General features: G+C 72.4%; 50 protein-coding genes and 1 rRNA gene. 16 read left to right on the forward strand and 35 right to left on the reverse strand.

Annotation, left to right across the window (positions count from 1 at the left end; all coding sequences use genetic code 11):
• Positions 1–62: 62 nt before the first annotated feature.
• Positions 63–1304 (reverse strand): DUF5685 family protein, encoded by a 1242-nt coding sequence (locus ACWCPF_RS23850; protein ID WP_451047082.1) that lies wholly within the window; start codon positions 1302–1304, stop codon positions 63–65.
• A 335-nt stretch (positions 1305–1639) separates the two neighbouring features.
• Here ACWCPF_RS23850 and ACWCPF_RS23855 point away from each other — a divergent pair, with 335 nt between their 5' ends.
• Entirely contained in the window at positions 1640–2077 is a 438-nt protein-coding gene (locus ACWCPF_RS23855; protein ID WP_451047083.1) for a cell division protein SepF, read from the forward strand.
• 36 nt (positions 2078–2113) lie between these two features.
• On the opposite strand, the gene ACWCPF_RS23860 is transcribed toward ACWCPF_RS23855, so the two are convergent.
• Positions 2114–3304: an acyl-CoA dehydrogenase family protein gene (locus ACWCPF_RS23860; RefSeq protein ID WP_451047084.1), complete on the reverse strand. Its 1191-nt coding sequence runs from the start codon at positions 3302–3304 to the stop codon at positions 2114–2116.
• Positions 3305–3457: 153 nt separating this feature from the next.
• On the reverse strand, positions 3458–5059 hold the full coding sequence (locus ACWCPF_RS23865) for an MFS transporter (RefSeq protein ID WP_451047085.1): 1602 nt from the start codon (positions 5057–5059) through the stop codon (positions 3458–3460).
• A 293-nt stretch (positions 5060–5352) separates the two neighbouring features.
• Here ACWCPF_RS23865 and ACWCPF_RS23870 point away from each other — a divergent pair, with 293 nt between their 5' ends.
• Both ACWCPF_RS23870 and ACWCPF_RS23875 read left to right on the forward strand, forming a co-directional pair.
• Positions 5353–6627: a mannosyltransferase family protein gene (locus ACWCPF_RS23870; protein ID WP_451047086.1), complete on the forward strand. Its 1275-nt coding sequence runs from the start codon at positions 5353–5355 to the stop codon at positions 6625–6627.
• A gap of 207 nt (positions 6628–6834) precedes the next feature.
• The gene (locus tag ACWCPF_RS23875) at positions 6835–7878 is read left to right on the forward strand and encodes a phosphatase PAP2 family protein (protein ID WP_451047087.1); all 1044 of its coding nucleotides are present in this window, start codon (positions 6835–6837) and stop codon (positions 7876–7878) included.
• A 151-nt stretch (positions 7879–8029) separates the two neighbouring features.
• Here the strand turns inward: ACWCPF_RS23875 and ACWCPF_RS23880 are convergent, their stop codons facing one another.
• The 3 genes from ACWCPF_RS23880 to ACWCPF_RS23890 form a co-directional block, all read right to left on the reverse strand.
• On the reverse strand, positions 8030–8245 hold the full coding sequence (locus ACWCPF_RS23880) for an I78 family peptidase inhibitor (RefSeq protein ID WP_451047088.1): 216 nt from the start codon (positions 8243–8245) through the stop codon (positions 8030–8032).
• 372 nt (positions 8246–8617) lie between these two features.
• Entirely contained in the window at positions 8618–9922 is a 1305-nt protein-coding gene (locus tag ACWCPF_RS23885) for an ABC transporter substrate-binding protein (RefSeq protein ID WP_451047089.1), read from the reverse strand.
• Positions 9891–10478, reverse strand: a complete 588-nt coding sequence (locus ACWCPF_RS23890; protein ID WP_451047090.1) for a hypothetical protein — start codon at positions 10476–10478, stop codon at positions 9891–9893. The genes ACWCPF_RS23885 and ACWCPF_RS23890 overlap by 32 nt, the downstream gene beginning before the upstream one ends.
• 131 nt (positions 10479–10609) lie before the next feature.
• Here ACWCPF_RS23890 and ACWCPF_RS23895 point away from each other — a divergent pair, with 131 nt between their 5' ends.
• From ACWCPF_RS23895 to ACWCPF_RS23905, 3 genes are read left to right on the forward strand one after another with little or no spacing between them, the layout of a single operon-like run.
• Positions 10610–11125 (forward strand): hypothetical protein, encoded by a 516-nt coding sequence (locus ACWCPF_RS23895; RefSeq protein ID WP_451047091.1) that lies wholly within the window; start codon positions 10610–10612, stop codon positions 11123–11125.
• The gene (locus tag ACWCPF_RS23900) at positions 11125–14175 is read left to right on the forward strand and encodes an ABC transporter permease subunit (RefSeq protein ID WP_451047127.1); all 3051 of its coding nucleotides are present in this window, start codon (positions 11125–11127) and stop codon (positions 14173–14175) included. Before ACWCPF_RS23895 ends, ACWCPF_RS23900 begins: the two co-directional genes overlap by 1 nt.
• A complete protein-coding gene (locus tag ACWCPF_RS23905; RefSeq protein ID WP_451047092.1) occupies positions 14172–14855 on the forward strand; it encodes an ABC transporter ATP-binding protein in 684 nt (227 codons plus the stop codon). The genes ACWCPF_RS23900 and ACWCPF_RS23905 overlap by 4 nt, the downstream gene beginning before the upstream one ends.
• Positions 14856–14900: 45 nt before the next feature.
• Here ACWCPF_RS23905 and ACWCPF_RS23910 read toward each other — a convergent pair whose 3' ends face one another.
• Positions 14901–15650, reverse strand: coding sequence for a transglycosylase family protein (locus tag ACWCPF_RS23910; protein WP_451047093.1), 750 nt, complete (start codon positions 15648–15650; stop codon positions 14901–14903).
• A gap of 562 nt (positions 15651–16212) precedes the next feature.
• Here ACWCPF_RS23910 and ACWCPF_RS23915 point away from each other — a divergent pair.
• Together ACWCPF_RS23915 and ACWCPF_RS23920 are read left to right on the forward strand one after the other, a co-directional pair.
• Positions 16213–16995, forward strand: a complete 783-nt coding sequence (locus ACWCPF_RS23915) for a hypothetical protein (RefSeq protein WP_451047094.1) — start codon at positions 16213–16215, stop codon at positions 16993–16995.
• Positions 16996–17110: 115 nt separating this feature from the next.
• Positions 17111–17518 carry a hypothetical protein gene (locus ACWCPF_RS23920; protein ID WP_451047128.1) on the forward strand — a complete coding sequence of 136 codons (408 nt, stop codon included), beginning with the start codon at positions 17111–17113 and terminating at the stop codon, positions 17516–17518.
• A 97-nt stretch (positions 17519–17615) separates the two neighbouring features.
• Here the strand turns inward: ACWCPF_RS23920 and der are convergent, their stop codons facing one another.
• From der to aroH, 5 genes are all read right to left on the reverse strand, one after another.
• Positions 17616–19100, reverse strand: a complete 1485-nt coding sequence (der, locus tag ACWCPF_RS23925) for a ribosome biogenesis GTPase Der (protein WP_451047095.1) — start codon at positions 19098–19100, stop codon at positions 17616–17618.
• A gap of 87 nt (positions 19101–19187) precedes the next feature.
• The gene (locus ACWCPF_RS23930; protein WP_451047096.1) at positions 19188–19826 is read right to left on the reverse strand and encodes a lysophospholipid acyltransferase family protein; all 639 of its coding nucleotides are present in this window, start codon (positions 19824–19826) and stop codon (positions 19188–19190) included.
• 17 nt (positions 19827–19843) lie between these two features.
• The gene (cmk, locus tag ACWCPF_RS23935) at positions 19844–20530 is read right to left on the reverse strand and encodes a (d)CMP kinase (RefSeq protein WP_451047097.1); all 687 of its coding nucleotides are present in this window, start codon (positions 20528–20530) and stop codon (positions 19844–19846) included.
• 226 nt (positions 20531–20756) lie between these two features.
• Entirely contained in the window at positions 20757–21842 is a 1086-nt protein-coding gene (locus ACWCPF_RS23940; protein WP_451047098.1) for a prephenate dehydrogenase, read from the reverse strand.
• Positions 21839–22201 (reverse strand): chorismate mutase, encoded by a 363-nt coding sequence (gene aroH / locus ACWCPF_RS23945; protein WP_451047099.1) that lies wholly within the window; start codon positions 22199–22201, stop codon positions 21839–21841. The genes ACWCPF_RS23940 and aroH overlap by 4 nt, the downstream gene beginning before the upstream one ends.
• A 196-nt stretch (positions 22202–22397) precedes the next feature.
• Here aroH and ACWCPF_RS23950 point away from each other — a divergent pair, with 196 nt between their 5' ends.
• Genes ACWCPF_RS23950 through ACWCPF_RS23960 form a run of 3 tightly spaced genes read left to right on the forward strand, consistent with a single transcriptional unit; the run spans position 22398 to position 24117 of the window.
• Positions 22398–23057 carry a hypothetical protein gene (locus ACWCPF_RS23950; protein WP_451047100.1) on the forward strand — a complete coding sequence of 220 codons (660 nt, stop codon included), beginning with the start codon at positions 22398–22400 and terminating at the stop codon, positions 23055–23057.
• A 53-nt stretch (positions 23058–23110) separates the two neighbouring features.
• The gene (locus ACWCPF_RS23955) at positions 23111–23695 is read left to right on the forward strand and encodes a DUF6529 family protein (RefSeq protein ID WP_451047101.1); all 585 of its coding nucleotides are present in this window, start codon (positions 23111–23113) and stop codon (positions 23693–23695) included.
• On the forward strand, positions 23692–24117 hold the full coding sequence (locus ACWCPF_RS23960) for a Rieske (2Fe-2S) protein (RefSeq protein WP_451047102.1): 426 nt from the start codon (positions 23692–23694) through the stop codon (positions 24115–24117). The genes ACWCPF_RS23955 and ACWCPF_RS23960 overlap by 4 nt, the downstream gene beginning before the upstream one ends.
• Positions 24118–24144: 27 nt before the next feature.
• Here ACWCPF_RS23960 and ACWCPF_RS23965 read toward each other — a convergent pair whose 3' ends face one another.
• The 11 genes from ACWCPF_RS23965 to ACWCPF_RS24015 form a co-directional block, all read right to left on the reverse strand.
• Positions 24145–25167 carry an ADP-ribosylglycohydrolase family protein gene (locus tag ACWCPF_RS23965; protein WP_451047103.1) on the reverse strand — a complete coding sequence of 341 codons (1023 nt, stop codon included), beginning with the start codon at positions 25165–25167 and terminating at the stop codon, positions 24145–24147.
• On the reverse strand, positions 25164–25895 hold the full coding sequence (locus ACWCPF_RS23970) for an NUDIX hydrolase (RefSeq protein WP_451047104.1): 732 nt from the start codon (positions 25893–25895) through the stop codon (positions 25164–25166). The genes ACWCPF_RS23965 and ACWCPF_RS23970 overlap by 4 nt, the downstream gene beginning before the upstream one ends.
• Positions 25896–26002: 107 nt before the next feature.
• Positions 26003–27124, reverse strand: coding sequence for a pseudouridine synthase (locus ACWCPF_RS23975; RefSeq protein WP_451047105.1), 1122 nt, complete (start codon positions 27122–27124; stop codon positions 26003–26005).
• Positions 27124–27693, reverse strand: a complete 570-nt coding sequence (scpB, locus tag ACWCPF_RS23980) for an SMC-Scp complex subunit ScpB (RefSeq protein WP_451047129.1) — start codon at positions 27691–27693, stop codon at positions 27124–27126. Before scpB ends, ACWCPF_RS23975 begins: the two co-directional genes overlap by 1 nt.
• A gap of 56 nt (positions 27694–27749) precedes the next feature.
• A complete protein-coding gene (locus ACWCPF_RS23985; protein ID WP_451047106.1) occupies positions 27750–28796 on the reverse strand; it encodes a segregation and condensation protein A in 1047 nt (348 codons plus the stop codon).
• Positions 28797–28814: 18 nt separating this feature from the next.
• Positions 28815–29336, reverse strand: a complete 522-nt coding sequence (locus ACWCPF_RS23990) for a hypothetical protein (protein WP_451047107.1) — start codon at positions 29334–29336, stop codon at positions 28815–28817.
• Between the two features lie 41 nt (positions 29337–29377).
• Positions 29378–30514 carry a ParA family protein gene (locus ACWCPF_RS23995; protein WP_451047108.1) on the reverse strand — a complete coding sequence of 379 codons (1137 nt, stop codon included), beginning with the start codon at positions 30512–30514 and terminating at the stop codon, positions 29378–29380.
• Positions 30515–30914: 400 nt separating this feature from the next.
• Positions 30915–32039 (reverse strand): alanine dehydrogenase, encoded by a 1125-nt coding sequence (ald, locus tag ACWCPF_RS24000; protein WP_451047109.1) that lies wholly within the window; start codon positions 32037–32039, stop codon positions 30915–30917.
• A gap of 137 nt (positions 32040–32176) precedes the next feature.
• On the reverse strand, positions 32177–34258 hold the full coding sequence (locus tag ACWCPF_RS24005; RefSeq protein WP_451047110.1) for a tetratricopeptide repeat protein: 2082 nt from the start codon (positions 34256–34258) through the stop codon (positions 32177–32179).
• A 180-nt stretch (positions 34259–34438) separates the two neighbouring features.
• Positions 34439–35065 (reverse strand): NUDIX domain-containing protein, encoded by a 627-nt coding sequence (locus tag ACWCPF_RS24010; protein WP_451047111.1) that lies wholly within the window; start codon positions 35063–35065, stop codon positions 34439–34441.
• A 180-nt stretch (positions 35066–35245) separates the two neighbouring features.
• Positions 35246–36910, reverse strand: a complete 1665-nt coding sequence (locus ACWCPF_RS24015) for a CTP synthase (RefSeq protein ID WP_451047112.1) — start codon at positions 36908–36910, stop codon at positions 35246–35248.
• A 469-nt stretch (positions 36911–37379) separates the two neighbouring features.
• Between ACWCPF_RS24015 and ACWCPF_RS24020 the strand changes: the two genes are divergently transcribed.
• From ACWCPF_RS24020 to ACWCPF_RS24030, 3 genes are all read left to right on the forward strand, one after another.
• On the forward strand, positions 37380–39182 hold the full coding sequence (locus ACWCPF_RS24020; RefSeq protein ID WP_451047130.1) for a glycoside hydrolase family 15 protein: 1803 nt from the start codon (positions 37380–37382) through the stop codon (positions 39180–39182).
• Between the two features lie 164 nt (positions 39183–39346).
• Complete coding sequence (locus ACWCPF_RS24025; RefSeq protein ID WP_451047113.1) at positions 39347–40729, forward strand: FAD-binding oxidoreductase; 1383 nt, start codon at positions 39347–39349, stop codon at positions 40727–40729.
• Positions 40730–40789: 60 nt separating this feature from the next.
• Positions 40790–42433, forward strand: a complete 1644-nt coding sequence (locus ACWCPF_RS24030; RefSeq protein ID WP_451047114.1) for a PucR family transcriptional regulator — start codon at positions 40790–40792, stop codon at positions 42431–42433.
• A gap of 25 nt (positions 42434–42458) precedes the next feature.
• On the opposite strand, the gene ACWCPF_RS24035 is transcribed toward ACWCPF_RS24030, so the two are convergent.
• The 5 genes from ACWCPF_RS24035 to ACWCPF_RS24055 all read right to left on the reverse strand — a co-directional run bounded on the left by ACWCPF_RS24035 (position 42459) and on the right by ACWCPF_RS24055 (position 47772).
• The gene (locus ACWCPF_RS24035; protein WP_451047115.1) at positions 42459–43586 is read right to left on the reverse strand and encodes a glycosyltransferase family 4 protein; all 1128 of its coding nucleotides are present in this window, start codon (positions 43584–43586) and stop codon (positions 42459–42461) included.
• Positions 43587–43883: 297 nt separating this feature from the next.
• Positions 43884–45602: a DNA repair protein RecN gene (gene recN / locus ACWCPF_RS24040; protein WP_451047131.1), complete on the reverse strand. Its 1719-nt coding sequence runs from the start codon at positions 45600–45602 to the stop codon at positions 43884–43886.
• Positions 45603–45750: 148 nt separating this feature from the next.
• Positions 45751–46656 carry an NAD kinase gene (locus tag ACWCPF_RS24045; RefSeq protein ID WP_451047116.1) on the reverse strand — a complete coding sequence of 302 codons (906 nt, stop codon included), beginning with the start codon at positions 46654–46656 and terminating at the stop codon, positions 45751–45753.
• Positions 46653–47468, reverse strand: coding sequence for a TlyA family RNA methyltransferase (locus tag ACWCPF_RS24050; protein ID WP_451047117.1), 816 nt, complete (start codon positions 47466–47468; stop codon positions 46653–46655). The genes ACWCPF_RS24045 and ACWCPF_RS24050 overlap by 4 nt, the downstream gene beginning before the upstream one ends.
• A gap of 7 nt (positions 47469–47475) precedes the next feature.
• A complete protein-coding gene (locus tag ACWCPF_RS24055; protein ID WP_451047118.1) occupies positions 47476–47772 on the reverse strand; it encodes a hypothetical protein in 297 nt (98 codons plus the stop codon).
• Positions 47773–47814: 42 nt separating this feature from the next.
• On the opposite strand from ACWCPF_RS24055, the gene ACWCPF_RS24060 reads away from it, so the two are divergent.
• A complete protein-coding gene (locus ACWCPF_RS24060) occupies positions 47815–48162 on the forward strand; it encodes an SCP2 sterol-binding domain-containing protein (protein WP_451047119.1) in 348 nt (115 codons plus the stop codon).
• On the opposite strand, the gene ACWCPF_RS24065 is transcribed toward ACWCPF_RS24060, so the two are convergent.
• The 4 genes from ACWCPF_RS24065 to ACWCPF_RS24080 form a co-directional block, all read right to left on the reverse strand.
• Positions 48146–49012 (reverse strand): ABC transporter ATP-binding protein, encoded by an 867-nt coding sequence (locus tag ACWCPF_RS24065; protein WP_451047120.1) that lies wholly within the window; start codon positions 49010–49012, stop codon positions 48146–48148. The two genes, ACWCPF_RS24060 and ACWCPF_RS24065, sit on opposite strands and share 17 nt — an antisense overlap.
• Complete coding sequence (locus ACWCPF_RS24070) at positions 49009–50070, reverse strand: FecCD family ABC transporter permease (RefSeq protein ID WP_451047121.1); 1062 nt, start codon at positions 50068–50070, stop codon at positions 49009–49011. Before ACWCPF_RS24070 ends, ACWCPF_RS24065 begins: the two co-directional genes overlap by 4 nt.
• A complete protein-coding gene (locus ACWCPF_RS24075; protein WP_451047122.1) occupies positions 50067–51110 on the reverse strand; it encodes a FecCD family ABC transporter permease in 1044 nt (347 codons plus the stop codon). The genes ACWCPF_RS24070 and ACWCPF_RS24075 overlap by 4 nt, the downstream gene beginning before the upstream one ends.
• Positions 51111–51247: 137 nt before the next feature.
• A complete protein-coding gene (locus ACWCPF_RS24080; RefSeq protein WP_451047123.1) occupies positions 51248–52276 on the reverse strand; it encodes an HAD hydrolase-like protein in 1029 nt (342 codons plus the stop codon).
• 94 nt (positions 52277–52370) lie between these two features.
• Here ACWCPF_RS24080 and ACWCPF_RS24085 point away from each other — a divergent pair, with 94 nt between their 5' ends.
• Positions 52371–53654 carry a DUF1015 domain-containing protein gene (locus ACWCPF_RS24085; protein WP_451047124.1) on the forward strand — a complete coding sequence of 428 codons (1284 nt, stop codon included), beginning with the start codon at positions 52371–52373 and terminating at the stop codon, positions 53652–53654.
• A 52-nt stretch (positions 53655–53706) separates the two neighbouring features.
• On the opposite strand, the gene ACWCPF_RS24090 is transcribed toward ACWCPF_RS24085, so the two are convergent.
• From ACWCPF_RS24090 to rrf, 3 genes are all read right to left on the reverse strand, one after another.
• Positions 53707–54483 (reverse strand): tetratricopeptide repeat protein, encoded by a 777-nt coding sequence (locus tag ACWCPF_RS24090; RefSeq protein ID WP_451047132.1) that lies wholly within the window; start codon positions 54481–54483, stop codon positions 53707–53709.
• Positions 54375–55712, reverse strand: a complete 1338-nt coding sequence (locus ACWCPF_RS24095) for a hypothetical protein (RefSeq protein ID WP_451047133.1) — start codon at positions 55710–55712, stop codon at positions 54375–54377. Before ACWCPF_RS24095 ends, ACWCPF_RS24090 begins: the two co-directional genes overlap by 109 nt.
• Positions 55713–55766: 54 nt before the next feature.
• Positions 55767–55871, reverse strand: a 5S ribosomal RNA gene (gene rrf, locus ACWCPF_RS24100); the annotation flags it as partial.

A 55871-nucleotide genomic window follows, 5' to 3' on the forward strand; every position in this document is an offset into this window, starting at 1 on the left:
GCTCATCGTGACGCCCGTCGGCCACGGACGATAAGCGCCCGCACACGGTAGGTGACGCCTCGTCAGCAGGAGCAGTCGCAGCAGGAGCAGCACTCACAGCACTCGCACCCGTCACAGCAGTCGCAGCAATTGCAGTCGCAGTTGCTGCACCAGCCGTCGCGCTTCTTCCGCGACCAGGGCCCCTCGAACTCGTCGGCGCAGCACACCTTGCAGGTGCAGCACAGCCCGAGCGCGACCGCGCAGCCCGCCAGGAGGCCCCGCTTGTCGGGCCGCGGCGGCTCGCCCCCGTAGGGGTTGCCAGAGGGATTGCCGTAAGGGTTGCCATGGGGGTTGTCGGGTGCGTTCGGATCCGCCGGGCCCTGCGGGGCGTACGGACCGGTCGGCGGTCCGAACGCGCCCTGCGGACCCGGCCCGCCCTCCGGCCCGTGCGCATGTCCGCAGCTCTGCGTCCCGAACGCCCGGTCGATCGACCGCTCCAGTTCGTGCGCGAGCAGCAGATGCACCAGCTTGCCGTCGACGAACGAGGCATCCTTCAGGGCGAGCCGGATCCCGTGCAGCGCGTCGTCGGCGAGCCGCCGGGCCTCGGTGAGCGGGGTGCCGGTGGCCGTCAGCGGGTTCCAGGCGCCGTTCGCCGCGTCGGCCTGCCGGTCCTCGACCGCGTCCAGCAGATGCGCCAGCCGGCCGAAGAGCCTGCCCGCCTCGGCGAGCGGCGCGGCGTTGTCCTGCCGGCCCGCCAGGACCGCGGTGTGCGCGAAGGCCGCGGCGGTGGCGGTCTCGGTGGGCTCGGTGACGGTCAGCAGCGGGGTGCCCGGTCCGGCGAGCGCCTCGATGCCGACCTGCCGGTCCACGGCGTCGACGAGGACGGCGGTGTCGAATCCGACGGCGGCCCCGCCGCGTTCCCCGGCCCGCCCCCAGCTCGCGGCGACCCGGCGCGCGGCGACGGAGACCGGCCGCCGCGCCAGCAGCCCGTCCCCGTCGGCGACGTGGTCGCGGACCTTGGCGGAGGCGAGCACCAGCGAGACGGCGGCCGCGAGCCGAGCACCCTCCCCCTGTGCGACGGACGCGGTGCGCATCCCGCGCAACGGGCACGGTCCCGCCGTCCGCCGCCATCCGCCGGCCGTGACCCGCTCGGCCTGAGCCTCCGTCAGCACGGATATGAGCAGCCCGTCGTAGTTGGTGACGACCCGGGCGAACTGTCCGTGATCACCGCGCAGCGCGAGACACAGCCCGCACAGATGCGCCATCCATTGCGTCTTGAGGCCTTCACCGAGCCGGTGACTGCATGGCCTGACTATTCCGAACACGACAACCCCCGTCGTCTCTGGCACATTGAGCCGGCGCACGTTCTGGCGCACGTTCTGGCGCATGTTATCGACCGATTGTCATGCCGGAGTGAACGTCTCGGTTCACCCGGACGCACCGAGCGTCACCCATCCGCCACGAAGAATCATATTTCACTCACAGTCAGCAGCCGTATGCGGTAGGACCCTTGGGGGGCGCGGGCTCTGTACGGATTCGCTGTGCACCAGTACCGTCACAAACCCCCCGCGCGGCGTCTATCCACTTGGCGCGACATCCGCATCATGGACGACCATGGGGAATGCGGAAAGCAGAAAGACCGCTGTGAGAGGAGGCGTCCATGGGATCGGTGCGCAAGGCGAGTGCCTGGCTTGGCCTCGTCGACGACAACGATGACGAGCGTTACTACGACGACGACTATTCCGAGGGGACCGACTCCGGAGAGGCCTGGGTCACCGACCCCCGCGTCAAGGTCGCCGCGGACACGGCCGAGGAGAAGGGCCGACGGATCGGCACCGTGACCCCGGACAGCTTCCGGGACGCGCGGGCGATCGGCGAGCTGTTCCGCGAGGGCGTGCCGGTCATCGTGAACCTCACGGCCATGGAGGCCGGGGACGCCAAGCGCGTCGTCGACTTCGCGGCCGGGCTGATCTTCGGCCTGCGGGGTTCGATCGAGCGGGTGTCCACCCGGGTGTTCCTGCTGACCCCCGCCAACACGGAGATCGTGAACGGCGACCCGTCCGCGCATCGGACGGACGGTTTCTTCAACCAGAGCTGAGGCAGGGCCGCTCGCCGGCCCTGCCCCCTCCGGGGGTCAGCGGAAGGCGTCGAGTCCGGTGAGCGCCTTGCCCAGCACGAGCTGGTGCATCTCGACGGTGCCTTCATAGGTGAGGACCGACTCCAGGTTGGTCGCGTGCCGCATGACGGGGTACTCGAGCGAGATCCCGTTGGCCCCGAGGATCGTGCGGGCGGTCCGGCAGATCTCGATCGCTTCCCGTACGTTGTTGAGCTTGCCGAAGCTGACCTGCTCGGGACGCAGGCGGCCGGCGTCCATCCGCCGCCCCAGATGATGGGCGAGCAGAATCCCCTTGTACAGCTCGACCGCCATGTCGGCGAGCTTGGCCTGGGTGAGCTGGAAACCCCCGATGGGCCGCCCGAACTGCTCCCGGGTCTTCGCGTATTCGACGGCGGTCTCGAAACAGGACCGCGCCGCGCCCATCGCTCCCCACACGATGCCGTAGCGGGCGTGCGACAGACAGCTGAGCGGCCCCCGCAGTCCGGTGACCTCCGGCAGCACGGCGTCGGCGGGCAGCCGCACGTCGTCGAGCACGAGTTCGCTGGTCACGCTGGCCCGCAGGGACCACTTGTGCTTGATCTCCGGGGCGGCGAAGCCGGGGCTGTCGGTCGGCACGACGAACCCCCGGATCCCGTCGTCGCTCTGCGCCCAGACGACGGCCATCCCGGCGACCGATCCGTTGGTGATCCACATCTTGCGCCCGTTGAGCACCCAGTCGGAGCCGTCGCGCTTGGCGTGCGTCCGCATGGCGGCCGGGTCGGACCCGTGATCGGGTTCGGTGAGCCCGAAGCACCCGATGATCTCGCCGGCGGCCATACCCGGCAGCCAGGCCTGCTTCTGCTCCTCGCTGCCGAAGCGATGGACGGCGTACATGGCGAGGGATCCCTGCACGGAGACGAGGGACCGGATCCCGGAGTCGGCGGCCTCGAGTTCGAGACAGGCGAGCCCGTACTGCACGGCGCTGGCGCCCGCGCATCCGTAGCCGCTGAGCGACATCCCGAGCGCCCCGATCCCGCCGAGCTCACGGGCGAGCTCCCGGATGCCCGGCAGCTCGCCGCGCTCGTACCACTCGGCGACATACGGCAGCACCCGGTCCGCGGCCCACGCCCGCACGGTGTCCCGGACGGCCAGGTCCTCGGGCTGGAGCAGTTCGTCGAGCCCGAGCGGATCGCCGGGGTCGAAGGGGGGCGACTTCGAGGACGCAGACATACAGAACAGCCTCCGGGATCCCAAAACTAGCACCGCTAACCACACTGCCCCGAGTCGCGCCGCGACCGCAAGACGCCAACGGCGAACAAGCCCCACGGGAAACGCCCACCGATCAAGAAACAGCAAACGGGCGACGGTGCGTGGGTGGGAGAGTCAGGCCGAGACGCGGGACTTTGCGACCTCCCGGGGCGCAGGGAGCTCCACCTCCGCCGAAGGCACCTCGCACTGCATGGCCCGCGGCAGCCGCACCGCCATCAGCGCCCCGAGCAGCAGCAGCCCCGCGCTGACCAGCAGCGTGACATGCAGCCCGTGCACGAAGCTGTCCCGAGCCGCCCGGCGCAGGGCCGCCCCGGCCGACCCGCCGAGCCGCCCGGCGACCTCGTAGGCCTCGCCCAGCGAATGCCCCGCCGAGGCCGACGCCGACGCCGGCACCCCCGGCACGCCGTTGAGGCCGGGCGCGTACGCCGCGTTCATCACGCTGCCGAGCAGCGCGATCCCGATCCCCGCGCCGAGCTGGTACGACGTCTCGCCGATCGCCGCCGCGCCGCCCGCCTGCTCCGGCGGAGCCTCGCTCAGCATCGACTCGTAGGCCGCGAACAACGTCGTCTCCAGGCCGAAGCCCAGCAGGAGGAACCCGAGCAGCAGCAGCCCCGGGTTGTCCGAACCGCCCATCGCGGTCAGGGTCAGCACGGCCAGCGCCGTGAGCAGGAATCCCCCGCACACCATCCGCCGCGGGCCGAACCGGCGCAGCAGCCGCGCCCCGGCCAGCCCCGCGGCCATCGCGGCGAAGGTGAGGGGGAGCAGGCGCAGGCCCGTCTCCAGGGGAGACAGCCCCAGCACGAGTTGCAGATACTGCGCCGCGATGAGTTCGAGGCCCACCAGGGCCAGCATCGCCAGCACGATGCACCCCACCGAGGTGCTGAACGCCGGCCGCCCGAACATCCGCAGGTCGACCAGGGGATGGGCGCACCGCCGCTGCCGTCGGACGAACAAGACGATCAACACCGCGCCCACCGCGAGCGGTACCACGGTGAACAGTCCCAACTCCCCGCCGCCCAGCCGCTTCACGCCGAGCACGACGCCGAACAGCCCGGCCGCCGCCGTCAGCGCGCCGACCACGTCCCAGGGGCCGTCCTGGGCGCCCCGCGACTCGGGCAGCAGCAGCCGTCCGATCGGCAGACTGACCAGCATCAACGGGATGTTGACGAGAAAGACCGAGCCCCACCAGAAGTGCTCCAGGAGGAAGCCGCCGAGCAGCGGGCCGACCGCGGCGCCCACCGCGGCCACGGCGCTCCAGATGCCTATGGCCAGCGCCCGTTCGCGCCGGTCCGGGAAGACCTGGCGCAGGATCGACAGCGTGGCCGGCATGATCATCGCGCCGCCCACGCCCAGCAGCGCCCGCGCCAGGATCAGCGTCTGCGCGCTTTCGGCGAGCGCCGCCAGCGCGGAGGCGACGCCGAACAGGGCGTAGCCGAGCAGCAGGACCCGCCGCCGGCCCACCTTGTCGCCGAGCGTGCCGAACAGGATCAGCAGCGAGGCGCAGACCAGCGGATAGATGTCGACGATCCAGAGCAGCTCGATCGCGCCGGGCCGCAGGTCCTCGGTGACGGCGGGCACCGCCACGTGCAGCACGGTGGCGTCGACGGCGACCAGCAGCAGGCTGACGCACAGCACCACCAGCACGACCCAGCGGTTGGCACCGGCCCCGGCCGCCCTCCGGCGCAGCCCAGCGGCGGCCGTGGTCGTCCCGGACATGTACGTACCTCCCAGGTGATCCCTCGGTCCGGCGGGCTCGCGGGGTGGGGACTCCCCGCGACTCGGCCGGAGAGGAGCGGTGGTCTCCGGCCCGCGCAAACGAACACGAGTGGATGGCAGCGTACGCGAGTTCGCGCCACGGCCAAGTGGCGGACCTCTCACCGTCCACGGGCAACCCATGTGGCGTACGCCACTCCCCGCGCCCCTGGACACGCCCCTCGACGCGCCTGCGCGCACCGTCGCGCACGCCCCGGCGGTCCGTGCCACCGAGCAAGCCGTCGATAATCGAGCCCGTGACCGATCTTGAAACGCGTGTGACGCCCCGCGGCGCCGGGGCCCTGCGACGGGCGGCTCCGGCCCTCCTGGGGTACGCGGCCGTGCGCGCCCTGTGCCTGCTCACCCTGGCCCTGTGGAGCGCCGCCCGCGACAAGAGCGCGTACACGCTGCTGACCGCCCGCTGGGACGCCCTCTGGTACACGAGGGTCGCCGAGCTGGGCTATGGCTACGAGGTCCGGCTGCCGAACGGCGACGTGCACTCCAATCTGGCCTTCTTCCCGCTGCTGCCCTGGCTGGAAAGGCTGCTGCACGCGGTGACCCCGCTGTCGTACGCCGACGCCGGTTTCGTCGTCTCGCTGGTCGCCTCGCTCGCGGCGGCCTGGGGGATCTTCGCGGTCGCCGATCATGTGTACGGGCGTCGGGCCGGGGTGTGCGCGGTGCTGGTGTGGGCCGTCCTGCCGGTCGGGATCGTGCAGTCGATGGCGTACAGCGAGTCGCTCTTCACCGCGCTGGCCGCCTGGTCGCTGTACGCGGTGCTCACCGGCCGGTGGGTGACCGCCGGGGTGCTGGCGTCGTTGTCCGGGCTGACCCGGCCGGTGGGGCTCGCGGTGGTCGCGGCGGTGTGGGCGGCGGGCATCGCGTCCTTCCTTCGTGAGCGCGAGTCCTCGCGGACGGTGTCGTTCGCGGGAACCCGCAGCGCAGCGCCCGCGCCCGGCGCGCACGCCCCCGAGCACGCCCCTCGCCCGGCGGCCGACGCCCCTTCCGGGCGCGAGGCCACAGCCGGCGGGCCCCGCCTCGCACCGCGCGCCCTCGGCATGCTCCTCGCGCCCCTCGGCGCCGCCGCGTACGTCCTGTGGGTCGGCCGTCGCACCGGCGACGGGCCCCTCGGCTATCTCGACGTCCAGGCGGGCTGGCGCAACGGCTTCGACGGCGGGTACGCCTTCGCGCGCTTCGTCGCCGACAAGTTCACGTCGTTCCCGTCGGCCCTCGCCGGCGTCGGCCTGATCGTCGGCGTCGCCCTGCTGCTGTGGCTGTACGTCACCTGCGTACGGCAGCGCCAGCCGCTCCCGCTGCTGGTGTACGGGGGTGTGGTGCTCGCGCTCGCACTGTGCGCGTCGAGCTACTTCGGCTCGAAGCCGCGGCTGCTGCTGCCCGCCTTCCCGCTGCTGCTGCCGCTCGCCCTCGCCCTGGCCCGGCTGCGGACCGCCAGGTCGGCGGCGGTGGTGGCGGGCCTCGCGGCGGCCTCGGCCGTGTACGGGGCGTGGTGGCTGAACGGCTCCGGTCCTCCGTAACGGCGGGTCCGGCTTTTCGGCGGGCCTTTTCATGAGTTCCCTAAAAGCATCCCGTGCAATGATCAAAGGAATTGAAGGGAACAACGTTCGACGATTACTCATTGCGCAGTAATAAACGGCTCCCTGAGAGCAATCCCACATCACATCGTCATCACAAACCGGCGGTATCGGCCGGGTCGCGAGCTCACTCGCTGTAACGTCGTTTAGGTGCGTACCGAACAAAACCTCACCCGTCTGGACCGGGTGTTCGCCAGGCTCGACCGTGAGCCGGAACGACCGGCCCACATCGATGTGCCGAAGATGAGCAGGCACCGGGTCGCCCTGTTGTCGGCGACCCTGGCCTTCTATCTGGCGATCGTGTGGTTCGTGGTGGTCACCTCATGGCTGGTCCGCTTCGACTGGCAGGTCATGTTCTTCCGGCCCTACCAGCAGTGGCCGGAGATCCACGCCTTCCTCGACTACTACGTGGTCCTCGGCCAGCGCGGCCCGACCGCCGTGATGGTCGCCTCCTGGCTCGGCTGGAGATCCTGGCGCCAGCACACGCTCCGCCCGCTGCTCACCCTGGGCGCCTCGCTGCTGCTGCTGAACATCACCGTGGGCGCCGCGAAGCTCGGCATGGGACGGCTGGGGCCGCACTACGCGACCACCATCGGCTCCAACGAGATGGGTCTGGGCGGCGATATATTTCCCAGCGGCCACACCGCCAACGCCGTGGTGACCTGGGGAATCCTGGCGTATCTGGCCTCCACGCCGAGGGCTCGCCGCTGGCTGTCCGCGGTGTCCGCGGTGGTCTCGCTCGGCGTCGGCCTCACCACCGTCTACCTCGGTACGCACTGGCTGAGCGATGTGGTGCTCGGCTGGGCCGCGGGGCTGCTGGTCCTGCTGGCGCTGCCCTGGTGCGAGCCGCTGATCGCCCGCGCCGAGGTCTCGATCTTCGCTCTGCGTGACCGCCGGCGGGAGCGCCGCAGCGGCGTCCTCCCGGCGCCGGCTCCGGTTCCGGCGGCCCCCGTCGCCGTGGCCCTGCCGCTGAAGCCGCACCCCGTGGCCCAGGACGAGGCCTCCGCGGCCCGCGAGCCGCTCGCCCCGGCCAGGGCCCCGCGCGGCGCGCCGGCCTATCTGGCCCCCGGCCCGCACGCGACCCGCTCGGAACGCACCCCGGTCACCCCGATCGGGACCCGCCGCCCCCCGCACGCCGACCGCCTCCCACGCGGTACGACGGCCTCGGCGACCCGTCCGCTCACAGGCGGCTGACCAGCCCGATCGCCGCCCCGACACGGCGGGACCCCGGTACGCACAACCCGGTCCCGCACCCGAAGGCCCCGGTTCCCGAAGCTCGGGAACCGGGGCCTTCGCCGTGCCCGTGCGGCCTTCGCCGTGCCGGTGCGCGCCGTCCGCGAACGGCTCAGCCCTTCCAGGCGCGGGTCACGCGTCCGTCCCGCACCTCGAAGTTCAGCCGCCCGAAGCGGTACTCCATGGTGACGATCGTCCCGGGGGCCAGCGAGCGCACCGTCGACCACCCCCGTTCACGGGCGAGCCGCTCGGCACGCGCGGGCTCAAGGCCGACGTACCCGTCCGGATTGTCCTGGGGCTCCGCTGGCGGAGTGTGATTCGGTGCCATACCGCCACGCTAAGCCGCGGGACGCGCCCCGGGAAGACCGGACCGGACGTCCCGGGAACACCGGACCGGACGTCCCAGGAAGGCCGGACCGGACATACGGATCACTCCGGTCACACTTCTGTCACAGGACCACGACACGCGTTTCGGCCCAACGGGATCACACGTACGAGCGGTTTCGTACGACTTCCTCGCGCATTCGAACTCAATTCCCGCGTGCCGTGCGGACGGCCCGAATAACCCGCCGAAAAGCACACGAATAACCGTCCCCGCACCCGGTTCCTTTTCGATTCCGGGCGGGATCGAGCGAGCTGACTGCGCATAGGAAATGCACTGCTTCGGCACACCTCCTCCGTACCGGGCGGGCCGGGTGTCTCACGGTCTGTACGCCAGTTGCGGGACGTCGAAGCAGGTGTCGGTCATCTCACCCTGGGTGACCCACCCCTTGCCGTCCTGCCAGCGGGCGACCGACAGACACGTCCGGCGGCTCTTCGGCGGTTCGGCGAGCCGCTCGAACCGCACGGGGAGCAGCAGCCCGTCGGCGTCGTACCCCTGGCTGCGGTTCATGAAGGCGTCGACGCACGCACGCGTGATGCCGCGCGCGGCGCACGACTCGGCGGCCTCGGTGAACCACATGGCGGCCGCCCACCCCTCCAGCTGCCACTGGGAGTGCGTCTTCAGCCCCTTCGTGGCGTCCCGGAACTCCCGTACGGCCCGGTTCGAGGTGTCCTCGTGGTTGCGGCTGGACCCGGTCGCCCACAGGGCGTTGCGGCAGTTCGGGGAGTCCTTGTAGTCCTCGGGGACGGTCGAGGTCCAGTTCTGGACGTTCGTCACCTTGGCGGTGACCTTCGCGCCGACCTCGTCCATCGCCTCGCACAGCCGGGCGTTGCCGTGCGTGTCCAGGGCGTCCAGGACGAGGTCGGCGCCCTGTTCCTTCAGGTCGGCCGCGGCGGCGCGGAAGTTGGGCAGCGCGAAGTCGACCTGCTCGCTGACGACCTTGTAGCCCTCGGCCTTCAGCCCCCGCTCCACGAGCCGCGCGTAGGCGGCGGAGGCGGCCTGGTTGTAGGAGACGACGGCGGCCGTACGGGCGCCGTGCGCGCGCTTGAAGTACCGGTAGACCTCGGTGCCCCCGTACAGCTGCCCGTCCCAGCCCGGACGGCCGTCGCGGGGCGCGAGGCTGCCGTAGACGCCGTACAGGTGCGGCCAGGTGTCGTAGGCGGCGCCGATGGGCTGGCCGCCGATGTCCGGCACCCCCGCGCGGGAGACGCGGGAGGCTCCGGCGTAGTCCAGGGCGGTCGTGGCGACCAGGGCGACGACCTTGTCCTCGTCGAGCAGCCGGTGCACACAGGTGTTGTTGCCGACGCCGCTGCCGCCGTCGTCGCACAGCCGTACCTCGACGGGGCGGCCGTCGATGCCCCCGCGCGCGTTGAGCCGGTCGAAGTACGCCTGCGCGCCGTCGCGCGGGCCGGTGAAGGCGCTGCCGCCGACCGGGCTGGTGGCGCTGGCGATGATGCCGACGCGCAGGGGCGCGCCGCCGCTCTGCCCTGTCGTGGCCCGCGAGGACGTGGCGGGGGACTCGAAGTCGCTCTCCGGGAGCCGGCTGCCGCAGGCCGCGCTCAGCAGGAGCAGCAGCGCCACGGCGGCCGTCTCAGCAGCCCGGGAGCGCCGACGCGGCCGCATTGCCGCTCAACTTGACCAGCGCGCACAGCGAGTTGACGGACACCTTCCAGGTGCCGTCGTCCTCGACGGCCGTGCCGGAGGCGTCCGGCAGGGCGGTCGCGCCGTCGAGCGTGAGCGTGTAGGTGACGGTCGCCTCGGTCGGCGTGGTGAACTCCACCTTCTCGACCTTCGCCGCCACCTGGTCGCCGCGCTGGTCCCCGCTGAAGACGTCGAGGACCGGGCCCATCAGCTCGCCGTGCTCCAGGACGTCCTGCCGGTCCTCGGAGGAGGTCGCCGGGTCGAAGAACTTCTCCCAGTTCTGCCGGATCTCCCGCTCGGCCGCCGCCGGGTCGGCGGGCGCGTTCGTGGCCGCGGGCGCGCTCGTCGTCGCCGGGGCCGAGGGGGTGCCGGTGCCGCCGCCGGCGTCGTCGTCGCTGCAGGCCGCGAGGGCCGGGCCGAGCAGGAGGACGAGCGCGGCGGCCAGTGCCGTGGCCCGTCCGGCCGTCCGCGGGCCGCCGCCCCGCCGTGCGTTCCCCCGCCGTGCGTTCCCCCGCCTGAGGTCGCTCCCGAGAACCATCTGGCTCACCACCGGGTGTCGGTCCGGGCGGAGGCCGCCCGGTGCTTTCAGGGTCAGCTTCCAAAGGGCATAGTGCAAGCCATTGGCCGGCTTGCGTACGCAGCCAGACACACGACGTGTGGGAGCCGACGATGCCGATGACGTCGATGACGCCGACAGCGCGGAGTGCGCCGAGTGCGCGACTGCGCGACGTCCACCCCGTCCTGTGGGCCGGCTGGGCGGCGCTGGCCACGGGCGCGGTGCTGTGCGCGGTCGGCTGGTACGGCGTCTCCGGCGAACGGTACGCGGCACGCCAGCTGCCCTATCTGGCCTCCTGCACGATCCCCGGCGCCGCGCTGATCGTCGCCGCGGCCGTCCTGCTCACCTACGGCCGGGGCGCCGTCGTCCACGCGCGCGTGGAGGAGCTGTACGGCCTGCTGGTGGCGGCCGGGACGCGGGAGGCGGAGGAGCCGGCGGAGGCCGCGGCGACCGCGCCCGTCGCGGTCAGCGGCGAGCTGCGCATGGTGCCGGGCGGCACCCTGTGGCACCGAGCGGACTGCCCGCTGGTCGCAGGGAAAGCGGCGGCGGTGCCGGTGGACGGCCGACTGCTGGCGACCGGCGACCTCGACCCGTGCCCCATCTGCGAGCCGGACGCGGCGGACTCCTGATGTCCTCCCTCGCCAACGACCTCACCTACGACCTCACGCTCGCCGGTCTCGCGGTCGGCAGCGCGGCGGCGCTCACCGGGATCGGCCTGATCGTCACCTACCGGGCGACCGGCGTGCTCAACTTCGCGCACGGGGCGATCGCGATGCTGTGCGCGTATGTGCTGCGGCAGTGCGTGGTGGGGTGGGGGTGGCCGCTGTGGCCTGCGGCGGCGGTCACGCTGCTGGTGTTCGCACCGGCCGTCGGGGTGCTGCTGGAACGGTTCGTCTTCCGTCCGCTCGCCGTCCTCGGCGACGACCCGGCCCAGACCCTCGTCGCGTCCATCGGGGTGTTCGTGCTGCTGGTGGGCGGGGCGGCGCTGATCTGGGGGCCGGGGGCGCGCAACGACGTGCCGGAGCTGGTGCCGGCGTCGGCGGATCCCTGGGGGCAGCTCGCCGTGGTGCTGGCGCTCGCCGCGGGCGTGGCGGCGGTGATCCGCGGGACGCGCTTCGGGCGGGAACTGCGGGCCGTGGTCGACGACCGGGAGCTGGCCGTGCTCGGCGGGATCGACGCGGACCGGGTGGCTGCGGCGGGCTGGGCGTTCGGGTCGTTCACGGCCGGCCTGACGGGCGTGCTGCTGGCCCCGTACGTGCGCCTGGACCCGTACGGGCTGCCGCTGCTGGTGATGGAGGTCGTCGCGGTCGCCGTGGCGGCGCGGATGCGCAGCCTCCCGGTCGCGGTGGCGGTCGCCCTGGGGATCGGCGTCGCACAGAGCCAGCTGACCCGGCTGCATCCGACGGGCTGGGGCGCGCCGCTGCTCCAGGCGGTCGGCACGAACCTGTTCGTCCTCGCCCTGCTGGTCGCCGCGCTGGCGCTGCCCGGCGTCGGCACACGCGACGCGCTGCCGCGTCCGGCACGCGCGCGTGCGTCGACCCCGCCGGGGGCCTGGATCGTGGCCGTCGTGCTGTTCCTGCTGCCGCTCGGCCTCGCGGGCTCGGATCTGCACACGGCGGTCCAGGTGCCCGCCCTCGGCGTGATCCTGCTGTCCCTGGTGGTCGTCACCGGCCGCGGCGGCCAGATCTCCCTTGGGCAGGCGGCGTACGCGGGGCTGGGCGCCCTGTTCACGGCGCTGCTCGCGGCCGGCCGCTTCCCCGGCCTCCCCCGTCTGCCCGAGCTGGCCGCGCTGGCCGTGGCGGTCCTCCTGGTGGCCCCGCTGGGGCTGCTGACCGGCCGGCCCGCGATCCGCCGCCACGGCCTCGCCCTGGCCCTGGCCACCTTCGCGGTCGGCGTCGGGGTGAGCCGCTTCGTCTTCGCCCAGCCGTACGCCACGTCCGGCCTCTCCCTCGGCCGCCCCGCGGGCTTCGACGGGGACCGCGCGTACTACGTCCTGGAGCTGGCCCTGCTGGCGGCCGCGCTGCTCGCGACCCGGGCGCTGCGCCGGGGCCGCACCGGACGGGCCCTCGCGGCGATGCGCGACCACGAGCAGGGCGCGGCCGCGGCGGGCGTACGCGTCCCGTCCCTGAAGCTCCTGGCCTTCGTCGCGGGGGCCGCCCTCGCCGCGCTCGGCGGCGCCCTCCTCGGCATGGGCCTGCGCGCCTTCGACGCGGACGCCTACGACCCCGTACGGGGTCTGCTCTGGTTCGCCGCCGTGATCGTGCTGGGCGCGGACAGCACCCTGGGCGCGCTGGCCGCGGCCGCCCTCCTGGTGGGCCTGGACGCGGGCGCCCGCGGCGGCGTCGCGGCGGCCCTGGTGGGAGTCCTGGCCCTGCTCCTGGGCCGCTTCCCCGACGGACCGTACGGGGCGCTGCGCGCGATCGGCGAGCGACTGCGCACGGGATCCCGGCGGCGGCCGACGGCGACGCTGACACCGCTGGGGACACGGGTGAGGGAAAGGCTGGAACAGCCCCGCCCGAGCACCTCGCCCCCACCACCGACACCACAGCCCACCACGCGCCCCACACCTGAAGGCACCCCGCCACCCGCCCCGAACCACACCGCACCACCCACACCCGACCGGACCCCGCCACCCGCCCCGAACCACACCGCACCACCCACACCCGACCGCACCCCGCCACCCACTCCTGCCCGCACCGCACCACCCACACCCGACCGCACCCCGCCACCCGCCCCGAACCACACCGCACCACCCACACCCGACCTCACCCCGCCACCCGCCCCTGCCCGCACCGCACCACCCACACCCGACCGCACCCCGCCACCCGCCCCTGCCCGCACCGCACCACCCACACCCGACCGCACCCCACCGCCCGCTCCTGCCCGCACCCCACCGCCCGCCCCTGACCGCGCCCCACCCCCGCCTCCGCGTGCCTCTCATCGCGCCCCCTCCTCGTCCCGCCCGCCCTCGTCCTCGGGCACTCCTCTCCTCACCGTCCGTCGGCTCCGGGCCCGTTATGGCGGGTTCACCGCGTTGGACGGGGTCGAGTTGAGCGTCGGGGCCGGTCGGGTCGTCGCCGTGGTGGGGCCCAACGGGGCCGGGAAGAGCACGTTGTTCCACTGTCTCGCCGGGACCCTGCGTCCCGCGCGCGGGCAGGTGTTGCTCGACGGGCGGGACATCACCCGGCTCGCCGCGCCCGCCCGCACCCGGCTCGGTGTCGCGCGGACCTTCCAGGAGTTGGCCGTCTTCCCGTCGCTGACGGTGGCCGAGAACGTCCGGGTCGGCGCCGAGCAGGGGCGGATCGCCGATCCGGACGCCGTGGAGCGGGCGCTGGCGCTGTTCGGGCTCGACGGCGCGGTCAGCGCGCTGCCCGCCGCCGGGCTGCCCACCGGCACACTGCGCCGGGTCGAGCTCGCCAGGGCGTTCGCGGGCAGCCCGCGCGTGCTGCTGCTCGACGAGCCCGCCGCCGGTCTCGACACCGCCGAGGTGGCCGCGCTCGCCCGGGTGCTGGGCGCGCTGGCCGCCGAGGGCACCGCGCTGCTCGTCGTCGAGCACGACCTCGACCTGGTCGCCGGCCTCGCCGACGTCGTGCACGTGATGGCGGCGGGCCGGATCGTCGCCTCGGGACCGCCCGACCGCGTCCTCGACGCCCTGGCCGCGCAGGAGGCGACCCCGTGACACCCGCCCAGCGCACCCCGTCCGCCCAGCGCCCCCGGCAGTTGGCCCTGCGGCACGCGCGTGTGCGCTACGGCCCGCTCGAAGCCCTGCACGGCGTCTCCCTCGCCGCCCCCGCCCCGGGCCTCACCGTCCTGCTGGGCCGCAACGGCTCGGGCCGTACGACGGCGCTGCGGGCGCTGGCCGGGGTCGTGCCCCTCTCCGGGGGCGCGGTGGTCTGGGACGGGACGGACGTGACCGGGATGCCCGCGTTCGAGCGGGCGCGGCGGGGACTGTGCCTGGTGCCCGACCGGCGGGCGGTGTTCGGCTCGCTGACCGTGCGGGAGAACCTGGACCTCGCCGCCGCCGACCACACGGTCTACCCCCACCTGGAGACCCTGCTCGCGCGCAGGGCCGGCACGCTCTCCGGCGGTGAGCAGCGCATGGTGGCCCTGTGCCGTGCCCTGTCGACGCACGCGCGCGTGGTGCTCGCCGACGAGCCCACCCAGGGCATGTCGCCGACGGTCGCGGCTCATACCTACGAGCTACTCGCGTCGCTCGACGCGTGCGTGGTGCTGGCCGAACAGCGGCTGCCGCCCGTGCTGCTCGGCCGGCAGGCCTTCGTGTACGAACTCCGCCGTGGGGCCGTCGCCTTCGCCGGGGAGGCGGGCGAGTGGGCGGCACGGCCGCCCGGAACGCCGTAGTGGCCCCACCCGGCCGGTACTCCGGGTGGGGCCACTGGCGGGTGCTCAGAGCGTCAGGCGCTGCCCGGGCACGATGAGGTCGGGGTCGCCCCCGACGACGGCCTTGTTGGCGGCGTAGATCCGCTGCCAGGTCGTCGAGTTCCGGGCCGCGATGCTGCTGAGGGTGTCGCCCTGTACGACGGTGTAGTCGCCGCCCCGGGACGTCCCGCGCGAGGTCTGGCCCGTCGAACGCTCCGGCGTCGTCGAGGAACCCGACTTCGAAGAACCGGAGTTCGAGGAGTTCGACGATTTCGAGGACTTCGAGGAGTTCGCATCCCCCGAACCCGACTTGCTCGACTTCGTCGACTTGCTGGAGTTCTGCTTGCTCGACTTCGTCGACTTGCTCGAATTCGACTTGGTGGAGGACGAACCGGAGTCCGGCGCGCTGCCGGACGCTCCGGCGCGCGCCGAGCAGGTCGGCCACGCACCCCACCCCTGTGCCTTCTGCACCTTGGCGGCGACAGAGATCTGCTGTGCCTTGCTGGCCTTGTCGGCGGTCGAGGCGTAGGCGGCGCCGCCGTACGCGCGCCACGTACCGGCGGAGAACTGCAGCCCGCCGTAGTAGCCGTTGCCGGTGTTGATGTGCCAGTTGCCGCCGCTCTCGCACTGGGCGATGCGGTCCCACACCCCGCTGTCGGCCGCCGTGGCGTCGCCGGTCGCGGACAGCAGTCCGAGAGGGGCGAGGAGTACCGCCCCGGCGAGGACCGCCGTCTTGCGCGAAGCCTTGCGGGTGTAGTTATCGGCACATTCGGACATGTAGATCCCTCTCTACGTACCCGGGCTCCCCGTGGCGGGGCGCGTCGGCCGCGCGGTGACGCGGTCGGCGCGCTCCGCCCCGTCCGCCGGCGATGGTGCTGCGCGGGGCCGACGCTGCGTCTGACGCTTCGTCTGGCTCCGCGCGGCCGGGGGACGTACCCGAGCGGTGCGAGTTGCACACGGCGGAGCAATCTAGGGACTTTGCCGACCCGTTATCAACCAACTCCCCGTTGCCGCAGGCCAGTTCATGGTTACCGCAGGTAGCGGCGAATTCCGGCCGCCTACTTCATTCCCTCATTTCATGATTTGTCGACCAGGCCTTGGAGCGAACTGTGAGTCAGTTCACCGAACCAACTGCCGTAACCTCTCCGTTACTTGACATGGAGTGTCTGATTCCGCACGCAGCGTGACGCTGCACGCAGGATGGTTCGATTCCGTCAGCGTTGCAGCGTGACTCCCGCCACAGCTCGCCCGTTGTCTCCTTCATGAGCCGGGATCCGCCCGGACCACGAGCCGGAGCCACCCCGGCCTCGCCCACGCACCGCATCCGAGGGAGCCACCCGTGCCGCGCATGCTCGACGTCAGCGACGAGGTACGCGCCGAGATCGGCGACGAAGAAGCCGACCGGCTACTCGCCGGAGACAACGCCCCGGGCAGTTACGACTGCACGTCCTGCCGCACCCAGGGCGACTCCGAGAACGAGCGCACCAGCACCGTCCTGTTCATCGGGGACGAGACCGCCGTCCTCGCCTTCGCCCACGCCACCTGTCTGCCCTCCCAGGTCGTCCAGGTCACCGAGGAGCAACTGCAGGGCGCGGTGCGCTCCATCAGCGGCGACACCGTCGACCTGGACCCCGACAAGGTCGTCCCCGAGCAGGCGGTGCTCGGCGTGACCAGCGGACTCGTCCTGATCGCCGGGGAGTTGCACCCGGCCCTGGTGGTCGAGCCGACCGCGCCCATCGTGCGGCCCGGCACCGTCGGCGCCGGCGACGACTTCCTGCCGCTGCTCATCGAGCAGGGCTTCATGCCGCTCAGCGAGCTGACCGAGGTGCCGCCGGTGCAGCACGGCTGGTCCGTGCTGCTGGCGATGGGGCAGCTGCACGCGGTGCTGCAGCCGTCGGCCCACGGCGGCCAGTCGGTCGCCTGGTGGCAGGCGCACCAGCCGCTGCAGGTGACGGAAGGCTGGCGGGCCGCCGCCAACAAGCACCAGCAGGTGCTGATGTTCGCGGCCCCGGTCGGGTCGATCGGCCGCCAGCCCCGGGAGGACCTGCTGCGCGACGCGCTGGACAAGGCCGCGGCGAACGGGCAGTTGGTCGGGGCGGCGCTTCCCCTCGCCGGGACCTGAGTCGGCGCACGGGGCACGGGGCGGGGACTGCGGTCGCACAGGAAACCCAGCCCCGCGCCCCCAAAGGCATGCCGTGCGACCGCATCCCTTGATGTCCGACCTCGTTTGGACATACGTGCACACCTACGACGTTCCCCGCCGCCCGGCCTTCCCGTCGATCCCGTCCGCGCGACCGGCTCAGGACTCCCAGGGCGGCCCATCGGCCACGCCGATCTACGACGCGCTCTACGCCGAGTACGTCAAGACGTTCCGCTCGCTGCCGGGCGACCGCAGCGGCGAGGACGATCTGGGGTTCACCGCCTTCGGGAACATCCCGCACAGCACGGGCACGTACGCGGCGCCCCGCCCGGGAACGTTCAGCAGCTCGTACAGCGCCTACAGCGCGGGGGCGCAGAGCGCGCGGCACGGGACGGGGCAGCAGTCCCAGTGGCAGCGGGTCGGGCAGATCGGCCAGCAGCCCACCCCCACCGTGCTGCAGCACATCCCGGCGGCGCTCCCGCCGGCCCCCCGCAGGACCTTCTGACCGGGTCCCGAGGACGACCGGTCCGCGCAGCATGGGAGGGCGGTACCCGTGACCACGGGTACCGCCCTCCCGGCATGCGGCCGTTACTTCCGCCGGTTCACTTCTTCTTGTTGGCGCCGCGCTTCTCGCGCACCCGCACCGAGATGTGGATCGGGGTGCCGTCGAAGCCGAACTCCTCGCGCAGCCGGCGCTCGATGAAGCGCCGGTAGCCCGCCTCGATGAAGCCGGAGGCGAAGAGCACGAACCGCGGCGGCTTGGTGCCGGCCTGGGTGCCGAAGAGGATGCGGGGCTGCTTGCCGCCGCGGACCGGGTGCGGGTGGGCCGCGACCAGCTCGCCGAGGAAGGCGTTGAGGCGGCCGGTCGGCACCCGGGTCTCCCAGCCCGCGAGCGCGGTCTCGATCGCCGGGACCAGCTTCTCCATGTGCCGGCCGGTGCGCGCGGAGACGTTCACCCGGGGCGCCCAGGCGACCTGGGCGAACTCGGTCTCGATCTCCCGCTCCAGGTAGTAGCGGCGCTCCTCGTCGAGGGTGTCCCACTTGTTGTAGGCGATGACGAGCGCCCGGCCCGCGTCGACGGCCATGGTGACGATGCGCTGGTCCTGGACCGAGATGGACTCGGAGGCGTCGATCAGGATGACCGCCACCTCGGCCTTCTCGACGGCGGCGGCGGTGCGCAGCGAGGCGTAGTAGTCGGCGCCCTGCTGGAGGTGGACGCGCTTGCGGATGCCCGCCGTGTCGACGAACTTCCAGGTGACGCCGCCGAGTTCGATCAGCTCGTCGACCGGGTCGCGGGTGGTGCCCGCGACCTCGTTGACGACGACCCGCTCCTCGTTCGCCACCTTGTTCAGCAGCGAGGACTTGCCGACGTTCGGGCGGCCGATGAGCGCGATGCGGCGCGGGCCGCCGACGGCGGTGCCGAAGCTCTGCTCGGGGGCCTCCGGCAGCGCCTCCAGGACGGCGTCCAGCATGTCGCCGGTGCCGCGGCCGTGCAGCGCGGAGATGGGGTGCGGCTCGCCGAGGCCCAGGGACCACAGATAGGCCGCGTCGGCCTCGCCGCTCGGGCCGTCGACCTTGTTGGCGGCGAGCACGACGGGCTTGCCGGCCTTGCGCAGCAGCCGCACGACCGCCTCGTCGGTGTCGGTCGCGCCGACCTTGGCGTCGACGACGAAGACGACGGCGTCGGCCGCCTCGATCGCGTACTCGGCCTGCGCGGCCACGGAGGCGTCGATGCCGAGGACGTCCTGTTCCCAGCCGCCGGTGTCGACGACCTTGAAGCGGCGGCCCGCCCACTCGGCCTCGTAGGTCACGCGGTCGCGGGTGACGCCCGGCTTGTCCTCGACGACGGCCTCGCGGCGGCCGATGATCCGGTTCACCAGGGTCGACTTGCCGACGTTCGGGCGGCCGATGACGGCGAGCACGGGCAGCGGGCCGTGCCCGGCCTCCTCGATGGCGCCCTCGACGTCCTCGATGTCGAAGCCCTCGACGGCGGCGAGCTCCATGAACTCCGCGTACTCGGCGTCGCCGAGCGCCCCGTGATCGTGCTCGAAGCCGTCCGAGCCGTCGGGCTGGGTGTGGTCGTTCATGAAGTCCGTACCTCGTCGTTCATTCGTGGTGATCGGTGGAGCAGCCGTTTTGTTCGGGTTGATCCACTACTCGGTATTCAGTGTCGCTCAGCGCCCGGTCAGGCGCCTGGCGTTTTCCAGGTGGGCGGCCAGCTGTTTCTGGATGCGTTCGGTCGCCTCGTCCAGCGCCTTGCGGGTGCGCCGTCCGCTGCCGTCGCCGGCGTCGAACGGCTCGCCGAAGACGACGTCGACGCGGGAGCGCAGCGGGGGCAGCGCCTTTATCAACCGGCCGCGCCGCTCGGTGCTTCCCAGCACGGCGACGGGCACGATCGGCGCCCCGCTGCGCACCGCGAAGTAGGCGAGCCCGGCGCGCAGGGCGGCGAAGTCGCCGTCGCCCCGTGTGCCCTCGGGGAAGATCCCGAGCACCCCGCCCTTCTCCAGGACGCCCAGCGCCCGGGTGATGGCGGTGCGGTCGGTGGTGTCCCGGTCGACCTTGATCTGGCCCGTGTGGGTCATGAACGAGCCGATCGGGCCGATGAAGGCCTCTTTCTTCACCAGGAAGTGCGAAGCGCGGGGCGCCACACCGATGACCATCGGGCCGTCGATGTTGTGGGAGTGGTTGACGGCGAAGATCAGCGGGCCGCTCGCGGGCACCTTCCAGGCGCCCAGCACACGCGGCCGCCACAGCCCGTACATCAGGCCGACGCCGATGCGCCGCCCGATCTCGGCGCCTCTCTGCGTGGGCATGGAAACGGCCTCGGCACTCACTTCGCGGCCCGCTTCTCCTCGACGAGGGTGACGACGCAGTCGATGACCTGGGTCAGCGTGAGCTCGGTGGTGTCCACCTCGACGGCGTCGTCCGCCTTGGCGAGCGGGGAGGTCTTGCGGGAGGAGTCGGCGGCGTCCCGCTTGATCAGCGCCTCGCGGGTGCTGTGCACGTCGGCGCCCTTCAGCTCGCCGCTGCGGCGGGCGGCGCGGGCCTCCGGGGAGGCGGTGAGGAAGACCTTCAGATCGGCGTCCGGCAGCACGGTCGTGCCGATGTCCCGGCCCTCGACGACGATCCCGCGCTCGGCGGAGGCGGCCAGCGAGCGCTGCAGCTCGGTGATCCGGGCCCGCACCTCCGGTACCGCGCTCACCGCGCTGACCTTGGAGGTGACGTCCTGGGTGCGGATCGGCCCGGCCACGTCGACGCCGTCCACCGTGATCGTCGGGTCGGCCGGGTCGGTGCCGGAGAGGATCTCGGGCTTGCCGACGACTGCGGCGATCGCCGAGGGGTCCTCTATGTCGATCCCGTTGCTCACCATCCACCAGGTGATCGCCCGGTACTGGGCGCCGGTGTCCAGGTAGCTCAGCCCGAGCCGGCCGGCCACAGCCTTGGACGTGCTCGACTTGCCCGTGCCGGAGGGACCGTCGATGGCGACGATCACGGGCTCGGCGACGCCGTTTTCCACGGGGGGACACCTTCCTGGTGCGAGGCGGTGGATGCAGGGGGCGTGAGTGCGCCCCGCACAAGGTTACCGGCCACGGGTCACTCGTCCGGCCGTGTGGTGGTCGGGCCCTTCTCGGCCCAGCTCGGCGCTCCCAGCCCGTCCGGCGATCGAGGACGAGGCCCGTTCAGGGCCGAAGCGGGGGCCCGGGGGCGGCAGCCCCCGGACGCCGACACCGACGCCGGGTGCCCTACTGCCGCAAAGCCCACCCTCGCTCACGCAACGCCGAAGACAAAAGAACCGCGGACTTCGGCTCGACCATCAACTGCACCAGCCCCGCCTGCTGCCCCGTCGCATGCTCGATCCGCACATCCTCGATGTTGACGCCCGCCAGCCCCGCGTCCGCGAAGATCCGGGCCAGCTGCCCCGGCTGGTCGTCGATCAGCACGGCCACGACCTCGTACACCCGCGGAGCGGCCCCGTGCTTGCCCGGGACGCGGACCTGGCCCGCGTTGCCGCGGCGCAGCACGTCCTGGATGCCGCCGACGCCCTCGCGGCGCTTGGCGTCGTCCGAGGACTGCAGGGAGCGCAGCGCCCGGACCGTCTCCTCCAGGTCGGCGGCGACGTCGGTGAGCAGGTCGGCGACCGGCCCCGGGTTCGCGGACAGGATGTCGATCCACATCCCGGGCTCGGAGGCGGCGATCCGGGTGACGTCCCGGATGCCCTGTCCGCACAGCCGTACGGCGGTCTCCTCGGCGTTCTCCAGACGCGCCGCGACCATGCTGGAGACCAGGTGGGGCATGTGGGAGACCAGCGCCACCGCGCGGTCGTGGGCGTCCGCGTCCATCACCACCGGGACGGCCCGGCAGTGCGAGACCAGTTCGAGCGCGAGGTTCAGGACCTCGGTGTCGGTGTCCCGGGTCGGCGTCAGCACCCAGGGCCGGCCCTCGAAGAGGTCTCCGGTCGCGGCCAGCGGCCCGGACTTCTCGCGCCCCGACATGGGGTGGCTGCCGATGTAGGCCGACAGGTCGAGGCCGAGCGCCTCCAGCTCGCGGCGCGGCCCGCCCTTCACGCTGGCCACGTCGAGGTAGCCGCGGGCCGCTCCGCGGCGCATCGCGTCGGCGAGCACCGCGGCCACATGGGCGGGCGGGGCGGCGACGATCGCGAGGTCGACCGGGCCCTCGGGCTCGTCGTCGGTGCCGGCGCCGAGCGCGGCCGCGGTACGGGCCTGCTCGGGGTCGTGGTCGGCGAGGTGGACGACGACGCCCCGCTGGGCGAGGGCGAGGGCGGCGGAGGTGCCGATCAGCCCGGTTCCGATGACGAGCGCGGTCCTCACTGGGCGATGTCCTTGCGCAGGGCGGCCGCGGCGCCGAGGTAGACATGGCTGATCTCGGCGCGCGGGAGGTCGGACTCGATGTGCGCGAGGATGCGCACGACCCTCGGCAGCGCGCCCTCTATGTCGAGTTCCTGGGCGCAGATCAGCGGCACGTCGACGATGCCGATCTTGCGGGCCGCGGCGGCCGGGAAGTCGCTGTGCAGGTCGGGCGTGGCCGTGAACCAGATGCTGATCAGGTCGTCGACGCCGAGCGAGTTCCGCTCCAGGACGGCGGTGAGCAGAGCCCCGACCTGCTCGTCCATGTGGCCGGCCTCGTCCCGTTCGAGTTGGACGGCTCCCCGGACCGCTCGTACCGCCACGGCGCTGCTCCCTCGCTGAAGTATGGGTGTGCTCTCGGCCCGTCCAGCCTAGTCAGGCGGCGGCGGTCGGGTGCGCGCCGCCCGCGTGCCGAGACGGAAACACCCTCAACACCCCCATACGCCCTTTACGACGGGTGCGGGCTGCGCTCTCATGTCAGTCTGACGGCAGGACACCCGCTATCGGGGAAGGCCCGACATGAAGCGTCCAGGACCCCTGCTCACCCTTCTCGCGGGACTGGTGCTCGGCCTGTTCCTGCTGACGCTCAACGCGACGACGGGGACGAAGACCGCCTCGTCCGCGCAGGAGGAGAAGTCGCCGAGCCCGACGCCCGCCCGCAGCACGGCCGCACCCACGCCGACGCCCAGCCCCACGCCCACCCGCGCCCCGGTCCTCGACGCCGACTACTCCGGCCACACCGACGACAAGGCGGCGACGGTCGGCGTCAAGATCCGCGACGGCAAGGCGGTCGCGTACTTCTGCGACGGCCGCACCAAGGAGTCCTGGCTCCGGGGCCCGGTGCAGGACGACGGCACGATGACGCTCACCGGGAAGAACGGCGCGAAGCTGGACGGCACGCTCCAGGACGGCAAGGAGATCGACGGCACGGTCGACGTCGGCGGCGGGCACTACACGTTCACCGCGGAGAACACGAAGAAGCCGGCCGGGCTGTACCGGGCGACGTCCACGGTGGCCTCCACGAGCATCGACGGCGGCTGGATCGTCCTGAAGGACGGCAGCCAGGTCGGCATCGTCACCCGTGACGGCAAGCCCTCCCCCGCGCCCCGCATCGACCCGGAGACCGGAGCGGTGACGATCGACGGCGAGCAGCTCACGGCACTCCCCGTAAACCCCTGACCCCTTCGAGCACCTTCGAGCACCTTCGAGCGCCCCGTCGAGCAGGGAGCATCATGACCGCCGATCCGAACGCCGCCACCCAGGACTTCCCCGCCCCCGAGCCCTCCGAGCGCCCTCCGAGCGCGGCCCGCTACCTGGTCCCGGCGCTGGTCGCCGCCGCGGTGGCGGTCGTCCTGGGCGTGTACGGCAAGGTCCACGACCCGGCCGGCACGGCGTTCAACCTGGCCGGGTTCAGCAGCACCGGCGCGGTGAAGTCATGGCTGGCGACGGCCGCGATGTTCTTCGCGCTGGTCCAGGTCGTCTCGGCGTCGATGCTGTACGGGAAGCTGCCGGGGCCGACCTGGTCCGGCACGCTGCACCGCTGGTCGGGCCGGGCGGCCTTCCTGATCGCCGTCCCGGTTGCGGTGCACTGCCTCTACGCGCTTGGCTATCAGACATATGAATCGCGTGTTTTGTGGCACTCCGTCCTGGGTTGCTTCTTCTTCGGCGTCTTCAGTGCAAAGATGCTGCTGCTTCGCTGGGAGCGGCTCCCGGGATGGCTGCTGCCGATCGTCGGCGGACTGGTCTTCGCCGCGCTCACCATCATCTGGCTGACCTCGGCCCTCTGGTTCTTCCGCACGTTCGGAGTGACGACATGACTCTCCCCGCGACACGACGCACGGTTCTCCTGGCGACGGGCGGCGCGGCGGCTGCGCTCTCGGTGGGCTGCAGCAACTACGGCGACGAGAACGACAGTTCGTCCACGCCGGAGAAGACGTCGGGCTCCGCCGCCGGCCAGGCACTGGCCAAGACGACCGAGATCCCCGTCGGCGGCGGCAAGATCTTCGCCGACGAGAAGGTCGTCGTGACGCAGCCGACGAAGGACGACTTCAAGGCGTTCTCCGCGGTCTGCACCCATCAGAGCTGCCTCGTCGGCAGCGTCGCCGACGGCATCATCCACTGCCCCTGTCACAACAGCGAGTTCCGTATCGCCGACGGCTCGGTGGCCGGCGGCCCGGCGCCCAGGCCGCTGCCCGCCGAGCAGATCACGGTCGAGGGCGGCGCGATCAAGCTGGGCTGAGCCGCGGCGGCCCGGCGGCCCGCGAAGTCACTGGTCCCAGAGCGCCCCGAGCGTCACCAGCTCCCCCTGGTACTCGATCCGGTCCGCCCACGCCGTCGGCCAGGCGTCCGCCCCGGCGTACGCGCCCGCGAACGCGCCCGCCAGACAGGCGAGGGAGTCGGAGTCCCCGGACGTGCAGGCGGCCCGGCGCAGCACGGTCACCGGCTCGTCGGGGAAGAGCAGGAAGCACAGCAGACCGGTGGCCATGGCCTCCTCGGCGATCCAGCCCGCCCCCGTGGCCAGGCACGGGTCGGTCTCGGGCGAGGGGTCGCGCAGCGCCTCCTGGAGCCGGTCCAGCACCTCCAGGCACTCGTCCCAGCCGCGCGCGATGAACTGCTCCGGGCCGGCGTCGTGGCTGCGCGTCCACAGGTCGCCGAGCCAGCGGTGGTAGTAGCGGGTGCGGTTCTCGACGGCGTACGAGCGCAGCAGCCCGAGCAGCGCGGAGGGGGTCGCGCCGTGCGCGAGGAGCCGTACGGCATGGGCGGTGAGGTCGGAGGCGGCGAGCGCGGTGGGATGGCCGTGGGTGAGGCCGGCCTGGAGCTGGGCGGCCCCGGCGCGCTGCTCGTCGCTGAGCCCGGGGACGAGTCCGAGGGGCGCGACCCGCATGTTGGCGCCACAGCCCTTGGAACCGATCTGACTGGCGTCCTGCCACAGCCGCCGCTCGTCCTCCAGCAGCTCGCAGGCGGTCAGGCAGGTGCGCCCGGGCGCCCGGTTGTTGTCCGGGGACCGGTTCCAGGCTACGAACTCCTGACGCAGCGGCCCCTCCAGCCCCAACGGCATGAGCACTCCCCGGTCCATGGCGGTGCGCAGGGCCCGTCCCACGGCGAGGGTCATCTGGGTGTCGTCGGAGACGAAGGCGCGCTGAGGCAGTTCCATCTCCCGCCACGGCCCGCACTTGGCGATGATCGACGGGACGTCGTTGAACTCGGTCGGAAACCCGAGGGCGTCGCCCAGGGCGAGGCCCAGCAGGGACCCGGTGGCGCGCTTGCGGACTGTGGTCGAGAGGGTCATGCGGATCGTCCTTCCCGGGGCGGTCGCAGCAGGGGCGGGTGGAGCGCGGCGGCGGCGCCCGCGCGGTAGAGGGCGGCGGGCTTGCCGCGGCCGCCGGTCAGCCGTGCGGCCCCGGGGACGGGCTCGACGAAGCCCGGGGTGGCGAGCACCTTGCGCCGGAAGTTGGGGCGGTCCAGGCCTGTCCCCCACACCGTCTCGTAGACCTGCTGGAGCTCTCCGAGGGTGAACTCGGGCGGGCAGAAGGCGGTGGCGAGGCAGGTGTACTCGAGTTTGGCGCCGACCCGGTCGTGGGCGTCGGCCAGGATCCGGTCGTGGTCGAAGGCGAGCGGCTCGGCTTCCGCGTACGGCGTCCAGCGCGCCTGCGCCGCGTCGCCGCCGCTCATCGGCTCCGGCGCGTCCGGCAGCAGGGCGGCGAAAGCGACCGACACGACCCGCATCCGGGGGTCGCGGCCGGGCTCGCTGTAGGTGCGCAACTGCTCCAGATGCAGCCCGGAGACGTCTTTCAGGCCGGTCTCCTCGGCGAGTTCGCGCCGGGCCGCCGTCTCCGCGGACTCGTCCGGCAGCACGAAGCCCCCGGGCAGCGCCCACCGTCCGGCGTACGGCTCCTGGCCGCGCTCGACGAGCAGCACGTGCAGGGCGCCCGCGCGCAGCGTGAGGACGGCGAGGTCGACGGTGACGGCGAAGGGCTCGTGGGCGTACTTGTCGTAGCCGGCTCCGTGGCCCTGCATGACGAACACCCCCTCTTTAATAGTCAGTACGACTATAAAAAGGGGGTGCGCTCCGGCACAAGTGCTCAGCGAGTACTTGAAGAGACCTTTAGAGGCCCACCGTCGCTCTAGAGGTCGACTTCCTTCATCAGCATGCCGACCTCGGTGTTGGACAGCCGGCGCAGCCAGCCCGACTTCTGGTCGCCCAGGGTGATCGGCCCGAAGGAGACGCGCACCAGCTTGTCGACCGGGAAGCCGGCCTCCGCCAGCATCCGGCGCACGATGTGCTTGCGGCCCTCGTGCAGGGTCACCTCGACCAGGTAGTTCTTGCCGGTCTGCTCGACGACCCGGAAGTGGTCCGCGCGCGCGTAGCCGTCCTCCAGCTGGATGCCGTCCTTGAGCTTCTTGCCCAGGTCGCGCGGGATCGGGCCGACGATGTGCGCGAGGTAGACCTTCTTCACGCCGTACTTCGGGTGGGTCAGCCGGTGGGCCAGCTCGCCGTGGTTGGTGAGCAGGATGACGCCCTCGGTCTCGGTGTCGAGCCGGCCGACGTGGAACAGCCGCGTCTCGCGGTTGGTCACGTAGTCGCCGAGGCACTGACGGCCCTCGTTGTCCTCCATCGTGGAGACGACGCCGGCCGGCTTGTTCAGCGAGAAGAACTGGTAGGACTGGGTGGCGACCGTCAGGCCGTCGACCTTGACCTCGTCGTGCTCGGGGTCGACCCGCTTGCCCTGCTCCAGGACGATCTCGCCGTTGACCTCGACCCGCGCCTGCTCGATCAGCTCCTCGCAGGCCCGCCGGGAGCCGTAGCCGGCGCGCGCCAGGATCTTCTGCAGCCGCTCGCCCTCCTGCTCGGCGCCCGGGAAGGTCTTGGGCAGCTTGACGTCCTTCTTGCCCGCGTACCGCTCGCGGTTGCGCTCCTCGGCGCGGGCGTCGTACTCCCGGGAGGTCGCGGGCGCCCAACGCCCCCGTCCGGTGCCCGGGGACTGCTTCGGACCGCCCTTGGCCCCGCCGCGCGCCGAAGCGCCGCGCCCGGACTTGGGACCCTCCGGGGAGGCGCCGGGACCCACGTCGTAGCGGCGCTCCTCGGGGCGGGGCTTGCTCGGCCGGCCGCCCTGCCTGTCGTCGCGGTTGCCACCGGCGCCACGGGGATTCCCGCGGCCACCGCTGCTCCCGCCGCGGCCGCCGCTGTTGCCACCACGGCTCCCGCCGTTGTTTCCGCTGCTGTTCCTGCCGCTGCTGCTTCGCATCAAAGTTCCGTCTTGTCGTCTGCGTCCTCGGAATCCGGAGCGTCCGGATCGAACGACGGGACCCCTTCCAGCGTCTCGGCCTCGATCGCCTCCGCCTCGGGGAGGAAGGGCGCGAGCTCCGGGAGCTCGTCCAGGCCGCGCAGGCCCATCCGCTCCAGAAAGTAGTTCGTCGTCGTGTACAGGATCGCACCTGTTTCGGGTTCCGCGCCCGCCTCCTCGACCAGACCGCGCTGCAGGAGGGTGCGCATCACACCGTCGCAGTTCACTCCGCGCACCGCGGAGACCCTGCTGCGGCTGACCGGCTGCCGGTACGCGACGACCGCCAGCGTCTCCAGCGCGGCCTGGGTGAGCCGGGCCTGCTGGCCGTCCAGGACGAAGCCCTCGACGGCCGCCGCGTACGCGGGCCGGGTGTAGAACCGCCAGCCGCCCGCGACGAGCCTGAGCTCGAAGCCGCGGCCCTGCACGGTGTACTCGTCGGCCAGCTCGCGCAGCGCGTCCGCGACCCTGCGCCGGGGCCGCTGGAGGATCTTCGCGAGGTGCTCCTCGGTCGCGGGTTCGTCGACGACCATCAGGACGGCCTCCAGGGCCGGCTTGAGGTCCAGTGCGGCGACGGTCTCCTCGCTGCTCACTTCTCCGTCTCCTTCCCGTCCTTCTCGGGCTTCTCGGGCTCCTCGGGCGGCCGGTCGAACTCGTCCGTGACGAGCGGCTGCGCGTCCCCCTCCCCGCCGGTCCAGCGCACCAGCAGCTCGCCGAGCGCGGTCTCCTGGTCCAGGGCGACGGCCTTCTCCCGGTACAGCTCCAGCAGGGCGAGGAACCGGGCGACGACGGTGAGGGTGTCGTCGGTGTCCGCCACCAGCGTCCGGAAGCTGGCGCCGCCGAGCTCCCGCAGCCGCGCGACGACGATCTGGGCCTGCTCCTGCACGCTCACCAGCGGCGCGTGGATGTGGTCGACGTACACCTGCGGCTTCGCCCGGGGCTGCATCGCCTTGACCGCGAGCCTGGCGAACCCCTCCGGGCCGATGCTGATGACCACCTCGGGCAGCAGCTCGGCGTGGTGCGGTTCGAGGCCGACGGTGCGGGGGTAACGGCGGCCCTCGCTCTGCAGGCGGTGGGTGAAGATGTCGGCGATCTGCTTGTAGGCCCGGTACTGGAGCAGCCGGGCGAACAGCAGGTCGCGGGCCTCCAGCAGGGCGAGGTCTGCCTCGTCCTCGACCTCGGCGGCGGGCAGCAGCCGGGCGGCCTTGAGATCGAGCAGGGTGGCGGCGACGACCAGGAACTCGGTCGTCTGGTCCAGGTCCCAGTCGGGGCCCATCGCGCGGATGTGCGCCATGAACTCGTCGGTGACCTTCGACAGCGCGACCTCGGTGACGTCCAGCTTGTGCTTGGAGATCAGCTGGAGCAGCAGGTCGAAGGGCCCCTCGAAGTTGGCGAGCCGAACCTTGAAGACCCCGTCGGAAGGTTCCGGGGGCGCCAGGGGCGCCGGGGGTTCCGCGGGCGCCGGGGGTTCCGGAAGCGGCACGGCCGGCGGGACATGTGGGACCTGTGGGACCTCTGGGACCGGTGCGACCGGCTCGGGGGGCGCCGCTCCCGGTCCTCGTCCCAGCGCACGCCTGCGGCCGCCGGCTGCGCCGCCGGAGGCAGATGCGGGGGCGGGAACGTCGTTCGAGGTCATGGCCCCCGCAGGCTACCGCTACCGCCCGCGCAGCCGTCGTACGAGGATGCTGGCGTCCCCGCGGGTCTCGAGGTCGGCGAGGACCACGGCGACCGCCTCGCGGACGATGCGCCCGCGGTCCACGGCCAGACCGTGTTCGCCGCGGAGCACCAGCCGTGCGTGTTCCAGGTCCATGAGCTCCTCGGCGGAGACATAGACGGTGATCTTCTCGTCGTGCCGCTCCCGGCCGCTGGGCCGGCGGGCCGCCTGCCGTCCGCGCTTGCGGGACTGGCCGTCGGCGGCGGCAGAACCTTCCTGCGCGTCCTGACGGCGCTCTGTGCGCTCCCCGGCGGCGCCCCTGGTGCGGGACTCCCCGGCGCCGCTCTGGCCGGCGTCGGCCGCCACATGCTCGGCGCCCTCGCCGTCGCCGCCCTGCGCGGGCACGGACTGCGGCGCGTCCTCCGCGCCGCCGGCCGCCACCCCGTCGCTCTCACCGGCCGGCCCGGGCACCCGGGCCTCACCGTTGGCGGGGCGCCGGGGCGCGGACGGCTGAAGCGCCATTCCCCCTGTCGTACGGAAGAGTTCGTCGGCCCCCGGCAGACTCACTCGGCGTGACACCGGGCGAGCACCTCCCTGGCGAGCTGACGGTAGGCGGCCGCGCCGACGGAGTTGGAGGCGTACGTGGTGATCGGCTCACCGGCGACCGTGGTCTCCGGGAAGCGGACCGTGCGCCCGATGACCGTGTGGTAGACGTGGTCGTCGAACGCCTCGACCACCCGCGCGAGCACCTCGCGGCTGTGCACGGTGCGCGAGTCGTACATCGTGGCGAGGATGCCGTCGAGCTCCAGATCCGGGTTGAGCCGCTCCTGGACCTTCTCGATGGTCTCGGTCAGCAGCGCCACGCCTCGGAGGGCGAAGAACTCGCACTCCAGCGGCACGATCACCTTGTGGGCGGCCGTGAGGGCGTTGACGGTGAGCAGGCCGAGCGAGGGCTGACAGTCGATGACGATGTAGTCGTAGTCGTCCATCAGCGGCTTGAGCGCACGCTGGAGCGTGGACTCGCGCGCGACCTCGGAGACCAGCTGGACCTCGGCGGCCGACAGGTCGATGTTGCTGGGCAGCAGGTCCATGTTGGGGACCGCGGTCTTCAGGAGCACCTCGTCGGCCGCCATGCCCCGCTCCATGAGCAGGTTGTAGACGGTGAGGTCGAGCTCCATCGGATTGACGCCGAGACCGACCGACAGCGCGCCCTGCGGGTCGAAGTCCACGAGCAGCACGCGTCGTCCGTACTCCGCGAGCGCGGCACCCAGGTTGATGGTCGACGTCGTCTTGCCGACGCCGCCCTTCTGGTTGCACATCGCGATGATCGTCGCGGGGCCGTGATGGGTCAGCGGGCCCGGGATCGGGAAGTACGGCAGCGGGCGTCCGGTCGGACCGACGCGCTCACGGCGCTGTCGGGCCGCGTCGGGCGCGAGCGTGGCCGCGTACTCCGGATCCGGCTCGTACTCGGCATCGGGGTCGTAGAAGTGCCCGTCGGGCAGTTCGTCGTAGTCGGCGAAGTGGTTGTGGGGCGCGCCACTTCCGTCGCCGGCCATGGCGTTCACGTGATGGCCATCCATGCTCTGGTGTGCTGACAGAGCCATATGGGGGCTGCTCCGGCTCTGGTGGGCTGCGAAGGTTCGGACAGCGACGGAGCCGACAGCCTCGAGCCCCACGGGACCCGGGTCCCGCAACGGCATTCCTGGTTGACCACCCCCGGGAGCAAATGTCGACTCATTCACAAGTCGTCTTACCTCCTTGGTGACCAGGAAACTTCTAGACAAGGTCAGCGTGGCACCATGCCGACAGTCGGCGACTCTATGGCGTGTCGGGCGTTCGCAGCAACACAATCCGCCGGACCCGGCCCGATGTGTCGGCAATGAAACATCCCGCTGTCAAGGGCGTACGGCCGTCGCACGGCAGGTTTCACCGGTGTGCGAATCGGTCGAAGGGTTACGTTCGAGGCGAGTTGGCCGAGAGCCGCAAAGTGACCATACACACATCCGGCCGGACCTTGCGGGCAAGGTCCGGCCGGTCATGTGTGATTGACACGCCAAGTTGACGTATCGCCTTTACGAAAAGGTGACTTAGCGGCGAGGCTCAGCCGAGAAGCGTGCTCAGCTCCACGTGCTCCAGGCCGTGCGCCTGCGCGACCTCGCGGTAAACGACCTTGCCGTCATGGGTGTTGAGCCCCTTGGCCAGCGCGGGATCGCGGCGCAGCGCCTCCACCCAGCCCCGGTCGGCGAGTTCGACGATGTAGGGCAGCGTGGCGTTGGTCAGTGCGTAGGTCGAGGTGTTGGGGACCGCGCCGGGCATGTTGGCGACGCAGTAGAAGACCGAGTTGTGGACCGGGAAGGTCGGCTCCGCGTGGGTGGTCGGACGGGAGTCCTCGAAGCAGCCGCCCTGGTCGATGGCGATGTCGACAAGGACACTTCCGGGCTTCATCCTGGACACCAGCTCGTTGGTGACCAGCTTCGGGGCCTTGGCGCCCGGGATCAGGACGGCGCCGATGACGAGGTCCGCGTCGAGGCAGGCCTTCTCCAGCTCGAAGGCGTTGGAGACGACGGTCTGGATCTTCGTCCCGAAGGCGTTGTCCGCCTCCTTGAGCTTGTTGATGTCCTTGTCGAGCAGGGTCACGTGGAAGCCCATGCCGACGGCGATCTGCGCCGCGTTCCAGCCGGACACGCCGCCGCCGATGACGACCGCCTTGGCGGCCAGCACGCCGGGGACGCCGCCGGGCAGCACACCGCGGCCGCCGTTGGCGCGCATCAGGTGGTAGGCGCCGACCTGGGGGGCCAGCCGGCCGGCGACCTCGGACATCGGGGCGAGCAGCGGCAGCGCGCGGCTCGGCAGCTCGACGGTCTCGTAGGCGATCGCCGTGATGCCGGACTCGACGAGGGCGTCCGTGCACTCCTTGGAGGCGGCCAGGTGCAGGTAGGTGAAGAGGGTCTGGTCCTTGCGCAGGCGGTGGTACTCCTCCGCGATGGGCTCCTTGACCTTCAGCAGCAGGTCGGCGGTGGCCCACACCTCGTCGGCGGTCCCGAGGATCGTCGCGCCGGCGGCCACGTACTCCTCGTCCGTGATGGAGGAGCCGACACCGGCGTTGCGTTCGACGACGACCTGGTGCCCGTGGCGCACCAGTTCGTGCACACCGGCGGGGGTGATGGCCACCCGGAACTCGTTGTTCTTGACCTCGCGGGGGATGCCGACCTTCACGTCGATCACGGTCCTTGGCTCAGGGGGTGTGGGGGCACAGCACAAGACATTCCCGGAGGTATACGGCACACCGGGACGCACCGCAGGAGAAAGTGCGGCAGAGCCAGTCTAATGAAGGCGTTCCCCCTGTCTAGCCTTTCATTGCATCAATCTTCAGCAGATGCACTACGGATTTCGCAGGTGTTAGCGCCGTGTTCCGGCTTTTCCGGCTCCGGATCGCGGTCCGGGAGCCCTCGATCCGGGAGCTCCTCTCCCAGGATGCGCTCGGCCGCGCCCCGGTGCAGGCGGGCCGCCGTCGGGTCGCCGAGGCGCTCCAGGGTGTCGGCCAGCCTCAGCTGCACCGCGGCCTGCAGACGCGTGTCCTCGGCGCGCCTGGCCCACTCCACGGCCTCCTGGCAGGTGCGCAGCGATTCCGCGGGGCGCCCGGCGTACTCCTGGACCCTGGCCAGCTCGCTCAACGCCCGTGCGTGCGCGCCGACATCGCCGTTCTTGCGGTGCCCGGAGACGGCGGCCCGCCAGGCCCGCTGCGCCTCGCCGTAGCGGCCCGCGTAGGTGTGCGCGGTGGCGATGCGGCCGTAGAGGCGGGCGGCGTCCGGGCGCTCGTCCCGGGCCAGCCGCTGGGCGAGGGCCCGGCCGAACCAGTCGGCGGCCCGGTCGTAGTCCCCGAGCTCCAGGTGCGCGCCGCCTACGGATTCCATCGCGCGGCCGATCGCGTAGGGGTCGTTCGCCTCGCGTCCGGCGTCCAGCGCGGCCCGGTAGCGCACCAGCGCGGCGGCCGTGCGGCCGGTGCGGGCGTCCACGTCGGCGAGGTTCAGCAGGGCGGCGGCCTTCTCCCGGGGCAGCCCGCGGCGCTCGGCGACGTCCAGCACGAGCTGATGGACGCCGTACAGGTCGGTCGCGGCCGCCTGGGTGCCGAAGTGCGCGACCATCGCCCGGACCAGCTGGGACATCAGACGGCGGGCGAGGGTGTCCAGCTCCCCGTCGGCGACCGCGAGCCGGGCCGAGGCGAGCAGCGCCGGGCGGCGCGCGCTCAGCCACTCGGCGGCGGCGCGCGGGGTGGGGAAGCGCAGGGCGCTGGGCATGCCCTGGAGCTTCTCCCGGGCCTGGGGGTTGTCGGTCTCGGTGATGGCCCGGCAGGACTGCAGCAGCCGTACCGTGCGCTCCAGCATGCGGGCGCGGGCCAGCTGGAGCTCGGCCGGACGGTCGTGGACCTCGGCGGCGGCGCGCAGCAGGGGGTACAGACAGCCCGGTACCTCGTACTGGGGCAGCGGGGAGGGCACGGCCCGCAGCAGGCCGATGGCGGTGAGGTCGTCCAGGGTGGTGCGGGCGGCGCCGACCGAGCAGCCGGCCAGCGCGGAGGCGGTGTGCGGGTCGGCGAGGCCGGCCGGGGCGAGACTGAGCAGTCGCAGTATCCGGGCGGCCGGGGCGGGCAGCGCGGCGTGCACGAGCCGGAAGATCCGGCTGAGCGGGGTGCCCTCGTCGCCCTCCGCGTGGAGTTGCTTGGCGAGGTCGGCGACGGCCGCCTTGGGGCGGGCGGCGAGCCAGCCGCCGGCCAGGTTCAGCGCGGCGGGCTGGCCCTGGCAGGCCTCCACGAGGCCCTCGGCGGAGAGCGGGTCGACGGTGATGCGGACCGAGCCGGTGTAGCGGGTCAGCAGTTCGAGGGCGGACTTGGTGTCCAGGCCGCCCAGGGTGCAGGGGCGGACGTCCGCGATGCCGGTGAGCGGTCCGGCGGACACGGCGACGAGCAGGCACTCGGGGGTGTCGGGGAGCAGCGCGTCGACCTGTTCGGCGCCGGCCGCGTCGTCGAGCAGGAGCAGCACGCGCCGCTCGGCGAGGGCCTCGCGCAGGATGGCCGCCAGATCGTCCTCGTCGGCGCCGGGCGGGGTCGGCACGTCCAGCGCGGCGAGCAGCTCGCGGGCGGCGCGGTCGACCGGCACGGGGGTGCCGTCGGGCTCGGCGAGGCGGGCGCGCAGCACCCCGTCCCGGTAGCGGTCGGCTACCTGGCGGACGAGTTCCTCGGCCAGCGCCGTACGGCCGGAGCCGGGCCGGCCGGCGATGAGCAGGACCCGCGCGCGGGGGGCCTTCTTCCCGGAGATGGTGTCCAGCCCCGCGCGTTCGATGTCGGCGCGCAGCTCCTTCAACTCCCGGGTACGGCCCAGGAAATGGCCCTCTGTCGCAGCGTGTCCGGACAGCTGCACGCCGCCTGTGTCCACTGCCTGATCCGTCACGGGCCACACTCCCGTCCCACCGCACGCGCAAGCCCGCCGGGACTCCGGATCGGGCGATTCCAGAGCCTAGTTCACGCTCTGCGACGTTCCGGGAGGAGCACGGCGGGCCACGACCGAGACATCCCCCGATCGGATCAGCCGATGGTCACACCGGGCGGGGATCCGGCCCGCGGGGCGGCTTCACGCCTCGAACGGCCGGGCCGGCCAGGGCGCCTCCGCCGGGCGCAGCGCGTCGAGGCCGTCGCCGCCGCGCGCCGCGACCAGCGAGAGGACGCCCACGACGAGGCAGTTGCTGTGCAGCTCGCCCGCGAGCACCCCCCGGACGAGCTCTTCGACCGGCACGCGCGCGTACTCCATGTCGGCCTCCTCGTCCTCGACCTCGAAGCGCTCCCCTTCGGCCTCGGACAGGTTCCGGGCCAGGAAGACGCGTACGGACTCGTCGCAGCCGCCCGCGGTCGGGTACACGTCGGTCAGCACCCGCCAGTCCTCGGCCTTGACGTGGGCCTCCTCGTACAGCTCGCGCTCGGCCGCGTGCAGCGGGTTCTCGCCGGGCACGTCGAGCAGGCCGGCCGGGATCTCCCAGAGCTTGTGCAGCACGGGGTGGCGGTACTGCTTGATGAGCAGGACGCGGTCCTCGTCGTCGAGGGCGAGGACGGCCACGGAACCGGGGTGCACCTGGTAGTCCCGGCGGACCACCGAGCCGTCGGGCATGACCACCTCGTCCGTGCGGACGGAGGTCTTGTTGCCCACGAACGGGGTCTCGCTCGCCCGGATCTCCCACGCCTCGGGAGTGTCCTTGATCGTCATGCCCTCTGCCCTTCCACACATACGAACCACGTGTACAAACCACATGTACAAAACGAGACCGGCCGCAAAACCGGACGCGAAATCGACCGAAGACGAAAACCGGCCAAATAAAAAAGGAAAAAAGAAGCCGGGGCGCTCACCTTTGAAGGGATGCACCCCGGCCACCGTACAACTGGTGTGTTACTCGGAAGCCTTGCCCGCCTCGACCGTCCGCTGGACCGCCGCCTTCACCAGACCGGCGAACAGCGGGTGCGGCCGCGTGGGCCGCGAGCGCAACTCGGGGTGGGCCTGGGTGGCGACCAGATAGGGGTGGACGTCACGGGGGTACTCGACGTATTCGACCAGCTTGCCGTCCGGGGAGGTGCCGGAGAACTGGATGCCCGCCTTCTTCTCGAGCTCCGCGCGGTAGGCGTTGTTGACCTCGTACCGGTGCCGGTGCCGCTCCTCGACGTACTCCTTGCCGTCGTACACCTCACGGACGATGGAGCCCTCGGCCAGCTTGGCCGGATACATGCCCAGCCGCATGGTGCCGCCCATGTCACCCTCGCCGGCCACGATGTCGAGCTGCTCGGCCATGGTGGAGATGACCGGGTGGGCGGTGGCGGAGTCGAACTCGGTGGAGTTGGCGTCGGCGATGTCGGCCAGGCTGCGCGCCGCCTCGATCACGATGCACTGCAGGCCGAGGCAGAGGCCGAGCAGCGGGATCTTGTTCTCGCGGGCGTAGCGGATCGCGCCGACCTTGCCGAGCACGCCGCGGTCGCCGAAGCCGCCCGGGATGCAGATGCCGTCCACGTCGGCGAGCTGCGCCTTGGCTCCGGCCGGGGTCTTGCAGTCGTCGGAGGTGACCCACTTGATCTTCACGCGGGCCTTGTTGGCGAAGCCGCCGGCGCGCAGCGCCTCGGTGACCGAGAGATAGGCGTCCGGCAGGTCGATGTACTTGCCGACCAGGGCCAGGGTGATCTCGTGGTCGGGGTTGTGGACGCGGTCGAGCAGGTCGTCCCAGGTCGTCCAGTCCACGTCGCGGAACGGCAGGTCCAGCTTGCGGACGACGTAGGCGTCCAGACCCTCGCGGTGCACGGTCTTCGGGATGTCGTAGATCGAGCGGGCGTCGGGGCAGGCCACGACGGCGTCCTCGTCGACGTCGCACATCAGCGAGATCTTGCGCTTGATCGCGGTCGGCACCTCGCGGTCGCAGCGCAGCACGATCGCGTCTGGCTGAATACCGATGTTCCGAAGGGCGGCGACCGAGTGCTGGGTCGGCTTGGTCTTCAACTCGCCCGAGGGGCCGATGTACGGCAGGAGAGAGATGTGAACCACGAAGACGTTGTCCCGGCCGACCTCGTGCCGGACCTGGCGGACCGTCTCCAGGAACGGCAGCGACTCGATGTCGCCGACCGTGCCGCCGACCTCCGTGATCACGACGTCGACCTCGTCCGTCGCCATCCGGCGGATGCGGTGCTTGATCTCGTTGGTGATGTGCGGGATGACCTGGACGGTGTCGCCCAGGTACTCGCCGCGCCGCTCCTTGGCGATCACCGTGCTGTAGACCTGACCGGTGGTGACATTGGCGGAACCGTCGAGGTCACGGTCGAGGAAGCGCTCGTAGTGGCCGATGTCCAGGTCCGTCTCGGCACCGTCGTTGGTGACGAAGACCTCGCCGTGCTGGAAGGGGTTCATCGTGCCCGGGTCGACGTTCAGATACGGGTCGAGCTTCTGCATCACGACCCGCAGACCCCGCGCCTTGAGCAGCATGCCCAGGCTCGAGGCCGTCAGACCCTTGCCGAGCGAGGAGGCGACACCCCCGGTGACGAAGATGTGCTTGGTCGTCGTGGATTTGGGCGTCATGGCCAAGAGGGGGCTCCCGTGGTCGCGATTCGAGGGTGCGGTTCGGGGGCTTCGAGACCACCGGTCCACGGGCTACCAGGGTATCAGCGCCTCGGGGAGATGGCTTCCGGCCACGCTCCGCGCACGGGCCGCCACAGCAGGGCGCTCCGGCACCGGCTTCTCACCCGGTGCTCACCCGTTCGGCTCACCCACGTTGCCGAGAGCGGCACGCAGATCATCTACGTGCGTCGTATCCTGCTCGGACACTCGCTGCCGAGCCCGGCCGGTAAGACGGCACACCCCAGCCCGTATCCCACCGGAACAACGAGAGCTCGTCAGTTCGTTGAGCAATAATCGGCGTTTTGCCTATTCGGCTGAGCGGCTGCTTTGCTTCAGCGCTCAACGACGCATTACAAACGACCCCTTGACCGCACTAGCGACAGCCCCCGTTCCACACGGGGGTGACGTGGCCGTTCGACTGGAGTTGCACGTGGCCGGGCGCATCGAAGACTACGCACTCATCGGAGACATGCAGACCTCTGCCCTGGTCTGCCGTGACGGGACAGTGGACTGGCTGTGCCTGCCCCGCTTCGACTCGCACGCGATCTTCGCCGGTCTGCTCGGCACGGAGGAACACGGCTTCTGGCGCCTCGGCCCCGCGCACGCCGCGGACGCCAAACCGCCGACGTCCGCCCGGCGCACCTACCGGGGCGACTCGCTGATCCTGGAGTCCGAGTGGGACACCCCGCGCGGCACGGTCCGGGTCATCGACTTCATGCCGCCCCGTGACGGCGCGCCCCAGCTGATCCGGATCGTCGAGGGCGTCTCGGGCCGCGTCCCGATGCGCTCCACCCTGCGGATGCGCTTCTCCTACGGCCGGGTCGTCCCCTGGGTGCACAAGCACGAGGGCCGCACGGTGGCCGTCGCGGGCCCCGACTCGGTGTGGTTCGACACCGACTGCGAGACCTACGGCAAGTCGCTGACGACCTACGCCGACTTCACCGTCGCCCCCGGCGACCGGATCGCGTTCACGATCTCGTGGGAGCCCTCGCACAAGCAGCCGCCCCCGCTGCCGGAGCCCGAGCAGTCGCTGCAGGCCACCGAGGACTTCTGGCGCGAGTGGGTCGAGCACTGCACGTACCACGGCCCCTACCGCGAGGCCGTGATCCGCTCGCTCATCACGCTCAAGGCCCTGACGTACGCCCCCACCGGCGGCATCGTCGCCGCGCCGACGACCTCCCTCCCGGAGGACATCGGCGGCGTCCGCAACTGGGACTACCGCTACACCTGGCTGCGCGACGCGGCCATCACCCTGTCCTCGCTGCTGCGCACCGGCTACCGCGAGGAGGCCCGCGCCTGGCGCGAGTGGCTGCTGCGCGCGGTCGCCGGCGACCCCGAGAACCTGCAGATCATGTACGGCATCGCGGGCGAGCGCGAGCTGGGCGAGGCCGAGCTGGACTGGCTGCCGGGCTACGAGAACTCCGGCCCGGTCCGGGTCGGCAACGGCGCGGCCCACCAGCTCCAGCTGGACGTCTACGGCGAGGTCACCGAGGCCCTCCACCTGGGCCATATGACGGGCCTCGCCCGCAACGACTACGCCTCCCTGCTCCAGCTCAAGCTGATCCGCTACCTGGAGCGGCACTGGGACGAGCCGGACGAGGGCATCTGGGAGGTGCGCGGCCCGCGCCGCCACTTCGTGCACTCCAAGGTCATGGCCTGGGTCGCGGTCGACCGCACGATCAAGCTCATCGAGTCCGGCGACGCCGACGGCCCGCTGGAGCGCTGGCGCGAGCTGCGCGACGACATCCACCGGGACGTGTGCGAGAAGGGCTACGACAAGGAACGCAACACGTTCACCCAGTCCTACGGCTCGAAGGAACTGGACGCGTCCCTGCTGCTCATCCCCCAGATGGGCTTCCTGCCGCCGGACGACAAGCGGGTCATCGGCACCATCGAGGCGATCCAGCGCGAGCTGTCCACCGAGGACGGCTTCATCCTGCGCTACCCCACCTCGGGCGGCGAGGAGGGCGTCGACGGCCTCCCCGGCGACGAGGGCGCGTTCCTGGCCTGCTCGTTCTGGATGGCGGACGACCTCGCGATGATCGGCCGGGTGGACGAGGCCCGCAAGCTCTTCGAGAAGCTGCTCTCGCTGCGCAACGACCTCGGTCTGCTCGCCGAGGAGTGGGACCCGCGCCTGCAACGCCAGGTCGGCAACTTCCCGCAGGCCTTCAGCCACGTCCCCCTGATCGACACGGCACTGCGCCTGACGGCATCCGGCGCCTACGGCGGCTGAACACGAGCGCCCCGAAGGGGCGCGGGGCGCTGACATATGCGGCTCCGCCGCGCGGGCGCGACCAGCCACGACGGCGCCGCAGCAAAACGACGGCAGATCGCGGCACCCCCAGCGGAGCGCTTAGGCTGGATAGGTCACAGCCCCTGTACGAAAGGGGGCGCCCCATGGCCTCCCCGTCGAAAGCGGGCGCGGCGTTGGCCGCGCTGCGCGAGGATCTCGTCGGCGACGTGTTCGCCCCGCAGGATCCCGGTTACGACGAGGCCCGGGCGGTGTTCAACGCCATGGTCGACCGCCGTCCGGCCGTGATCGCCCAGTGTGTGGACGAGTCCGACGTCGTGCGGTCGGTGCGCTTCGCCCGTGACCTCGATCTGCCGATCGCGGTGCGCGGCGGCGGGCACAGCGTCGCCGGCATGGCCCTGGGCGACGGGGCCGTGGTGGTGGACCTGCGCCACATGCGCGCGGTCACCGTCGACCCCGCCGCCGAGGCGGTGCGGATCGCGGGCGGGGCCACGATGAGCGACCTGGACCACGCCTGCCGGCCGCACGCCCTCGCCACGACCGGCGGCCGGGCCTCCACCACCGGCGTCGGCGGCTTCGTCCTGGGCGGCGGCACCGGCTGGCTGGACCGCTGCTTCGGCCTCGCGGTCGACAACCTCCTCGGCGTCGAAGTGGTCACCGCCGACGGCCGACGCATCCACGCGAGCGCCGACGACCATGCCGACCTGTTCTGGGCGCTGCACGGCGGCGGCGGAAACTTCGGCGTCGCCACCGCGCTCACCCTGAAGCTGCACGAACTGCCCGAGTTCTCCATCGCGCTGCTGCTGTACCGGCCGGAGTTCGGCCCCGAGGTCACCCGCACCTACCGGGACGTGATCACGGCGGGCCCCGACGAAGCGAGCGGCGCGATGCTCTATCTCTGCGGCCCGCCCGCGGACTTCGTCCCGCCGCACCTCGTCGGCAGCCTGCTGTGCGGTGCGCTGCTCACGTACGCCGGCGGCGAGGACGACCTGCGCAAGCTGGCCCAGCCGCTGCTGGCGCTGCCGCACGAGGCGGCGGTCGTCGGCGCGATGCCGTACGTGGACGTGCAGTGCATGCTCGACGACCCGCCGGGCATGCGGAACTACTGGTCGGCGGAGTACCTGACCGGCGCGCCCGACGACTACGTGGACGTCTACTGCGCCCGCGGGGAGTCCCTGCCCGTGCCGTCGGGCACCCTGCACGCGCTGTTCCCGCAGGGCGGGGCGATCGCGGCCGGACCGCACGAGTACCCGGTCCCCTACCGGGACGCGCCGTGGGGCGTGCACCCCTTCGGGCTCTGGGAGCACCCGGCCGACGACGCGCGCTGCGTCCAGTGGGTCCGGGACGTGCGGGCCGACGCCCGGCCGTGGAGCACGGGCGCGGTCTACCTCAACTTCATCGGCGACGAGGGCGCCGACCGGGTCGTGGCCGGCGTGGGCGCCGAGAACGCCCGGCGGCTCGCGGACGTGAAGCGGTCCTACGACCCCGACAACGTGTTCCGCTTCAACCACAACATCAGGCCGGCCTAGGGCCCGTCCGACCCGTTGCGGGGATGCTGCCGGAACGTCTGCGCAGGTAGCGTCCGCTGCATGGACAGCCGTACGGAGCACGGATTCGCCGGCCGGGGCGCCGGCATCACGGTGCGGCGCGCGCTGGAGCTGCCCGGACTGCGCAGCGGGCTCCCCGAGATCCTCGCGGGCGGCGACCGGCTGGACCGCACGGTGCGCTGGGTGCACGCGGGCGAGGTCCCGCACATCGCCTCCCTGCTCAAGGGCGGTGAGCTGCTGCTGACCACGGGCTACGGCCTCGGCACCCGTCCGGCCGAGCAGCGGGCGTTCGTGCGCACCCTGGCCGAGCGGGGCATCGCGGCCCTGGTGATCGAACTGGGCCCGCGTTTCACCCGGCTGCCCGCGTCCCTGGTGGAGACGGCGCGCACGACCGGGCTCCCGCTCGTCCAACTGCACCGCGAGGTCCCGTTCGTGGCGGTCACGGAGGAGGTCCACACCGAGATCGTCAACGGCCACTACGCGCTGCTGCAGCAGGCGGAGGAGGTGCACCGGCGCTGCACCGAAGCGCTGCTCGGCGGCGGCGGGATCCCGCAGGTGCTGGGCATCCTGGCCGACTTCAGCGGCAACCCGGTGTTCCTGGAGACGACCGACGGCCGGCTCCTGTACGCGGCCGGGGCCGGTCCGGAGGGCGCGGATCCGCTCCAGGTGTGGGAGGGGCTGCGCGGCCCGCACAAGGACGTGCCGCCGCCCGCCGGTTCGGTGCTGGTGGACGTGCCCGGGGGCGGGCCGGGGGCGGGTTCGGTGCGCGCCCGGCTCGTGCTGCTGCCGGTGCGCGCCCCGCTCGCACCCGTGCACCGGATCGCCGCCGAGCGGACGGCCCAGATCCTCGCCGTGGTGCTGATGCAGGCCCGTCAGGAGGAGGAGCTCGCGGCGCGTGGGCGGGGCGACTTCCTGACCGACCTCGCCGAGGGCCGGATCGCCGCCCAGGACGCTCCGGCGCAGGCGCGCGTCCTCGGCTTCCGGCCGGGCGCCGGCCCGCTGCTCCCGGTCGTCATGCGGCTGGCGGACGGCCCCTCCGCGGGCGGGGGCTGGGCGGTGCTGGCCCGGGCGGTCGCGGAGGAGCTGGCGTCGCTGGGCATGCCGGTGCTGCTGGGCGTGCGGCCGGTGGAGGGCCGGGTGCCGGTGCTGCTGGGGCTGCGCTCGGAGTCGGAGCGGTCGGCGGTCGCGGACCGGGTCGGGGCCGCGCTGCGGGCCGGGGTGGAGCGGGCCGGGATGCGGCGGCCGGGAGCGCAGCCGCCGGTGGTGGTGGTCGGGGTCGCGGGCGGCTGGGCGGCCGCCTCGGCGGGTCTCAGACACGCGGCGGAGACGGCGACCGCCGCACAGGGCCTGCCGGACCGCCCCTGGTACGACGCCCGGCGTCTGGACATCGACCTGCTGCTGTGGCGGCTGCGCGAACACCCGGATCTGGCGGCCTTCGTGGACCGCGCGATCGGCCCGGTCCGCGACCACGACCAGCGCTCCAAGCCGCCCCTGCTGCCCACCCTGGAGACCTATCTGGCGCATGCCGGCCGCAAGGCGGAGACCGCCCGCGAACTGCATCTCAACCGCCAGACGCTGTACAACCGCCTCGCCCGCATCGGCGAGTTGCTCGGCACCGACCTCGACGACCCGCAGACGGTCCTGGCGCTGAGCCTGGCCCTGCGCGCCCGCCGACACGTACCGTGACCGGCCTGGGTCGGGTCGGGTCGGCTCAGATCATGGGCCGGGGCCGGGTCAGCTCGTCGTAGACGCTGAGCACCTGGGCGACCGTCTCGTCCTCGGTGGGCCAGGTCGCCGCCTGCCGACTGCCCAGGTCCCGCAGCAGCTCGGACCGTTCGGGATCGCAGAGCAGTCGTTCGACGGCGGCGGCGAAGGCCTGCGCGTCGTCCGGCGGCACCAGTTCGGCCGCGTCGCCGACGAGTTCGCGGATGCCGCCCGCCAGGGCCGCGACGAGCGGCACCCGCGCGTGCAGGGCCTCCTGGGCGAGGACCGAGCGGGACTCCCCGCCGCCGGGCAGCAGCGCGAGGTCGGCGGCGGTGAGCAGATCGCTCACGTCGTCCCGCCGTCCGACGAGCCGGATCGGCAGCTCCTCGTCCTCGATACGGCGTTGCAGCTCCGCCCGCTGCGGCCCCTCCCCCGCGATCACCAGCAGGGGCGCGGGGTCCAGCCGCCGCCACGCGCGCGAGGCGTCCAGCAGCAGGTCGTAGCCGCGGTGCCGGTCCAGCGAGCCGACCGCCATGAGCAACGGGCGGTCGACGGCTCCGAGTTCGGCCCGCATCTTCGGGGGCGGCAGCTCGGACTCCTCGGCGCCCTCGCCCCGGCCGGGCCCGGGCAGCGCCACGGCGGCGAGCCGCGCGTCGCGGGCGCCCGTCCGGCGGGCCCGGTCGACCAGGTCGGAGGTGGTGCCGAGGACCACCGCGGCCGTCCGCGCGACCCGCCGCTCCAGCAGCCGCAGCAGATGGGCGCGGGCGCCCTCGGCATGCGCGCGGTTGTGCCAGGTGACGACAAGCGGGGTGCGTCGGCCGCTCAGCGCGAGGACGGCGCGGAAGGAGGCGTGCAGCCCGTGCGCGTGGACCAGGTCGGCGTCCGTGCAGGCCGCCCGGAGCGCCGCGACGGACCCCGGGTCGCTGCTACGCGGCACGTGCACGTGTTCGGCTCCGGCGCCCGTGAAGTCGTAGGTGTGATCGGCCTCCGCAGGGGCGCACACGGTCACCCGTACGCCCCGAGCGACCAGCCCCGAGGCCAGGGAGCGCACGTGCGCGCTGCTGCCGGCGTTGCCGCCGCCCAGCACCTGCACGGTGCGCAGCGACGACTGGCCGTGCGGTGAGTGGCTGCTCACGTGGCCGGGGCTCCTGGTTCGGCGTCGGACGGTCACGAAGAAACGTACAGAGGGGACCGTGCGGAGGGGTGGACCGCTGACGTTCCTCCACGTACTACGCCCAAGGATGCCAGCACGCACGGGTGTTCCGTGCCGCCCAGCCCCCACCCACCCAACGACACACCCCCCTGCACCACCCACACGGGTGAAGGACATCAGGGTTCCGTTCGAATACCCGAGCCCCGTCCGACCATCCCGAGCGTTCGCCCCGTCCGCGCCGCCCGGGTCCCGCCGCGTCGTCGCCGCCGGCGGTCCGCGCTAGCCGTCCGCGCGAGCCGTTGCCAGGAGCTCTTCTGCGTGGGCTCGGGCCGTTTCGGAGTCCTCCTGGCCTGCGAGCATCCGGGACAGTTCGCGGATCCGGTCCTCGCCCTCCAGGACCTTCACGCCGGACCGGGTCACCGACCCGTCGTTGGTCTTCTCCACCAGCAGCTGCCGGTCGGCGAAGGCGGCGACCTGCGGCAGGTGGGTGACGACCACGACCTGCGCGCTCTTCGCGAGCTTCGCGAGCCGCCGTCCGATCTCGACGGCCGCCTTGCCGCCGACGCCCGCGTCGACCTCGTCGAAGAGGTACGTCGGCACGGGGTCCGTCCCCGCGAACACCACCTCGACGGCGAGCATCACGCGCGAGAGCTCACCGCCGGACGCGCCCTTGGCGATGGGCCGCGGCGGCGCGCCCGGGTGCGGGGCGAGCAGCAGCTCGACCTCGTCCGCGCCAGCCGGACCGTAGGCGACCGCGCGGCCGCCGACCTCCACGCCCTCCGGGTCCTCGGTCTGGCGGATGTCGAACGACACGCGCGCGTGCGGCATCGCGAGGGACGCAAGCTCTGCCGTCACCGCGGCCGCAAACCTCGCGGCGGCCTCCGTGCGCGCGTCCGTCAGCGCCTGTGCCAGCCCGCCGAGTTCGGCGCGCAGGGCGTCCCGTTCGGCGGTCAGCTCGTCGATGCGCTCGTCGTCGCCGTCCAGCTCGGTGAGCCGGGCGGCGCTCTGCTCGGCCCAGGCGAGGACGGAGTTCACATCCTGGCCGTACTTGCGGGTGAGCGCGGTGAGCGCGGCCCGCCGCTCCTCGACGGCCGACAGCCGCAGCGGATCGGCGTCGAGGTCGTCGGCGTACCCGGCGAGCTCGCCCGCCACATCGCCCAGCAGGATCCCGAGCTCCCCGAGCCGGTCGGCGAGCGCGGCCAGCGCCGGATCGTGCGACCTGACGGTCTCCAGGGCCCGCTGCGCCCCCGCGACGAGCGTGGCGGCGTCGATGCCCTCGGGATCCTCCGGGTTGCCGGCCAGCGCGGCGTGCCCGGCCGTCGCGGCGGACGACAGCGCCTCCGCGTGCCCGAGCCGCTCGGCCTCCTCCGACAGCTCCACGTCCTCCCCGGCACGCGGTTCGACCCCGGCGATCTCGTCGAGCCCGAAGCGCAGCATGTCGGCCTCCTGGGCCCGCTCACGCGCGCGCGTGACGATCTCCTCCAGCTCGACGGCCACGGCCCGCAGCCGCCGGTAGGCCTCGCTGTACTTGGCGAGCGGCACGGTCACCGCGTCGCCCGCGTACCGGTCGAGCGCCTGCCGCTGCCGGGACTGTTTCAGCAGCCCCTGCTGGTCGGTCTGCCCGTGCACCGCCACCAGTTCGTCGGCGAGCTCGGCGAGCACGCTCATGGGCACGCTCCGCCCGCCCACGTGCGCCCGTGACCGCCCCTCGGCGGAAACGGTCCGACTGATGAGCAACGCCCCGTCGTCGAGCTCGGCCCCGGCCTCCTCGGCCCGGACGACCACCGAGGCGCCCGCGGGCACGCTGATGCGCCCCTCCACGACCGCCTTCTCGGCGCCGATCCGCACGAGCGCCGGGTCCGCGCGCCCGCCCAGCAGCAGCCCGAGGCTGGTGACCACCATGGTCTTGCCCGCACCCGTCTCACCCGTGACGGCGGTGAAGCCGGGCGACAGCTCGACGACCGCGTCGTCGATGACTCCGAGCGACCGTATCCGCATCTCCTCCAACACGGACACGACCTTACGAGGTCGGGGGGCGGGAGTGCGACGCCCCCCGCCCCCACAGCGAGAACCGGCAGGTGGGCGAAAGCGGAGGGCCTTCACTTATCACCCACCCGAGTGCACTCGCCCCGCCCGCGCAGGGTTGCTAATGCCGCGCGCCGCGCCACCCCGAGATGGGCAGCGCGAACTTCGCGACCAGCCGGTCGGTGAAGGAGGCGTGGTGCAGCCGCGCCAGCCGCACCGGGACGCTGCCCCGCCGCACCTCGACCCGGGCCCCCGGAGGCAGCTCGAAGGTCCGCCGCCCGTCGCACCACAGGACACCCGGCGGAATGTGCGGCAGCAGCTCCACGGCGAGCACCGAGTTCGGCGAGGTCACCAGCGGCTTCGCGAACAGCGCGTGCGCGCTGATCGGCACCATCAGCAGCGCCTCGACCTCGGGCCACACCACCGGCCCGCCCGCCGAGAACGCGTAGGCGGTGGACCCGGTCGGGGTCGACAGGACGATCCCGTCGCACCCGAAGCCGGTGACCGGCCGCCCGTCGATCTCCAGCACGACCTCCAGCAGCTTCTCGGCGCCCGCCTTCTGCACGGCCGCCTCGTTCAGCGCCCAGTCGGTGTGCACGATGTCGCCGTTGCGGTGCACGACCACGTCGACGGTCATCCGCTCCTCGACCTCGTACGCCTTCGTCACCACCCGGTCGACGACCTTGTCGAGGTCGTCCCGCTCGGCCTCGGCGAGGAAGCCGACGCTCCCGAGGTTGACGCCGAGCATGGGCACCCCGGACGCCCGCGCGAACTCCGCGCCGCGCAGCAGCGTGCCGTCACCGCCCAGGACGATGAGCAGCTCGCAGCCCTCCAGGCACTGCGGGGTGGCCTCGGAGACCAGCTCCACCTCGTCCGGCAGCGGCAGATCGGCGGCCTCGTACTCCAGTACGCGCACCCCGATGCCCTCGCGCAGCAGCCCCTTGACCACCAGTTCGGCGCTGCGAATGGCCGCGGGCCGCCCGGTGTGGGCGAGCAGGAACACAGTACGAGCTCGGTTCAGCGTCAACGCGGCCCCTCCGCAACTGCACGGTCGACATCGGCCGGGTCGAGGGCAGGCGCCCCCGCCCGGAGCCACAGAAAGTACTCGACATTGCCCGACGGCCCGGGCAGCGGGCTGGCGGTGACACCCTTCACGCCGAGCCCCAGCTCCCACGCCTTCCCGGCCACGCCCCGCACGGCCTCCGCCCGCAGCTGCGGACTCCGTACGACCCCTCCGCTGCCGAGCCGTTCCTTCCCCACCTCGAACTGCGGCTTGACCATCATCACCAGGTCCGCGTCCGGCCCGGCGCACCGGGCCAGGGCGGGCAGCACCAGCCCCAGCGGGATGAAGGACAAGTCCCCCACGACAAGATCCACAGGCTTCCCATCGATCGCTTCAAGCGTCAACTCGCGTACGTTCGTACGGTCCTTGACGGTGACGCGTTCATCGCTCTGCAGAGACCAGGCGAGTTGTCCGTATCCGACGTCCACGGCGACCACGTGCACCGCACCCGCCCGCAGCAGCACATCGGTGAACCCGCCGGTGGACGCGCCGGCGTCGAGCGCCCGCCGCCCCTCCACCACGAGCCCCTGCGGCACGAAGACCTCCAGCGCGCCGGCCAGCTTGTGGCCGCCACGGGACACGTAGTCGGGGTCGTCGTCATCGACGGCGACGACGATCGCGGCCGCCGTCTCCACCTGCGTGGCGGGCTTCGTCGCGACGGTCCTGCCGACGGAGACCCGCCCGGCGGCGATCAGCTGGCCCGCGTGCTCGCGCGAGCGCGCGAGCTTCCGGCGGACCAGCTCCGCGTCCAGACGGCGACGTGCGACTCCTGCCACGTTCGGTTCAGCTCCTAGTGCCGTACGAGGTCGGGGGCGCCGGAGGTCCCGGGCGGGCGTCGAGCGCGGTGAGCGCGTCGCGCAGCCCCCGGTGTACATCCTCGTACACCTGGAGATGTCCGTCCGTGGCGAGGTGGTCCGCGTCGGCCAGCCGCTCCAGCTGCGCGTCCACCTCGGCGTTGCCGGTGGCGACACGCGCGACGGCCAGCGGGGCGGGAGCGGCGGGGTCGTGCTCCGGCTCCCGCGCCTCGGCCACGGCCTCCGTCCCGGTCCCCGCACCCGTCTGCGGCACTGTGTCGCTCATGCCCAGACGCTACCGCGAACCCCTGGGGTACCGTCGGTCACGATGGCCACGATCGAGGAGTGCCGTGCCGCACTCGAGAAGCTCTCCGCCAATATGCAGGGCGCCGAAGGCGACGTCCGGACGGCCGCCGCCATGGACCGTTCGGTGAGCTGCCGGATCACCGACCTGGACGTCACGTTCGTCGGCCGGATGACCGGCGGCCGGATCGTGGTCCACGACACCCTCCAGGGGCCTCCGCCGGAGAAGGCCCAGATCAGGCTGACCATGACCGGCGACGACCTGGTCGCGCTGGTCGCCGGCGAACTGAACTTCGCCAAGGCGTGGGGCTCGGGGCGGGTGAAGCTGGAGGCCGGCCTCAGGGACCTGTTCCAGCTCAGGAAGCTTCTTTAGCGACCACGCGCGCGCGTGCCTTGCGGGCCGCCGGCACCACCAGCGGCGTCCCGGTCTCCGGGTCGTCGATGACCTGGCAGCGCAGCCCGAAGACCTCCTCCACCAGCCCGGCCGTGACGACGTCCGCGGGCGCGCCCTGCGCGATGACCTCGCCGTCCTTCAGCGCGACCAGATGCGTGGCGTACCGCGCCGCGTGGTTGAGGTCGTGCAGCACGGCGACCAGCGTGCGCCCCTGCTCCTCGTGCAGTTCCGCGCACAGGTCCAGGACGTCGATCTGGTGCTGGATGTCGAGATACGTCGTCGGCTCGTCGAGCAGCAGCAGCGGGGTCTGCTGGGCGAGCGCCATCGCGATCCACACCCGCTGACGCTGGCCGCCGGACAGCTCGTCGACGAACCGGTCGGCGAGCTCGGCGACCCCGGTCTGCGCCATCGACTCCCCCACCACCCGCTCGTCCTCGGACGACCACTGCCGCAGGATTCCCTGGTGCGGATACCGGCCGCGGCCGACGAGGTCGGCGACGGTGATCCCCTCGGGCGCGATGGACGACTGCGGCAGCAGCCCCAGCGTCCGCGCCACCTTCTTCGCGGGCATCGACTGGATGACCTGCCCGTCCAGCAGCACCCGGCCCTGGCTCGGCTTCAGCATCCGCGACAGCGCCCGCAGCAGCGTCGACTTGCCGCAGGCGTTCGGGCCGACGATCACGGTGAAGGAGTTGTCCGGTATCTCCACCGACAGCTGTTCGGCTATGACCCGCTGGTCATAGGCGAGGGTGACATTCTCGGCGGACAGGCGGTTCACGGTGCTCCTCTTGATGTTCAGCCCATTGCTTGCAGGGGTGGCGCGGCTCATATCCGTCCCGCCTTGCGCTCGGTGACCAGCAGCCACAGCAGGTAGACCCCGCCGAGCACACCGGTGACCACGCCCACGGGCAGCTGCCCGTCGCCGAAGAGCCGCTGCGAGCCCCAGTCGGCGATGACCAGCAGGGCGGCGCCCATGCACAACGACGGTACGAGATTCGGCCCGGGCGACCGGGTCAGCCGCCGGGCGAGCTGCGGCGCGGTGAGCGCCACGAAGCTGACGGGACCCGCCGCGGCGGTCGCGGCCGCGGTGAGCAGCACGGCGGCGACCATCAGCAGCAGCCGTACGCGCTCCACCCGCACCCCCAGCGCGTGCGAGACGTCGTCGCCCATCTCCATCATCCGCAGCCCGCGCGCGTTGGCGAGGACGAGCGGCACCAGGACGCAGGCCAGCGCGAGCAGCGGCCAGACCTGCTTCCAGTCCCGCCCGTCGAGGGTGCCGGTCATCCACACGACCGCGCGGGCCGCGTCCACGAAGTCCGCCTTGGTCATCAGGTAGCCGTTGACGGCCGTCGCGACGGCCGAGACACCGATGCCGACGAGCACCAACCGGTACCCGTGCACCCCCCGCTTCCACGCCAGCAGATAGATGAGGGCCCCGGTCACCAGGCCGCCCACCAGCGCGCCGACGGTCACCTGCGCGGCGCTCCCGGAGAACAGCACGATCATCACCAGCGCGCCGGCCGTCGCGCCCTGCCCGAGCCCCAGCACGTCCGGACTGCCCAGCGGGTTGCGCGACACGGCCTGGAACAGCGCCCCGCCGAGCCCCAGCGACGCCCCGACGAGCAGCCCCACGAGGACCCGCGGCAGCCGCAGTTCGTTGACGATGAACTCCTGCCCGGCATTGCCGTCGCCGAGCAACGTCTTCACGACGTCGCCGGCCGGGATCGGGAAGTCGCCGGTGCCGATCAGCACGACGCTCGCGGCGAGCGCGGCGACCACCAGCAGCAGGACGACGATCAGCGCCCGCGGGTCCAGCCGGACGGACAGCCCACCCGGGGTACGCACCGCACGAGGGGAGTTCCGGACGGTCTTCTGTGCGCTCTTCACAGCTGGGCCGTCCTCCGCCGTCGTACGAGAAAGATGAAGACCGGGCCGCCGATGATCGCGGTGATGATGCCGACCTGCACCTCGGAGGGCCGGGCGACGACCCGGCCGATGACATCGGAGCCCAGCAGCAGCACCGGCGACAGGACGGCCGCGTACGGCATGATCCAGCGCAGGTCGGGACCGGTGAACGAGCGGACGATGTGCGGGACCATCAGCCCGACGAACACGATCGGCCCGCACGCGGCGGTCGCCGCCCCGCACAGCACGGTCGCGGCGAGCATCGACAGCGCCCGGGTCCGGTTGAGGTTCGCGCCGAGCGCCTTGGCCGTGTCGTCGCCCATGGCCACCGCGTTCAGCGGCCGGGCGAGAGCGAACGCGAGGAGCGTGCCGACCGCCAGGAAAGGCAGCACCTGCCAGATGGTCTCGTCGGTAGCCGTCGACAGCGAACCCACCGTCCAGAAACGCATCCGGGAGAGCGCCGCGTCATCCATGATCATCACGGCCTGGAGGTAGCCGTAGAGCGCGGCGCTGATCGCGGTGCCGGCGAGCGCGAGCCGCACCGGCGTGGCCCCCCGGCTGCCGCCGAGGAACCAGACCAGCGCGCCGACGGCGGCCGCCCCGAAGAAGGCGAACCACACATAGCCGCTCAGGCTCGTGACGCCGAAGTAGGTGATGGCGGTGACGACGGCGGCCGAGGCGCCCGCGTTGATGCCGAGCAGACCGGGGTCGGCCAGTGGATTGCGCGTCAGCGCCTGCAGCACGGCCCCCGACAGGCCCAGCGCCGCCCCGACGAGCATTCCCAGCACGGTCCGCGACAGCCGCTCGTCGACGACGACGTCCGCGTACGTCCCCGAGTCCTCGAACAGCCCGTGCCAGACCTGTGCGACGGACAGTTCCTTGGCCCCGATGGCGATGCTCGCCACGGCCACCGCCAGCAGGATCGCCAGGGCGGCAAGCAACCCGACGGAACGTGGCGCCCATCGGTTCGGGGGCGCGGAGGCGGTCTCCGCGCGCTGTTCGGGAACACTGTCGACCAACACGCAGTTAGGTTAGCCTACCCTCCCAATCCACCTCATCCCTGGTCACGACCGCTGCCGGCCCAGCCGGTCCGCAGGTCGAGGGCGACAGGTTCAGGGCGGCAGGTTCGGGCGGCAGGTTCGGGCGGCAGGAACCCTCGTCACAGCCCCAGCCGCGCCAGCGCCTTCCCGCCGTCCAGCCCACAGGCCCCGTCCCCGGCCGCCGTCCAGGCCGCCGCGCACAACGCCCGCAGCCCGTCCAGGGCCTCGCCGTCCCCGGCCAGCTCCAGAGCCTCCGCCCCCGCGCTCGCCGTCCACCCGCCGCACCGGAACCCAGCGCCCTCCGCGACGACTTCCGGCTGCCCGGTGAGCAGCCCGCGCAGATCGCTGTCGACATAGGTCGGCCGGTGCTGCGGCGGCGCGGCGAGCAGCTGTGCGCCGTCGGTGACACCGGTGAGGACGAGCAGCGAGTCGACCTCCCCGTTGAACGCGCCCTCGATGTCCGTGTCCAGCCGGTCCCCGACGACCAACGGCCGCTCGGCGCCCGTCCGCAGGATCGTCTCCCGGTGCATCGGCGGCAGCGGCTTGCCCGCCACCTGCGGCTCGGCCCCGGTCGCGATCCGCACGACCTCCACCGCGGCCCCGTTGCCCGGCGCGATCCCCCGCCCGCTGGGAATCGTCAGATCCGTGTTGGACGCGAACCACGGCACCCCGCGCGCGACGGCGTAGGACGCCTCCGCGAACCGCCCCCACGGCAGATCCGGACCGCCGAACCCCTGCACCACCGCCGCCGGATCGTCGTCCGCCGACTCCACCGGCACGAGCCCCCGCTCCCGCAGCGCCACCCGCAACCCCTCCCCGCCGATCACCAGCACCCGCGCCCCCGCCGGAACCTGCTCACTGATCAGCCGCGCCACGGCCTGCGCCGAGGTGATGACGTCCTCAGCCCCGGTCGGTATCCCCAGCTCGGTGAGGTGCTCGGCGACCGTGCCGGGCGTCCGCAGCGCGTTGTTGGTCACATACGCAAGACGCATTCCGCCGGCCCGCGCGACGGCCAGCGACTCGACCGCGTGAACGATCGCGTTCCCGCCCGCGTACACCACCCCGTCCAGATCGAGCAGCGCCGTGTCGTACGCCTCGCTCAGGGCCTGCCCACTGCCCTCGGGCCTCGTCCTGACGCTCCGGCTCATTGCACATCGCTCCTCGTTCGGTCCGCTTTCCCCCGATCATCCCGCATGCCACTGACAGAGGTACGCCCACATGTCCGACCCGTACGATGCCGGGATGAACACAGCAGGTCACTCGGAAGCAACGGCGCCCCGAGGCCTGGAACTCACCCCGTTCCGAGGCCTGCGCTACGACCCCGACCGGGTCGGAAGCCTCGCCGCCGTCACCTCGCCGCCGTACGACGTCGTCGTACGCCCGGACGGCCTGCACCACCTCCAGGACGCGGACCCGTACAACATCGTCCGCCTGATCCTCCCGCAGGCGACCACCCCCAGCGCCCGCACCGAACAGGCCGCCGACACCCTGCAACGCTGGCTGTCCGAGGGCGTCCTGACGGCCGACCCCGAGCCCGCCCTGTACGTCTACGAGCAGCGGCACGCGGACGGCATGCTCCAGCGCGGCCTCATCGGCGCCCTGCGCGTCTCGGAACCCTCGGAGGGCATCGTCCTCCCCCACGAGGACGTCATGCCGCACGTCGTCGCGGACCGCGCGGCCCTGATGCGCGCCACCTACGCGAACCTAGAACCCCTCCTCCTCACGTACCGGGGCAACGGCGCCACGGCGGAGATCGTGGACCGCACGGCCGACCGGCCCCCGTTGCTCTCCACCACCACGGAGGACGGCTACAGCCACCGCCTCTGGGCGATCACCGACCCCGCCGACACGGCCCGCGTCCAGGAGGACCTCGCCCACCACCAGGCCCTCATCGCCGACGGCCACCACCGCTGGGCGACCTACCTCCGCCTCCGTGCCGAGCACCCCTCCCCCAGCCCCTGGGACCACGGCCTGGTCCTCCTGGTCGACACCGTCCGCTACCCCCTGCGCGTCCGCGCCATCCACCGCCTGCTGCACGGCCTGCCCGTCGCGGACGCCCTGGCCGCGCTCGACGGCCGGTTCCGCGTCCGGCACCTGGAGCTCCCCCTCCCGCAGGCCCTCGAAGCCCTGGCGGACGCCGCCCGCGCGGGCAACGCCTTCCTCCTGGCCGGCGACGGCGCCTTCCACCTCGTCGACCGCCCCGACCAGGCCCTCCTCGACCGCACCGTCCCCACCGACCGCCCGGACGCCTGGCGCACCCTGGACGCGACGGTCCTGCACGCCACCCTCCTCGACCACATCTGGCACATCCCCGAGGACGACCCCACCCGCATCGCCTACATCCACGACACGGCGGCAACCGTCCGCAAGGCCCGACGCGACGGCGGAACCGCGGTCCTGCTCCACCCCGTCCACGAGGACGTCGTCCGCGACCTCGCCCGACAGGGCGTCACCATGCCCCGCAAGTCGACGTCGTTCGGCCCGAAACCGGCCTCGGGCCTGGTCCTGCGCGCACTCGACGCCTGAACGCACGAAGGGGCGGGACCCGGTGAACCGGATCCCGCCCCTTGCACCTACGTCAGTCCTCGTCGCGCTCGACCTTCGCCTCAGCCACGTCCTCGACGACGGCCGCGTCGCCCCCGTCGGTCTCGCTGCCGCTGCCGCTGTCACCCCTGTCGTCCAGGGCGTCGACGAAGTCCACCCCGTCCAGCTCGGCAAGCCGGTCGGAGGCGTCCGTGCTGCCGTCCCGGTCCGCCTCGACGGCCTTGGCGAACCACTCCCGCGCCTCGTCCTCACGCCCTGCGGCGAGCAGCGCGTCGGCGTACGCGTACCGCAGCCGCGCGGTCCACGGCTGGACGGAGCCGGCAGCCAGCTCGGGGCTCTGCAGCGTCACGATGGCCGCGTCCAGCTGCCCCATGTCGCGCCGGGCGCCGGCCGCGACGAGCCGCATCTCGACCTGGCCGGCCTTGTCGAGCTTGTTCACCTCGGGTGCGCCGGCCATGTCCAGCGCCTTCTCCGGCCGGCCGAGCCCACGCTCGCAGTCGGCCATGACGGGCCACAGCTCCACGCCGCCGCTCATCCGCCGCGCAGCCCGGAACTCGGCGAGCGCCTCGCTGTACTTCTGGTTGGCGTACGCCGCGAACCCGGCCGCCTCACGCACGGCGGCGACACGCGAAGCCAGCCGCAGAGCCACCTTCGAGTACCCGTAGGCGCCCTCGGGGTCCTCGTCGATCAGCCGGGCGACCATCACCAGGTTCTTGGCGACGTCATCGGCAAGCGTCTTGGGCAGGCTCTGCAGCTCCTGCCGTACGTCCTTGTCGATCTCCTCGCCGGTGACGTCCTCCGGGATCGGCAGCCGCTTGATCGGCTCGCGGTCACGATCCCGCTCGTCACGGAACCGCCCACCGCCACCACGCCGGTCGTCGCGCCGGTCATCCCGACGGTCGTCGCGCCCGTCCCGCCCACGGAAGCCACCGGGCCGCCCACCACGGTCGTCCCGACGGGGCCCACGCGCATCCCGGTCATCCCGCCCACGGAAGCCCCCGCGCTCACCCCGGCTGTCATCCCGCCGCACATAACCACCGGGACCATCGCTCCGCCGATCGTCACGCCGGTCATCCCGACGATCGTCCCGCCGAACGTAGCCCCCACCACGGTTGTCGTCCCGCCGATCGTCACGGCGGTCATCGCGCCGGTCGTCCCGGCGGAAGGGAGGACGCTCGTCACGGCGGTCGTCACGACGGAACGCGGGACGGTCACCACCACGGTCGTCGCGACGCGGACCACGATCACCATCACGCCGATCATCACGCTGGAACGCCGGACGAGACCCACGATCATCACGACGCGGGCCACCACCACGACTGTCATCGCGACGGAAACCACCACGATCACCACCACGGTCACGGTCGTCGCGACGATCGTCCCGCCGAACGTAGCCCCCACCACGGTTGTCGTCCCGCCGGTCATCCCGGCGGTCATCGCGCCGGTCGTCTCGACGGAAGGGGGGACGCTCGTCACGGCGGTCGTCACGACGGAACGCGGGACGGTCACCACCACGGTCGTCCCGACGCGGCCCACGATCACCATCACGACGATCGTCGCGACGATCATCACGCCGGAAGCCACCACCACGGTTGTCATCGCGGCGGAAACCACCACGATCACCACGGTTGTCGTCCCGCCGGTCGTCACGGCGGTCATCGCGCCGGTCGTCCCGGCGGTCGTCCCGGCGGAAGGGAGGACGCTCGTCACGGCGGTCGTCACGACGGAACGCGGGACGGTCACCACCACGGTCGTCGCGACGCGGACCACGATCACCATCACGCCGATCATCACGCTGGAACGCCGGACGAGACCCACGATCATCACGACGCGGGCCACCACCACGACTGTCATCGCGACGGAAACCACCACGATCACCACCACGGTTGGCACCGCGGTCGCCACGGTCCCCACTGTCCCGTCGCCGCTGGTCGCGCTCCGGTCGGTCGTCGGGAGAGTTGGTGGACATCGGTGACTCCTGTCTTCGGTACCGCAAACATTCTCGCGCAACCGGCTACCCGGCGCGCTCCAGAAAAGCAAAAAAGGACCCTTGGTCCCAGCTGAACGCTGGGACCAAGGGTCCTTCCAAAGATTGTTCGGCGGCGTCCTACTCTCCCACAGGGTCCCCCCTGCAGTACCATCGGCGCTGTAAGGCTTAGCTTCCGGGTTCGGAATGTAACCGGGCGTTTCCCTCACGCT

It is taken from the genome of Streptomyces sp. NPDC001858, assembly GCF_053594615.1.

Bases quoted from the DNA above. Each gene is read 5' to 3' on its own strand.
- ACWCPF_RS24085 (WP_451047124.1), top strand. From the start codon at position 52,371: ATGAACACAGCAGGTCACTCGGAAGCAACGGCGCCCCGAGGCCTGGAA.
- recN (WP_451047131.1), bottom strand. From the start codon at position 45,602: ATGCGGATACGGTCGCTCGGAGTCATCGACGACGCGGTCGTCGAGCTG.
- ACWCPF_RS23860 (WP_451047084.1), bottom strand. From the start codon at position 3,304: ATGTCTGCGTCCTCGAAGTCGCCCCCCTTCGACCCCGGCGATCCGCTC.
- ACWCPF_RS23865 (WP_451047085.1), bottom strand. From the start codon at position 5,059: ATGTCCGGGACGACCACGGCCGCCGCTGGGCTGCGCCGGAGGGCGGCC.
- ACWCPF_RS23975 (WP_451047105.1), bottom strand. From the start codon at position 27,124: ATGCGAAGCAGCAGCGGCAGGAACAGCAGCGGAAACAACGGCGGGAGC.
- ACWCPF_RS23880 (WP_451047088.1), bottom strand. From the start codon at position 8,245: ATGGCACCGAATCACACTCCGCCAGCGGAGCCCCAGGACAATCCGGAC.
- ACWCPF_RS23930 (WP_451047096.1), bottom strand. From the start codon at position 19,826: ATGCCCACGCAGAGAGGCGCCGAGATCGGGCGGCGCATCGGCGTCGGC.
- ACWCPF_RS23955 (WP_451047101.1), top strand. From the start codon at position 23,111: ATGACCGCCGATCCGAACGCCGCCACCCAGGACTTCCCCGCCCCCGAG.
- ACWCPF_RS24025 (WP_451047113.1), top strand. From the start codon at position 39,347: ATGGCCTCCCCGTCGAAAGCGGGCGCGGCGTTGGCCGCGCTGCGCGAG.
- ACWCPF_RS24065 (WP_451047120.1), bottom strand. From the start codon at position 49,012: ATGAGCCGCGCCACCCCTGCAAGCAATGGGCTGAACATCAAGAGGAGC.
- ACWCPF_RS23960 (WP_451047102.1), top strand. From the start codon at position 23,692: ATGACTCTCCCCGCGACACGACGCACGGTTCTCCTGGCGACGGGCGGC.
- ACWCPF_RS24010 (WP_451047111.1), bottom strand. From the start codon at position 35,065: ATGACGATCAAGGACACTCCCGAGGCGTGGGAGATCCGGGCGAGCGAG.
- ACWCPF_RS23965 (WP_451047103.1), bottom strand. From the start codon at position 25,167: ATGACCCTCTCGACCACAGTCCGCAAGCGCGCCACCGGGTCCCTGCTG.
- ACWCPF_RS23895 (WP_451047091.1), top strand. From the start codon at position 10,610: ATGCCGATGACGTCGATGACGCCGACAGCGCGGAGTGCGCCGAGTGCG.
- ACWCPF_RS23995 (WP_451047108.1), bottom strand. From the start codon at position 30,514: ATGCCGTTGCGGGACCCGGGTCCCGTGGGGCTCGAGGCTGTCGGCTCC.
- ACWCPF_RS24055 (WP_451047118.1), bottom strand. From the start codon at position 47,772: ATGAGCGACACAGTGCCGCAGACGGGTGCGGGGACCGGGACGGAGGCC.
- ACWCPF_RS23890 (WP_451047090.1), bottom strand. From the start codon at position 10,478: ATGGTTCTCGGGAGCGACCTCAGGCGGGGGAACGCACGGCGGGGGAAC.
- ACWCPF_RS23970 (WP_451047104.1), bottom strand. From the start codon at position 25,895: ATGCAGGGCCACGGAGCCGGCTACGACAAGTACGCCCACGAGCCCTTC.
- scpB (WP_451047129.1), bottom strand. From the start codon at position 27,693: ATGGTCGTCGACGAACCCGCGACCGAGGAGCACCTCGCGAAGATCCTC.
- ACWCPF_RS23990 (WP_451047107.1), bottom strand. From the start codon at position 29,336: ATGGCGCTTCAGCCGTCCGCGCCCCGGCGCCCCGCCAACGGTGAGGCC.
- ACWCPF_RS24030 (WP_451047114.1), top strand. From the start codon at position 40,790: ATGGACAGCCGTACGGAGCACGGATTCGCCGGCCGGGGCGCCGGCATC.
- ACWCPF_RS24060 (WP_451047119.1), top strand. From the start codon at position 47,815: ATGGCCACGATCGAGGAGTGCCGTGCCGCACTCGAGAAGCTCTCCGCC.
- ACWCPF_RS23985 (WP_451047106.1), bottom strand. From the start codon at position 28,796: ATGACCTCGAACGACGTTCCCGCCCCCGCATCTGCCTCCGGCGGCGCA.
- ACWCPF_RS24015 (WP_451047112.1), bottom strand. From the start codon at position 36,910: ATGACGCCCAAATCCACGACGACCAAGCACATCTTCGTCACCGGGGGT.
- ACWCPF_RS24080 (WP_451047123.1), bottom strand. From the start codon at position 52,276: ATGAGCCGGAGCGTCAGGACGAGGCCCGAGGGCAGTGGGCAGGCCCTG.
- der (WP_451047095.1), bottom strand. From the start codon at position 19,100: ATGAACGACCACACCCAGCCCGACGGCTCGGACGGCTTCGAGCACGAT.
- ACWCPF_RS23885 (WP_451047089.1), bottom strand. From the start codon at position 9,922: ATGCGGCCGCGTCGGCGCTCCCGGGCTGCTGAGACGGCCGCCGTGGCG.
- ACWCPF_RS23900 (WP_451047127.1), top strand. From the start codon at position 11,125: ATGTCCTCCCTCGCCAACGACCTCACCTACGACCTCACGCTCGCCGGT.
- ACWCPF_RS23855 (WP_451047083.1), top strand. From the start codon at position 1,640: ATGGGATCGGTGCGCAAGGCGAGTGCCTGGCTTGGCCTCGTCGACGAC.
- ACWCPF_RS23910 (WP_451047093.1), bottom strand. From the start codon at position 15,650: ATGTCCGAATGTGCCGATAACTACACCCGCAAGGCTTCGCGCAAGACG.
- ACWCPF_RS23950 (WP_451047100.1), top strand. From the start codon at position 22,398: ATGAAGCGTCCAGGACCCCTGCTCACCCTTCTCGCGGGACTGGTGCTC.